Source organism: Caulobacter sp. DWR3-1-2 (assembly GCF_049896225.1).
Lineage (GTDB): Bacteria > Pseudomonadota > Alphaproteobacteria > Caulobacterales > Caulobacteraceae > Caulobacter.
The window spans coordinates 54,010-110,023 of record NZ_JAFCTW010000012.1 but is presented as its reverse complement, the minus strand read 5'-3'; the positions used below and the strand labels follow the sequence as shown (position 1 = coordinate 110,023).

The 56,014-nt window shown below is 66.9% G+C and carries 52 protein-coding genes and 5 pseudogenes (2 of these 57 running past the window's edge); 33 read left to right on the top strand and 24 right to left on the bottom strand.

The annotated features are described in order from the left end of the window. Nucleotides 1-587: the 3' portion of a tyrosine-type recombinase/integrase gene (locus ACP696_RS16290; protein WP_426012459.1), read on the top strand. Its footprint begins 664 nt before the window's first position; 587 of the gene's 1,251 nt are visible here — the last part of the coding sequence; the start codon falls outside the window, past its left edge; it ends in the stop codon at nt 585-587. Here ACP696_RS16290 and ACP696_RS16285 read toward each other — a convergent pair. From ACP696_RS16285 to ACP696_RS16270, 4 genes are all read right to left on the bottom strand, one after another. Further along, entirely contained in the window at nt 574-837 is a 264-nt protein-coding gene (locus ACP696_RS16285; protein WP_426012457.1) for a helix-turn-helix domain-containing protein, read from the bottom strand. The genes ACP696_RS16290 and ACP696_RS16285 overlap by 14 nt on opposite strands. Nucleotides 838-1,012: 175 nt before the next feature. Further along, entirely contained in the window at nt 1,013-1,297 is a 285-nt protein-coding gene (locus ACP696_RS16280) for a hypothetical protein (RefSeq protein ID WP_426012455.1), read from the bottom strand. Then, entirely contained in the window at nt 1,294-1,764 is a 471-nt protein-coding gene (locus tag ACP696_RS16275) for a hypothetical protein (protein WP_426012453.1), read from the bottom strand. The genes ACP696_RS16280 and ACP696_RS16275 overlap by 4 nt, the downstream gene beginning before the upstream one ends. Nucleotides 1,765-2,004: 240 nt before the next feature. Next, a complete protein-coding gene (locus ACP696_RS16270; RefSeq protein ID WP_426044038.1) occupies nt 2,005-2,328 on the bottom strand; it encodes a helix-turn-helix transcriptional regulator in 324 nt (107 codons plus the stop codon). Nucleotides 2,329-3,138: 810 nt separating this feature from the next. Between ACP696_RS16270 and ACP696_RS16265 the strand changes: the two are divergent. The 3 genes and pseudogenes from ACP696_RS16265 to ACP696_RS16255 all read left to right on the top strand — a co-directional run. Then, nucleotides 3,139-3,462 (top strand): annotated as a pseudogene (locus tag ACP696_RS16265) (ParB N-terminal domain-containing protein); the annotation flags it as partial. A gap of 78 nt (nt 3,463-3,540) precedes the next feature. Further along, nucleotides 3,541-3,681: pseudogene (locus ACP696_RS16260) on the top strand (IS630 family transposase); the annotation flags it as partial. 435 nt (nt 3,682-4,116) lie between these two features. Continuing rightward, nucleotides 4,117-5,661, top strand: a complete 1,545-nt coding sequence (locus ACP696_RS16255) for a Fic family protein (protein WP_426044037.1) — start codon at nt 4,117-4,119, stop codon at nt 5,659-5,661. A 159-nt stretch (nt 5,662-5,820) separates the two neighbouring features. On the opposite strand, the pseudogene ACP696_RS16250 reads toward ACP696_RS16255, so the two are convergent. Both ACP696_RS16250 and ACP696_RS16245 read right to left on the bottom strand, forming a co-directional pair. Next, a pseudogene (locus tag ACP696_RS16250) lies at nt 5,821-5,946 on the bottom strand (thermonuclease family protein); the annotation flags it as partial. Beyond that, nucleotides 5,922-6,221 carry a thermonuclease family protein gene (locus tag ACP696_RS16245; protein ID WP_426044036.1) on the bottom strand — a complete coding sequence of 100 codons (300 nt, stop codon included), beginning with the start codon at nt 6,219-6,221 and terminating at the stop codon, nt 5,922-5,924. The gene ACP696_RS16245 and the pseudogene ACP696_RS16250, both read right to left, overlap by 25 nt. A 645-nt stretch (nt 6,222-6,866) precedes the next feature. On the opposite strand from ACP696_RS16245, the gene ACP696_RS16240 reads away from it, so the two are divergent. The 4 genes and pseudogenes from ACP696_RS16240 (at nt 6,867) to ACP696_RS16225 (ending at nt 11,893) form a co-directional block, all read left to right on the top strand. Beyond that, a complete protein-coding gene (locus ACP696_RS16240; RefSeq protein ID WP_426044035.1) occupies nt 6,867-7,397 on the top strand; it encodes an IS630 family transposase in 531 nt (176 codons plus the stop codon). A gap of 38 nt (nt 7,398-7,435) precedes the next feature. Beyond that, nucleotides 7,436-7,931 (top strand): annotated as a pseudogene (locus ACP696_RS16235) (IS630 family transposase). Nucleotides 7,932-8,169: 238 nt separating this feature from the next. After that, nucleotides 8,170-10,605, top strand: coding sequence for a response regulator (locus ACP696_RS16230; protein ID WP_426032589.1), 2,436 nt, complete (start codon nt 8,170-8,172; stop codon nt 10,603-10,605). A 757-nt stretch (nt 10,606-11,362) separates the two neighbouring features. After that, nucleotides 11,363-11,893, top strand: a complete 531-nt coding sequence (locus ACP696_RS16225; protein WP_426044034.1) for an antirestriction protein ArdA — start codon at nt 11,363-11,365, stop codon at nt 11,891-11,893. Here the strand turns inward: ACP696_RS16225 and ACP696_RS16220 are convergent. Continuing rightward, nucleotides 11,890-12,015 (bottom strand): hypothetical protein, encoded by a 126-nt coding sequence (locus ACP696_RS16220; RefSeq protein ID WP_426044033.1) that lies wholly within the window; start codon nt 12,013-12,015, stop codon nt 11,890-11,892. The two genes, ACP696_RS16225 and ACP696_RS16220, sit on opposite strands and share 4 nt — an antisense overlap. A 32-nt stretch (nt 12,016-12,047) precedes the next feature. Continuing rightward, nucleotides 12,048-13,124: a DNA polymerase IV gene (dinB, locus tag ACP696_RS16215; RefSeq protein WP_426044032.1), complete on the bottom strand. Its 1,077-nt coding sequence runs from the start codon at nt 13,122-13,124 to the stop codon at nt 12,048-12,050. Between the two features lie 197 nt (nt 13,125-13,321). On the opposite strand from dinB, the gene ACP696_RS16210 reads away from it, so the two are divergent. Then, on the top strand, nt 13,322-14,155 hold the full coding sequence (locus tag ACP696_RS16210) for a glycosyl hydrolase (RefSeq protein WP_426044039.1): 834 nt from the start codon (nt 13,322-13,324) through the stop codon (nt 14,153-14,155). Nucleotides 14,156-14,534: 379 nt separating this feature from the next. Here ACP696_RS16210 and ACP696_RS16205 read toward each other — a convergent pair whose 3' ends face one another. From ACP696_RS16205 to ACP696_RS16195, 3 genes are read right to left on the bottom strand one after another with little or no spacing between them, the layout of a single operon-like run. Further along, nucleotides 14,535-15,134: a transglutaminase-like domain-containing protein gene (locus ACP696_RS16205; RefSeq protein ID WP_426044031.1), complete on the bottom strand. Its 600-nt coding sequence runs from the start codon at nt 15,132-15,134 to the stop codon at nt 14,535-14,537. After that, complete coding sequence (locus ACP696_RS16200; protein WP_426044030.1) at nt 15,131-15,337, bottom strand: hypothetical protein; 207 nt, start codon at nt 15,335-15,337, stop codon at nt 15,131-15,133. The genes ACP696_RS16205 and ACP696_RS16200 overlap by 4 nt, the downstream gene beginning before the upstream one ends. A 17-nt stretch (nt 15,338-15,354) precedes the next feature. Next, nucleotides 15,355-16,317: a transglutaminase family protein gene (locus ACP696_RS16195; RefSeq protein ID WP_426044029.1), complete on the bottom strand. Its 963-nt coding sequence runs from the start codon at nt 16,315-16,317 to the stop codon at nt 15,355-15,357. A gap of 35 nt (nt 16,318-16,352) precedes the next feature. Here ACP696_RS16195 and ACP696_RS16190 point away from each other — a divergent pair, with 35 nt between their 5' ends. Then, entirely contained in the window at nt 16,353-17,111 is a 759-nt protein-coding gene (locus ACP696_RS16190; protein WP_426044028.1) for an N-formylglutamate amidohydrolase, read from the top strand. Between the two features lie 47 nt (nt 17,112-17,158). On the opposite strand, the gene ACP696_RS16185 is transcribed toward ACP696_RS16190, so the two are convergent. Both ACP696_RS16185 and ACP696_RS16180 read right to left on the bottom strand, forming a co-directional pair. After that, nucleotides 17,159-17,794: a type II toxin-antitoxin system HicB family antitoxin gene (locus tag ACP696_RS16185; protein ID WP_426012433.1), complete on the bottom strand. Its 636-nt coding sequence runs from the start codon at nt 17,792-17,794 to the stop codon at nt 17,159-17,161. 196 nt (nt 17,795-17,990) lie between these two features. Then, nucleotides 17,991-18,635: a Crp/Fnr family transcriptional regulator gene (locus ACP696_RS16180; protein WP_426012432.1), complete on the bottom strand. Its 645-nt coding sequence runs from the start codon at nt 18,633-18,635 to the stop codon at nt 17,991-17,993. 328 nt (nt 18,636-18,963) lie between these two features. On the opposite strand from ACP696_RS16180, the gene ACP696_RS16175 reads away from it, so the two are divergent. The 13 genes and pseudogenes from ACP696_RS16175 (at nt 18,964) to egtB (ending at nt 33,658) form a co-directional block, all read left to right on the top strand. Further along, on the top strand, nt 18,964-20,034 hold the full coding sequence (locus ACP696_RS16175) for a sensor histidine kinase (protein ID WP_426012430.1): 1,071 nt from the start codon (nt 18,964-18,966) through the stop codon (nt 20,032-20,034). Further along, nucleotides 20,031-20,420 carry a response regulator gene (locus ACP696_RS16170; protein WP_426012428.1) on the top strand — a complete coding sequence of 130 codons (390 nt, stop codon included), beginning with the start codon at nt 20,031-20,033 and terminating at the stop codon, nt 20,418-20,420. Before ACP696_RS16175 ends, ACP696_RS16170 begins: the two co-directional genes overlap by 4 nt. A 299-nt stretch (nt 20,421-20,719) precedes the next feature. After that, nucleotides 20,720-21,127 (top strand): hypothetical protein, encoded by a 408-nt coding sequence (locus tag ACP696_RS16165; protein ID WP_426012426.1) that lies wholly within the window; start codon nt 20,720-20,722, stop codon nt 21,125-21,127. A gap of 255 nt (nt 21,128-21,382) precedes the next feature. Continuing rightward, entirely contained in the window at nt 21,383-22,138 is a 756-nt protein-coding gene (locus tag ACP696_RS16160; RefSeq protein WP_426012424.1) for an MlaA family lipoprotein, read from the top strand. Continuing rightward, nucleotides 22,135-22,797, top strand: a complete 663-nt coding sequence (locus ACP696_RS16155; protein WP_426012422.1) for an MlaC/ttg2D family ABC transporter substrate-binding protein — start codon at nt 22,135-22,137, stop codon at nt 22,795-22,797. Before ACP696_RS16160 ends, ACP696_RS16155 begins: the two co-directional genes overlap by 4 nt. A gap of 53 nt (nt 22,798-22,850) precedes the next feature. Further along, nucleotides 22,851-23,372, top strand: a complete 522-nt coding sequence (gene mlaD, locus ACP696_RS16150; protein WP_426012420.1) for an outer membrane lipid asymmetry maintenance protein MlaD — start codon at nt 22,851-22,853, stop codon at nt 23,370-23,372. A gap of 1 nt (nt 23,373) precedes the next feature. Beyond that, entirely contained in the window at nt 23,374-24,180 is an 807-nt protein-coding gene (locus ACP696_RS16145; protein ID WP_426012418.1) for an MlaE family ABC transporter permease, read from the top strand. Further along, entirely contained in the window at nt 24,177-24,947 is a 771-nt protein-coding gene (locus ACP696_RS16140) for an ABC transporter ATP-binding protein (protein ID WP_426012417.1), read from the top strand. The genes ACP696_RS16145 and ACP696_RS16140 overlap by 4 nt, the downstream gene beginning before the upstream one ends. Before the next feature lie 79 nt (nt 24,948-25,026). Continuing rightward, entirely contained in the window at nt 25,027-25,413 is a 387-nt protein-coding gene (locus ACP696_RS16135; protein WP_426012415.1) for a hypothetical protein, read from the top strand. A gap of 102 nt (nt 25,414-25,515) precedes the next feature. After that, nucleotides 25,516-25,926 (top strand): annotated as a pseudogene (locus ACP696_RS16130) (glutathione binding-like protein); the annotation flags it as partial. Between the two features lie 143 nt (nt 25,927-26,069). Next, nucleotides 26,070-30,422 (top strand): PAS domain S-box protein, encoded by a 4,353-nt coding sequence (locus ACP696_RS16125; protein WP_426012413.1) that lies wholly within the window; start codon nt 26,070-26,072, stop codon nt 30,420-30,422. A 2-nt stretch (nt 30,423-30,424) separates the two neighbouring features. Beyond that, entirely contained in the window at nt 30,425-30,862 is a 438-nt protein-coding gene (locus ACP696_RS16120; RefSeq protein WP_426044027.1) for a response regulator, read from the top strand. A 624-nt stretch (nt 30,863-31,486) separates the two neighbouring features. Next, nucleotides 31,487-33,658, top strand: a complete 2,172-nt coding sequence (gene egtB / locus ACP696_RS16115; protein WP_426044026.1) for an ergothioneine biosynthesis protein EgtB — start codon at nt 31,487-31,489, stop codon at nt 33,656-33,658. A gap of 64 nt (nt 33,659-33,722) precedes the next feature. Here the strand turns inward: egtB and ACP696_RS16110 are convergent, their stop codons facing one another. Next, nucleotides 33,723-33,932: a KGG domain-containing protein gene (locus ACP696_RS16110; protein ID WP_007675496.1), complete on the bottom strand. Its 210-nt coding sequence runs from the start codon at nt 33,930-33,932 to the stop codon at nt 33,723-33,725. A 293-nt stretch (nt 33,933-34,225) separates the two neighbouring features. Between ACP696_RS16110 and ACP696_RS16105 the strand changes: the two genes are divergently transcribed. After that, nucleotides 34,226-34,900 (top strand): DUF1345 domain-containing protein, encoded by a 675-nt coding sequence (locus ACP696_RS16105; protein ID WP_426012408.1) that lies wholly within the window; start codon nt 34,226-34,228, stop codon nt 34,898-34,900. Here ACP696_RS16105 and ACP696_RS16100 read toward each other — a convergent pair. From ACP696_RS16100 to ACP696_RS16080, 5 genes are all read right to left on the bottom strand, one after another. Continuing rightward, complete coding sequence (locus tag ACP696_RS16100) at nt 34,875-35,636, bottom strand: hypothetical protein (RefSeq protein ID WP_426012406.1); 762 nt, start codon at nt 35,634-35,636, stop codon at nt 34,875-34,877. The two genes, ACP696_RS16105 and ACP696_RS16100, sit on opposite strands and share 26 nt — an antisense overlap. Before the next feature lie 79 nt (nt 35,637-35,715). Then, nucleotides 35,716-37,239, bottom strand: coding sequence for an ATP-binding protein (locus ACP696_RS16095; protein WP_426012404.1), 1,524 nt, complete (start codon nt 37,237-37,239; stop codon nt 35,716-35,718). Then, a complete protein-coding gene (locus ACP696_RS16090; protein WP_426012402.1) occupies nt 37,236-38,030 on the bottom strand; it encodes a response regulator in 795 nt (264 codons plus the stop codon). The genes ACP696_RS16095 and ACP696_RS16090 overlap by 4 nt, the downstream gene beginning before the upstream one ends. Nucleotides 38,031-38,134: 104 nt before the next feature. Further along, the gene (locus tag ACP696_RS16085; protein ID WP_426012400.1) at nt 38,135-38,848 is read right to left on the bottom strand and encodes an MBL fold metallo-hydrolase; all 714 of its coding nucleotides are present in this window, start codon (nt 38,846-38,848) and stop codon (nt 38,135-38,137) included. A gap of 74 nt (nt 38,849-38,922) precedes the next feature. Further along, nucleotides 38,923-40,542 carry an amino acid permease gene (locus ACP696_RS16080; protein WP_426012398.1) on the bottom strand — a complete coding sequence of 540 codons (1,620 nt, stop codon included), beginning with the start codon at nt 40,540-40,542 and terminating at the stop codon, nt 38,923-38,925. A 248-nt stretch (nt 40,543-40,790) separates the two neighbouring features. On the opposite strand from ACP696_RS16080, the gene hrpB reads away from it, so the two are divergent. After that, nucleotides 40,791-43,247: an ATP-dependent helicase HrpB gene (hrpB, locus tag ACP696_RS16075; RefSeq protein ID WP_426012396.1), complete on the top strand. Its 2,457-nt coding sequence runs from the start codon at nt 40,791-40,793 to the stop codon at nt 43,245-43,247. A 592-nt stretch (nt 43,248-43,839) separates the two neighbouring features. Here the strand turns inward: hrpB and ACP696_RS16070 are convergent. From ACP696_RS16070 to ACP696_RS16055, 4 genes are all read right to left on the bottom strand, one after another. Beyond that, complete coding sequence (locus ACP696_RS16070; RefSeq protein ID WP_426012395.1) at nt 43,840-44,166, bottom strand: DUF3892 domain-containing protein; 327 nt, start codon at nt 44,164-44,166, stop codon at nt 43,840-43,842. A gap of 190 nt (nt 44,167-44,356) precedes the next feature. Beyond that, nucleotides 44,357-45,148 carry a TrmH family RNA methyltransferase gene (locus tag ACP696_RS16065; RefSeq protein WP_426012581.1) on the bottom strand — a complete coding sequence of 264 codons (792 nt, stop codon included), beginning with the start codon at nt 45,146-45,148 and terminating at the stop codon, nt 44,357-44,359. Continuing rightward, a complete protein-coding gene (locus ACP696_RS16060) occupies nt 45,142-46,062 on the bottom strand; it encodes a class I SAM-dependent methyltransferase (RefSeq protein WP_426012393.1) in 921 nt (306 codons plus the stop codon). The genes ACP696_RS16065 and ACP696_RS16060 overlap by 7 nt, the downstream gene beginning before the upstream one ends. Nucleotides 46,063-46,079: 17 nt before the next feature. Then, the gene (locus ACP696_RS16055; RefSeq protein WP_426012391.1) at nt 46,080-47,489 is read right to left on the bottom strand and encodes a glycosyltransferase family 2 protein; all 1,410 of its coding nucleotides are present in this window, start codon (nt 47,487-47,489) and stop codon (nt 46,080-46,082) included. A gap of 170 nt (nt 47,490-47,659) precedes the next feature. Between ACP696_RS16055 and ACP696_RS16050 the strand changes: the two genes are divergently transcribed. The 4 genes from ACP696_RS16050 to ACP696_RS16035 are packed head-to-tail and all read left to right on the top strand — an operon-like array spanning nt 47,660 to nt 50,919. Then, nucleotides 47,660-48,295, top strand: coding sequence for a TetR/AcrR family transcriptional regulator (locus ACP696_RS16050; protein WP_426012389.1), 636 nt, complete (start codon nt 47,660-47,662; stop codon nt 48,293-48,295). 4 nt (nt 48,296-48,299) lie between these two features. Continuing rightward, the gene (locus tag ACP696_RS16045; protein ID WP_426012387.1) at nt 48,300-49,103 is read left to right on the top strand and encodes an ABC transporter substrate-binding protein; all 804 of its coding nucleotides are present in this window, start codon (nt 48,300-48,302) and stop codon (nt 49,101-49,103) included. Then, nucleotides 49,100-50,086, top strand: coding sequence for a FecCD family ABC transporter permease (locus tag ACP696_RS16040; protein ID WP_426012385.1), 987 nt, complete (start codon nt 49,100-49,102; stop codon nt 50,084-50,086). The genes ACP696_RS16045 and ACP696_RS16040 overlap by 4 nt, the downstream gene beginning before the upstream one ends. Next, entirely contained in the window at nt 50,083-50,919 is an 837-nt protein-coding gene (locus ACP696_RS16035; protein ID WP_426044025.1) for an ABC transporter ATP-binding protein, read from the top strand. Before ACP696_RS16040 ends, ACP696_RS16035 begins: the two co-directional genes overlap by 4 nt. Here the strand turns inward: ACP696_RS16035 and ACP696_RS16030 are convergent. Further along, nucleotides 50,898-53,051 (bottom strand): transglycosylase SLT domain-containing protein, encoded by a 2,154-nt coding sequence (locus ACP696_RS16030; protein ID WP_426012381.1) that lies wholly within the window; start codon nt 53,049-53,051, stop codon nt 50,898-50,900. The two genes, ACP696_RS16035 and ACP696_RS16030, sit on opposite strands and share 22 nt — an antisense overlap. Before the next feature lie 242 nt (nt 53,052-53,293). Between ACP696_RS16030 and dapA the strand changes: the two genes are divergently transcribed. The 4 genes from dapA to ACP696_RS16010 all read left to right on the top strand — a co-directional run. Continuing rightward, nucleotides 53,294-54,178 carry a 4-hydroxy-tetrahydrodipicolinate synthase gene (gene dapA, locus ACP696_RS16025; RefSeq protein WP_426012379.1) on the top strand — a complete coding sequence of 295 codons (885 nt, stop codon included), beginning with the start codon at nt 53,294-53,296 and terminating at the stop codon, nt 54,176-54,178. Further along, the gene (gene smpB, locus ACP696_RS16020; RefSeq protein WP_426012377.1) at nt 54,178-54,636 is read left to right on the top strand and encodes an SsrA-binding protein SmpB; all 459 of its coding nucleotides are present in this window, start codon (nt 54,178-54,180) and stop codon (nt 54,634-54,636) included. Before dapA ends, smpB begins: the two co-directional genes overlap by 1 nt. Nucleotides 54,637-54,874: 238 nt before the next feature. Continuing rightward, complete coding sequence (locus ACP696_RS16015) at nt 54,875-55,237, top strand: hypothetical protein (protein WP_426012376.1); 363 nt, start codon at nt 54,875-54,877, stop codon at nt 55,235-55,237. 9 nt (nt 55,238-55,246) lie between these two features. Beyond that, nucleotides 55,247-56,014, top strand: partial view of a DUF2145 domain-containing protein gene (locus ACP696_RS16010; protein ID WP_426012374.1) — the 5' portion only. Its footprint extends 66 nt past the window's final position; only the first 768 of its 834 coding nucleotides appear in the window; the start codon lies at nt 55,247-55,249; the stop codon falls past the right edge of the window.

Genomic DNA, 56,014 nt, shown 5'->3' with positions numbered 1-56,014 from the left:
GATTGGTCAAGCACCACGCGGCGCTGCCGTTTTCCGAGATCGTGGCGTTCATGACGAACCTGGCGGCCGTGCGCGGCGTGGCGGCGCGGGCGCTGGAGTTTACGATCCTCACGATCGGACGCACCAACGAGATCCTCGGCGGTGTCTGGGAAGAGATCGATCTTGCCAAGGCCCTCTGGACTATTCCCGGCGAGCGGATGAAGGGAGGCAAGGAGCACCGAGTGCATCTGTCAGCACCGACGATCGCCATTCTCGAAGGGCAATTGGTCCGCCGGCGGCGCGCTCAGACGTATCTGACGGGAGAGCAGGCGGCGTTGGCCTCGCCCATAGGTCCCATCTTCCCAGGTCTTCGACCGGGCAGGGGTCTATCCAACATGAGCCTGCTCAAGGTGCTCAAAGATCTTGGCCGAGGCGATCTTACAACCCATGGCTTTGGGAGCACCTTCCGCGACTGGGCGGCGGAAACCAGGGATTATCCTGGCGAACTCGTCGAGATGGCCTTAGCGCACACCATCGGAAACAAGGTCGAGGCCGCCTATCGTCGTGGCGATCTGTTCGAAAAGCGTCGGACGCTTATGGACGATTAGGCGGCGACCTGCTTCGCAAGGGCGGCCTAGACAATCGGGCAGTGTCTTCGAGGCGATCGAGATAGGCCACCAGCTCTGTATGTCGAACCAAGGTTCGCGCGCCGTCTTTCAGAACGCGGATGTCGCCAGCGGCGACGAGCTCATAAAATCGACTTCGGCTTATCGCCAGCGCATCAGCGGCTTCCTTTACCCGGTACGCCAAGCGCCCAAGGCTGCCCAATTGGGGGGAGGAGGTGGGATCCGCTTGCATGTCTGGCCCTTGTCGGTCGCAGCCATGATTTCGTCCCGCAAGAATGTTAGCGCAATGCGCTCCGAGCCGCGATCGTACTGTGGCGTGCAGTGACAGGCGTTCGGCGGTTGCGGACCCTGGCGGTGATCGACAACTGCACCCGCGAGTACCTGGCTCTGGTGCTGACACTTCGCTGTCAAGGCTCAGCCAGCCCATCCCAGCCCAACGCCGCCACGACCTTTTCGACGGCCTCCCGGAAGGGTTCGGCGTCGACAGTCTCCCGAACGGCCCCGGCCCCGGCCTTGCGGGGAAAGGTGGTCAGATTGCGATAGGCCATCATCGCCGCCAGCCTGCCCTTGTCGGCCAGCGCGGCGACGCAGAAATCCTCGCCCGGAACCAGGCTTTGGAGCAGGAGGGTAGGGGTAAAGCCCAGCGCCTCGACCTGCTCGATCGCCTCGTCAGTCGACCCCGCGATGCTCACCCCCGGCCACCGGCTCCGTCGCTGGGCTTGACGATGAGCGGGTATTCCAGCGTCGGCGCCAACCGCGTCAACGCCGCGCGGTCCGGCACGATCCGGGTCCTCGGGGCCGGAAGATCATCGCTTTCGACTAGCTTGGCCAAATGGTCCTTTGGATGGACAACACTGATGCTCTTCCACAACGGCGCGGCGAGCTTGACCGCGGGCTCGAAGCGCGCGCGGTGGCGTGCGATCAACTCGCCCTCTGTGAACACGGGCATCAGGACGTAGGGGCGTTCATCGCGCAGCGCATATTCGCGCACGGCGGCTTCCAGTTCGTCGAGGAAATCGTCGGGCCGAAGCTTCCAGGGCGCGACGGTGAAGGTCTCCTTCACATGCTTTGAGAACGACATCACCGCCAGGTCGACATCGTCGCACCCTATGACCTCGACACCGCGCTGGGCCAGCGAGCGAGCAATGACCAAGGCCATCAGGCTTCGGCCGTAGGTGAGGATGACCCGACCGTTCGAGGCCAGGGGAAGTGTTCGGACAAAAGTGTGCTCCGGCTAAGGCAGAGCTTTAGCGATCCGGTGGGGCGGTTGGTTCCCATGTGTATTGCGAGCAGCCGTTACGATGAATGGCAACGCGAAAACGCCAGGTGTCGACGCCATGGCGCGCACGGTCGGCGCCGCGGCCGCGCAGGAACCGGCCCGTCCGCAGACAGCGATGACTTATCGCGTCCGCTGCACCGGGCGCGTCCGCCGGGTCTGGACATCGGGACCCTCGGCGGGGGCGGCCGACGGGTCTAGAGCGGCGTGGTTGCGGTGCGCCAGCCAGGTTTCGATCTCGCCCAGATCCCAGATCCCAGATCCCAGATCCCAGACCACGCAGCAGCGGGTCAGCGAAAACCGGCGGGGAAATTCTCCGCGACGCTCCATCTCATAGATGGTCGTGTCGGTGAGCGGCTCGATCTTGCGCAATTCTGGCCGGCGGATGGCGCCGGTGGCGGGCAGGGCGCCCACGGGACGGGGCGGCGGCGCGAGGTCTTGCGGCATGGCAGGCTCGCTTTTGGCCCATAGTTCAAGGCCTTGCCCACGCAGCAAGCGACCATAAGGTCAAGGTGGGCTCTGGCGTGGAAAGACAGGCGTTCGGCGGTTTTGGAACGCGCCTCCTCGTGGTCTTGACATCGGCTCCGCAGGCGGCGCGGGTGCTTGGTTTGGGGATGCCAGGGCGACCGGCCGGCAAAGGGGTGTCTCCTGGAGACCCTGAGACCGCGGTGCAAACGCCCCAGCGCCTTTGGGGCGATCTCAGGCCCGTTGGGCCTGCGGACCGTGAGCCCGTCGATCTCGTCGAGCCCGGCGTCCTCACCGGGATGCAGACACTGCGGCGCTAGTCGGGGCGGCAGGGTCCACCTTTTGCAAACGCTTCGCCAGAGGTTCGCGCCGAGCGCTTTCGCGCCCGGCTTCACCCAATATCGAGAACGGCCGGCGGTCACGCTCGGTCCCGCGGCTTTCGCCGCTCCCACGGGCGCGACGCCTGGCGGGCGCCCTTAAGACAAGGAATGGGGGTCGCCGCCGGCCGCTCGACGCCGCCTCCCGACACGCGCATGCGCGGGCTCCTGTGCAGGCTTCATTTTTCGAAGAGCGATCACGAGGTGATCGCGTGGCTTGGGGCTCCGCCCCTGGCGCACTTCGGATCGGCTTCCGCCCAGCTTCGGTCGCTACGGGAGCGGTCGACAGGCTGGGCAGCAACGCCCTGCAGCCGGATCCCCGCGAAGCCGCCCCTCCGTTTGCACCCCCGGTCTCGCCGACGGGCAGGGGTTCAGGCGCGCCTTGCGCCTGCACCCCTGCCCAAGGAAAAAGACCATGACCCAAGTTCAAGACACCGCCCGCGCCCCAGCCGTGAAGGCCGGGCGCGTTCCGGTCCAGCCCGGTGAGGTGCGTGACATCGCCCTCAACAAGTTGAAGGCCTCGCCGCGCAACGCGCGGCGTGTCGGCCATTCGGCCGAGGATATCGAGGCCCGCGCCGCCAGCATCCGCTTCAAGGGCCTGCTCCAGCCCCTGGTGGTCGAGCCGGAGGTGAGGGAAGGCGGCCAGGAAAGCGGCTACTACCTCGTCACCATCGGCGAAGGTCGCCGTCAGGCCCTCAAGCTCCTGGCCAAGCGCAAGCTGCTGAGCAAAACTGAGCCTGTGCGCTGCGTGGTCGATACGACCAACGATCCCGCCGAGATTTCCTTGGATGAAAACATTTCGCGTCGGGACAAGGGCGTCGTTGACCTCCAGGCCGCCATCAACCGCTTCGTCGCCGATCACAACCAGCAGCCCAAGCCCTTCGTCTGGACCGCCGACCCCGACAAGATCATCGCCGCCGCCGCCCGTGGGCACCAAACGTTGGAATCAATCCACTAGCGGCCGAGGTGGACCAAGCCGAAGTCGTCGCGGAGCTTGACGCCGAAGTCGTCGAGACTGTCGCGGCCCAGGCGGTCGCGGTCGCGGCCGAATAGGCGAGGACGGGGCGGTCCAAGACCGCCCCGCCTTTTCCACGATGTTGAAAGCTGGGGTGGCCGATCCTTGGGATCGACCACTTTCTGTGCGTGGATGGACGCGCGCAGGCGCGCCGGCGCGCCGGGCGAGCAAGGCCCGTGCGCCACCCGACCACGCTCAAACCGGTTTGGCGTGTGCCGGTCTTCGCGTGAGGGCGATGGGTTCATCGCCACCAGGCCGCGATCGAATGCGGCGTGATCAAGATTCTCAAATATTCGGAGATGTGATAGATTTTCGCGAACGGTGACGGATTCCCGCAAGCGGGCCGCAGCCCGGTGATCGAATTTCGCGGGGTTTGAAATGGGTGAATGGCCTACGCGCGCGGTGACCGAGTTTCGCGGTCGCGCCCTTCCCGAGCCCGGGGAGCTCGCCGGCTACGCCGCGCTGATCGCCCGCTATGACCTCGTCCTGCCGCTTCCGGTCCAAACGGCCGCCATCGCCGCCCGCCACCATCCCGTCTCGACCCCCGACTGGCTGATGCTGACACCCCGGCACCGGCCGGAGGCGACGCTCGCCGCTCAGCTGACCCTGGCCTTGCGCTATGAAGGCGTCGACCTGCAGGTGCTGTCCAAGCTGTTCGACCAGGTCGCGTCTTCCGACATCGAGGCGATCGTCAGGGCCACGCCGACCGGCGCCTTCGCCCGCCGCCTCTGGTTCCTCTACGAATGGCTGACGGGCGGCCAGCTCGATCTGCTTGATCCCGGCAAGGTCCGGCTGGTTCCGGTGCTGGATCCCGACCAGCAATACGCTCTGGCCGTCGCCGAGCCTTCGCCCCGCCACAAGGTCCTCAACAACCTGCCGGGCACGGCGGCCTTTTGCCCGCTGGTCCGCAAGACCGCCGAACTCATCGCCTATGGCGATAAGGCCTTGGGCGAGCAGGCGCGCGAGGCGATGGGCCGGGTGCGGCCCGACCTGATGGCGCGGGCGGCGGCCTTCATTCTGCTGAGCGACTCCAAGTCCTCTTTCGCCATCGAGGGCGAGCGGCCGACCGGGCAGCGCGCCGCCCGTTGGGGCCAGGCCATCGCCCAAGCCGGGGCGCGGCCGCTGGATCTGGCGGAGCTTGATCGCCTCCAGAAGGTGGTCATTGGCGACGCCCGGTTCGTTCGCCTGGGTCTTCGGGACGAGGGCGGCTTTGTCGGCGTCCACGACCGCGACAGTAACATCCCGCTTCCCGACCATGTCAGCGCCCGCCCTGATGATCTCCGGAGCCTGATCGACGGCGTGGCGGCCTTCGCCGAGCGCGCGGCGCGCGGCGGCATGGATCCGGTGGTGGCGGCGGCCAGCCTGGCCTTCGGTTTCGTCTATATCCACCCCTATGTGGACGGGAACGGCCGGCTGCACCGCTGGCTGATCCATCATGCCTTGGCCCGCGCCGCCTATAGCCCGCCAGGCCTGGTCTTTCCGGTCAGCGCCGCGATCTTGCGTCAGATCGACCGCTACAAGGCAGTCTTGGAGTCCTACTCGGCGCAGCTCCTGCCATTCATCGATTGGCGCGCCACCGACACCGGCAACGTCGAGGTGTTGAACGACACCGCCGCCTTCTATCGCTATTTCGACGCCACCGCCCACGCGGCCTTCCTCTATGCCTGCGTCGAGCAGACCATCGAGCAGGACCTGCCCCAGGAGGTCTGGTTCCTTCAGGCCTTCGACCGGTTCAGCCAAGACGTTCAGCAGATCGTCGATATGCCGACGGGCGAGGTCGAACTGCTGCGCAAGTTCCTGGACCAGGCCGGCGGCCAGCTCTCCGAACGCGCTCGCGGGAGGGAGTTCGAGGCCCTGACGGAGGGCGAGGTCGAACGGATCGAAGCGCTCTACGCCCGAGCCTTCGACAAGGGGCCAGGCTAGGCCGGCGACCGGCGACTGCGGCCAGGGGGCGAACTTTCTCAACGGGGGTCACCGGCGGCGACCCATTCGGCGGCCTCCCGCGAGCGGAACGAGCTCCAAATCCTGGAAGCCTCACCTGCGGGCGGCGATCCCTTGGGATCGATCGCTCGCTTCGTCTGTCTATTTCAAGGCCCCGCGCCGGGCTTGCCTGGCTTCGGCCTCGGCGGCGGCATAGGCGCCCTTGCTGTAGCGCCGGTATTCCGTGGCCAGGCCCGAGTGGATCAGGGCGGCGTTGATGTCGGGCGTGGCGTCCGACCAGCAGTGGGCGACGCTGCGGCCGTAGCGGTCATGGTCGAGAACGCGGCAGCCGACGCGGCCCCGCGGCCCCGTGTCAGCGTGATCAGCAAGTCCCGCGCCTCATAGGCCAGCGGCTCGGCCGTTGTCGTGCTGCGCTTCACCTCGGGCGCATCGACCCCGAACAGCCGGATGCGATCGGATCCGCAGCGCAAGGTGTCGCCGTCATGCACGGTGGGCGCGGTGCATGCGATCAGTCCGGCGGCGAGGGCGGCGAGGGCAGTCATGTCGCCGCTATACCCTGTGTCGCTTCCGTCGCCAGCCCTCGCGCGCCGCGCCCGCCCCGCCGGATCGGCGGAGAGGCTGGCCGCTTAGTCCGCCTTGGGCGCGTTGCTGCGCGACCAGGCCAGGCTGTGGACGCCGTCGATGACGACCAGGCCGTCCTTGATCGCGGTGGGGACGACGGCCGTCCAGCTTGACCGGCAGATAGTCGTTCTTGGACCAGCCGGCCATCTTCCAGGCCGCGCCCAGCTCGGCCCTCCCGGCGAACACCCGACATGGGGTCATGTTCTTACCGGCCAGGTCGGCGACTGGGCGTCACTGGACTGCCCTGAACTCGATGGGAAAGGGGCGGATGTCGCCCAAGACGCGCTGTCAGATTGGACGGTGAAAGCGCCGACGGCCGCCATCCTGGCCTCTCCAGGAGACCTTTGCCGGGCTCGCCGACCGCCGTCCTCTTCTGGCCTGATCTGACCGGGGACCGGTCCGCTCCCACAACCTCACAGCCTGCCTTTCTTCCCCTGGGGCGCACGGCGCGCCTTGGCCCCATTCCTCGCGAGACAAGAAACTTATACCAAAAGCCCCTGACTCCGACAGGATTCCCTGACTGGCCGGACAGTGATTCACGCTCCTGGTTGCAAGGGAGGTCGTGGATGTCCGCCATCAAGCTTCGAGTCGATTATGACGCGGCGCGGACCCGTCGGCTGGCGGCGCGGGCCAAGGATCCAGATCAGGTGCGGCGCCTGCTGGCGCTGGCGGCGGTTTATGAAGGCCGCAGTCGAGCCGAAGCGGCTGAGTTGGCCGGCATGGACCGGCAGACGCTGCGGGACTGGGCGCTGCGGTTCAACGCCCTGGGTCCGGAGGGCCTGATCAACCGTCCGCCGCCGGGCGCCCGGCGATGTCTGTCGCCGCAACAGGAGCAGGCCCTGGGCGCGCTGGTGGAGGCCGGGCCCGAGGCAGATGGGCGCAAGGGCGTGGCGGGCTGGCGGTGTTGCGATCTGCAGACGGCCATCGCCGAACGCTTCGGGGTGAGGGTGCACGAGCGCACGGTTGGCAAGCTGCTCAAGCGGCTGGGCTTTTCGCACATCACCGCCCGGCCCCAGCACTATCGCCAGGACGTCCAGGCCCAGGTGGATTTTAAAAAAGCTTCGCAGGGGCGCTGGCGGGCATTCAGTCTGGCCTGACGCCCGGCACGCCTGTCGAGGTCTGGTTCCAAGACGAGATGCGGGTCGGTCAAAAGACCCACCGCACGCGGGTCTGGGGCAAGGCCGGGACGCGGCCCCGCCAGATCGCCGACCTGCGGACCGGTTGCGCCTATCTGTTCGGGGCCATCTGTCCCGCGCGTGGGGTGGGCGCGGCCTGGGCCTGCGAGAAGGCCAACACCGCCGCCATGCAACTCCAGCTCGACGAGATCGCCCTGCAGGCCGCCCCGGGAGCCCATGGCGTGGTCGTCCTCGACCAGGCCGGATGGGCACACCACCCAAAAACTCAGACCGCCCGACAACCTCACCCTGCTGCCCCTGCCGCCACGCTCGCCCGAGCTCAATCCCGCCGAGAACGTCTGGCAGCACCTGCGACAGCGCTTCCTCTCCAACCGGGTGTTCGACGACCACGACGCCATCGTCCAAGCCATCTGCGAAGCCAGCAACAGCCTCATCGACGAGCCAGACCGCATCAAATCCACCGGTCATCGCCAATGGGCCACAGGTTCACGCTAGGGGCGATTGGTATTAGCACCTGCGACATCCAGTCTCACCGACCACAACGCTGCATTGCATCCGCCGCTCATCCCGTGGGTGGTCTCGACAAGAGTCTACTACAGATTGCGTCCTGCACGATGGCGGGGCGAAATCCGTTGTGAAGGCTGGGCCTCAACAGGGTGTTGGGGACGCGAGAGCGCAATTTGTTCACCGCTAATCGATACGCAGGCACAGCAAAGCTACAGGGGGTGACGAGATGAAAGCCAGGAAGGCTCCGAAGCAACCCGGGCGCGATCTCAGCGGGAGCATTGCCCGTCACGGGGCCGAAATCACCCTGCTGGCGCTGCTGTTGCTTACGGTAGCCGTGATTGGCTTCCAGCGGCAGATTTTCGGCCGCGACATCCTGATCTCCCAAGCGACGGCTGGAGAGTTCCTTTACAGCGGCTATGCGGATCAGGCGAGCGGCGGCGCCTCAACACTAGAAGATGCAGATAAACCTCTGCGCTTTACGTGCGCTTTGAGACCTGGCGCGCCTAGCATGTATTGTGGTTACGAGGTGGCGTTCGACGGATATGGGACACGCCCCGGGCTAGACCTCCGTAACCTAGACAGCATCGAGCTTGAATTTGCCTATAGCGGACCCCCGTCGACGGCCCGCCTGGGCCTGAAGAACCGCGACGACCGGTACTCCAAACCGGGGGACCGCTCGACAAATAAAGTCAACAAAGTAGATTTCAGTCTAAAGCCAGGGGGGCAGAGGCTAGTCTTTCACGCAGAGGACTTCAGCGTCGCTGAATGGTGGCTACAGGGCAAAAATCTTCAGCCCGAGTTGGCGAGACGTCAGCTGGACAACATCGTTGGAATCGAGATCTCGACCGGGGCCTCAGCTGCGCCTGGGCGGTACGCGTTTCGTCTCAATTCCATCAAGCTCCGGCGTTCGGCCGCGACGCCTGCGCAACTCTATCTGGGCATCCTCGTCGTGTGGGGCGTAGCGCTGCTGCTTTACATGCTCGTTCGTTTCCGAAAGGCCAGGCAGGACACAGCCGTGCTGAAGCAAGCCAAGGCTGCGGCCGAACGAGCCAGCCGGGCCAAGTCAGACTTCCTGGCTAGTATGAGCCACGAGCTGAGGACGCCCCTGAATGCAATATTGGGCTATGCCCAGTTGCTCCTGCGCGCTGACCTGTCGGCCGGCCATGTGGAGCCGGTTCGAACGATCCACCGCAGCGGAAAGCATCTACTCTCCCTAATCACTGACCTGCTCGACCTCTCAAAAATCGAAGCGGGCAAGATGCAATTGCATCCCGCGCCGACCGACTTGCAGGCGATGGCTGCTGGCGTTTGCGAGATGATAGGCGTGCGGGCCGAAGAGAAGGGACTTAAATTCAACTGTCTGATCGACGACGACGTGGTCAGCGCCGTTCAGGCCGACGAAAAGCGCCTGCGTCAGATCCTTCTGAACCTGCTGTCTAATGCGGTCAAATTCACCGAGGAGGGGAGGGTGTCGCTGGTGGTGAGCCACTTGCGGCGCACTGAACAGAGCGCGACCATCCGATTTGAAGTCCAGGACAGCGGCCCCGGGATTGCAGAGCACGAGCTGGAGCTAATCTTCCGCCCCTTCGAGCAGGTGGGCGCCGTGGGCACTCAGGAGGGCGGTACGGGGCTTGGGCTGACGATAAGCCGGCAGTTCGCTGATTTGATGGGTTCCAGCATCGAAGTGCGCAGCCGCGTCGGGCAGGGCACAAGTTTCTGGTTCGACGTGACATTCCCTCTGGCAGAACGACCCGCAGCGGCTGGCAGGTTGGCGATCGAGCAGGTCCGGGGATATTCCGGCCCCCGCCGCCACGTACTTGTGGTGGATGACAACAACGACAGCCGTAACGTTGTCCGGGATCTACTGATCCAGCTCGGGTTTGAAGTTTCCATCGCAGCCAATGGCGTCGAGGCGCTGCAGCGGGCGCAAGCCGTATCGCCTGACTTGATCTTGATGGACCTGAGGATGCCCGTCCTGGACGGGCTTCAGACAACGGCCATGCTGCGCATGATGGATTCTTTGAAGGGCATCGCTGTCTTGGCGAACTCAGCCGACAGCCCCGAACATGCCGAGAGCATTGCGCTCGCCGGCGGAGCTAACGCCTTCATAAGCAAGCCCATCGACAACTCAGAGCTGCTGGACGCTCTGGGACGGCTGCTTAAGCTTGAATGGACGTTGGAGGACGGACAGTTGCAAAGCCAGTTGTCGCCTACGTGCGGCGGCGAGCCCATGGTTCGGTTGACCCACCTCAAAACGGTTGAAAACGTGGCGGTAGACGAGCCTCTGCGGATTCTTCTCGCCGAGGACAACGCCGCCAACCAGCAACTCATCACCGCCATGCTGGAAGGTACCAGGTTTGACTTGAAAATAGCGGCCAACGGGGCCGCAGCCCTAGGCGCCTTTCAGGACGGCAAGTTCGATCTCGTGCTGATGGATGTTCGGATGCCTGAGATGAACGGCATCGAAGCGACCCGGGCGATGCGTCTCTGGGAAGAGGCCCACGGCCGATCGCGAACTCCGATCATAGCTCTGTCGGCCGACGCGGCGAGCGAGTTTTTGGTCGAGTACCGCAAAGCCGGCATGGATGGGCACCTCGATAAGCCCATACGGCTTGATGAGCTATTTGGGTTGCTCCAACGGGTTGCAGATCGAGACCTCTAGGACCTTGTAGTCGCGGTCTAACGACAAACCGCGGAGCCCGGCGCATGTTGTTTTCGGGCCGGAGCTCGCGATTGCGGCTTTCGGCTCAACGTCCGGAATCTGGAGCCGACTGAGTTTCCGCATCTGTTTAGGTTTCTTGGACGCCCGCCAGGCGCGGCGACGGGGCTGACCCCGAGGGCGGGTGTCTGAGAAAGCTCGAAGTCTGACCCGCGGGATGGCGGTAGCAGCCTATGGGGATTTGAGCGGCGCGCTGGTCCCGTGGGGTCGCGGGCGATGCGCTGTTGGCCGTTGTCGCTGCTGCAGGCGGCCGGTTTGGTCCGTTACGATGCCGCTGATGATGCTCTAGAGGCAGTTCACCACCCTTCTCAGGGATCTGCATGTGCTTTTGCTCCGGCGGCCAGCATTGCCAGCACCGGGTGCAACCCCATCATTTCAGGGCGTGAATCGAGGATCCGAGTAGACCGAAATCCATGTCGGCCGAGGAAAGCGCACGATCCATCACCCGGTTCCAACGTCCGACGTGTCGCCTGACGAGGACCAACAACATAAGCCATAAGGGTGACGAGCAGCCGCCGTCAGGGGCGACGAAGGGCTTGGGGCTCCGCCCCCGGCGCGCTTTGGATCGTCTTCCGCCCAGCTTCGGCCGGCTTTGCCGGCCTGCCAGCCGGGTCCCCGCGAAGCCGCCCCTCCGCTTGCACCCCCGGTCTCGCCGACGGGCAAGGGTTCATGTTGAACCCCTGCTTTAAGGATGAAGATCATGGGACAAGCCACTGAAAAGCTGAAACCCCGCATCCATGTCGCCTGTCTGGCGGCCTATAACAACGGCTGGCTGCACGGCGTCTGGATCGATGTCGAGGATGACGCCGACGCCGTGCGAGACGCCACCAACGCGATGCTGAAGGCCTCGCCCGTGGCGGGCGCCGAGGAGTACGCCATTCACGATCATGAGGGCTTTGGCGGGGTTGAGATCGCCGAATATGCCGGGGTCGACAAGGTGGTGGCGATCGCCAGTTTCCTGCGCGAGCGTGGGACCCTGGGGGCCTTGGTGCTGGAGCACTTCTGTGGGGACGTGGATGCTGCGGCGAGCGCACTGGACGAGGACTATCGTGGCGTCTTCGAAAGCCTGGCCGACTGCTATCAGGAAATGACCGAGGAAACCCTGACCATCCCGGAGGCCTTGCGCCTCTATATCGATTGGGAGGCCATGGGGCGGGACGCGCGGCTGAACGGGGAGGTCTTCACCGTGGAGACCGCCCACGACGAAGTTCACGTGTTCTGGTCGCGCTAGGCGCCGGGCAGGACGACCACCAGCGCCCAGGCGGCCGCGCCGACGATCAGCGCCACGGCGAGCAGGCTGGCCCAACCGGCGGGGGTCAGCAGGCGGGCGGTGGGGCGAAGGCGAGGGGTCATGGAGAGAACCTAGAGCAGGGCGGAACGGCGCGCTAGCCGATCAGCGCCGGTTGGGGCAGGCGCTCGGCCGGCGCGGCTTGGAAATTGGACACCGTCACCCCGACCAGGCGGACGCCCTTGGGCGAGGGCAGGACCGAGCCGATCAGGTCGCGGCCCAGGCGGCGCAGGTGCTCGCGGTGCGACACCGGGCCGGGCGCCGAGCGGCTGCGGGTCGCCTGCTGGAAATCGGCGAACTTGATCTTCACCGTCACCGTGCGGCCAAACGCCTGGGCGGTCTTGCACCAGCCCCAGACCTTGTCGGCCAAGGCCAGGACCTCCGCCTCGATGGCGGCCGGGTCGGTCAGGTCGGTCTCGAAGGTGGTCTCCGAGCCCGATGACTTGCGCACTCGCTCGCCATTGACCGGGCGATGGTCCTCGCCGCGCGCTATGGCGTGGTACCAAGGCCCCGACTTGCCGAAATGCTGCTGCAGGAAGGTCAGCGACTGGCGGTGCAGGTCCTCGCCGGTGTGGATACCCAGGCGCTTGATCTTGGCCTCGGTCACCGCGCCGACGCCGTAAAAGCGGCCGATCGGCAGGGTCTGGACAAAGGCTTCGCCCTTGCCCGGCGCGACCACGAACTGGCCGTTGGATTTTCGCTGGTCGGAGGCCAGCTTGGCCAGGAATTTGTTGTAAGAAATCCCCACCGAGGCCGTCAGGCCCGTGGCCTCCAGGATGCGAGCGCGGATTTCCTTGGCCGTGTCGGTGGCGGCGGCCAGGCCCGCGCGATTGGCGGTGACGTCCAGATAGACCTCGCCCAGCGACAGCGGCTCGATCAGGTCGGCATGGTCGGCGAAGATCTCGTGGATCTGGCGCGACACGGCCTTGTAGACCTCGAACCTGGGCGGCACGAACACCAGCTGCGGACATTGGCGCAGCGCCGTGGTCGAGGGCATGGCCGAACGCACCCCAAATTGGCGCGCCTCGTAGCTAGCGGCTGCCACCACCCCGCGCCGCGCGCCGTGGCAGACGGCTAGGGGCTTGCCATTCAGGCTGGGATCATCGCGCTGTTCCACCGACGCATAGCAGGCGTCCATGTCGATATGGATGATCTTGCGCGGGGGCGCGGTCATGGCGACTCCAGTCTAGCAAGAGGAGAACGAAACGGGAACTAATCGTCGCTTGAGCCTAGCCTCACCCCCGGCCAGCGGCCGTCGGATTGACCGGGAGGGATGGGCGAGCTCTGCTCCGCTCGGTGAGGTAGGCATAGATAGGGCAGGTCGGTTGATGGAGGTTCCGCTTCGGACGACGCTGACCTCGGGCCCTCGCACTGGCCGCCGGGCGTACGACATCTTGGGCCGATCCGCCGCCGCGCCGTCTGAGCAATCCCCAGGCCTCGAACGAGGCTCGCGCCCTCTACAGCTCTCTCTGGAGCCTCTACGGCCGCAAGACCCTGACCGGCCAGCAGGAAGGCGTGGGCCACGCCACCCCGCTCGAGCTCGACGACATCGCCAAGGTGACCGGTCGCCAGCCCGCGATCCTCGGTCTGGACTACATCGATCCCCGCGACAACACGGCGGTCAATGACCGCGTCACGGCCTGGCGTGGCTCGGGCGGCATCGTCACCCTGTGCTGGCACTGGGACGCTCCCGATATCGGCGCGGGCTACGAGAATTCCAAGAAGGACTTCGACCTCGTCGCGGCGCTCAAGCCCGGCACGCCGCAGAACATCGCCTTGCATCGTGATCTGAAGCAGATCGGCTACCTGCTGGCCGTCCTACGCGATCGGCGCGTGCCGGTGCTCTGGCGACCGCTCCACGAATTTTCGGGCGACTGGTTCTGGTGGGGCAAGCACGGCCCCGACGCGTTCAAGGCGCTCTGGGCGCTGATGTACGACGAGTTCACCTATCGTCGTGGGCTGGGCAACCTGATCGGGGTGTTGGGTTGGTCGGGCCAGAATGTCGATCCGGCCTGGTATCCGGGGCGTGAACGCGTCGATGTCGCCGGAGCCGACATCTATGCCGAGGATCACGGCAACCTCGCCCCGATGTTCGGCAAGGTCAAAGACATCGTCGACGGCAGCGTGCCGATCTGCTTGCACGAGAACGGCCATATTCCGGATCCAGCCCTGATTGGCCCGAAGCCGATTGGTTTTGGTTCATGACCTGGCATACGCGATGGCTGACGGATCCAACCCAGAATGACGCTGCACGCCTGAAGGCTACTACGGCTCGCGGTGATATCTGACCAAGGACGAGTTGCCCAAGCCGTTCGGGGGGCCGGGGGTGAGCTTTTGAAGAATTCCCGCCGCCGCCGCAGAATCCCGCGTAGAAAAAGCGACCGCACATCCCGGAACGCATTCACGCCCCAACAAGCTGGCGACAAAACCGTATATAGAACCGTGTATAGCGAAAACTGCGTCTTTATAACACATTGAAATAGCGTAAGAAAAAATTGGATAGGGCGGACTCCGTCTCCGCCAACCCCCCAGTGACGATCGCGTTTGCTGACGGACCGAGCCTGTTCACGTCTTGGCTACGTCCTCAAAGCTCGTCGGTCTCGACCACGAAGCCTTGGAGCAGCGCCGGCCCAAATGCGGTCGTGATCGCCGCGTCGGTTGCGTCGCGGCCGCGGGCCATCAGGATGCGGCCGATGCGAGGGGTGTTGTGGCGCGCATCAAAGGTGCGCCAGCCGCCATCGAGATAGGCCTCGAACCAGGCGCTGAAATCCATGGGCGCATCGACGGGCGCAATTCCGATGTCGCCAAGGTAGCCGGTGCAGTAGCGGGCGGGAATGTTCATGCAGCGACAGAGCGTGATGGCGAGGTGGGCATAGTCGCGACAGACACCGCGCTGCTCCTCATTGGCCTGCCAGGCGGATTTCGTCGCCCTGGCATGGGCATAGCCAAACGCGATGCGGTCATGGGTGTAATCGACGATCGCCTGGACCAGCGCCCAGCCGGGGGGAATGTTTCCAAACAACGACCAAGCCAGGTCGCTGAGGGTGTCGGTCTCACAATATCGACTGCCCAGCAGGAACACGATCACGTCGTCGGGCAGGTCCTCGATTCGGGAGGCCGGGGCGTTGAGCAGGACCGGGTCGGGCGCCCCGCTGTCGCGGGCGATGAAATCAGCGGCGATCACCGAACGGCCTTGCGGCAGCACGACCCGGCTGCAGAGATTTCCAAATGCGTCGACATAGCTGGAGAGTCGGACGTCCCGGTCGATACGGATGGTGTCGGGCGCTTCCAGTGGCCTTGACGGTCGGGATGGACGTTGAGCATCAACAACATCGGCGTGGGCGCCGGGCAGTCATAGGTGATCTGAAAGCCCGCCTTGATGCGCATCGCGTTGTCCTGAGGGTCTAGCTGGCCAGGGCAACGTCCGTGCTTGACTGGGGTTGCTGAGCGAATGGTGAAGTCGAGGCCATGGCGCAATCATGCTCGCTCAGCACCTCGACCTCGACTTCCATGCCCAGGCAATCACCAGCTTCACCAGACCATCCCCCAGAGAGGGGCAGGGCTTGGCGGGGATCGCGAGCGATCGCCACGCGGATCAGATCGGCGTTGCCGACGATGCCGTTGGTCGGGTCGAACTCCACCCAGCCACAGGCCGGCAGGTAGACCCGCACCCAGGCGTGGGTGTGCCCGCCGCCCAGCTTGGCGGGCAGGCCGGCCGGTCGCGGTGGGCAGTAGAGGTAGCCGCTGACGAACTGGGCGGCCAGGCCGAGGGAACGGACCGCTTCCATCATCAGCACCGCGAAATCGCGGCAGGTTCCAGTGCGCAGCGCCAAGGTCTCGGCGGGGCATTGCGCGTGGCCCTGGAGCCGCGGGGCATAGCGAAACTCGCTGTAGATCGCCTGGGTCATATCGGCCAGAAGGGTCTGCAGAGCGGTGCGGCCGTCGTGGCGCAGGAAACTGCGCGCCCAACGCTCCAATGCGCCTTCGGAATCGGGGTGCTGGCGCTCCATCGATCGCAGCAGGTCGGGCATGTCTTCGGGGCTATAGGCGAAGGGCATCGTGCCGCCATAGGCCTCGATCTCGCCGTCGACCCCGGCGAAGGCGGGCAGGGGTCGGTGATCGAGAGTCACGCGGCTTTCGAACGACAGTTCGCTGGCCCGCTCGGCGAAGCGGGCGATGGTGACGCAGTTGCCGAACACGTCATGGACGTAGCGGACTTGGCTGGGCTCGGGACCGATCACCAGCTCCGTGCTGATCACGCGCTGGTCATAGCTCTCCAGCGGTCGAAACATCATGCGGTGTTCGCCAAACGCCACCGGCTTGCGATAGCGATAACGAGTCAGGTGACGGATCGAGAGGATCGACATTGCAGCAAGGTGAGGGAGACTCGGGCGATGCGTCGATGAGGCTGCTGGTCGCGGGCGACATTGATCCGGTCGCTGTCGATAATCCGGGCGGTTCTTCGGATATTTTGCTGCTGGGCGATCATGCCGGGCGACTCATTCCAGGCCGGCTAGGCGATCTGGGTCTGGACCCCGCCGAACTGGAGCGCCACATCGCCTGGGACATCGGCGTCGCGGGCCTCGGCGCGCGCCTGGCTGGCCGACTAGACGCCGTGTTCCTTCGCCAGACCTATTCCCGGCTGGTGATCGACTGCAACCGCTGGCGCGGCGCGGCGGGGTCGATCCCGGCGGTCAGCGACGGCGCGGCGGTGATGGGCAATTTCGCGCTTGACGCCGCGGCGCGCCGTGCGCGCGAGGCCGAGATCTTCGCGCCCTATCATGCGGCGATCGCCGCCGAGCTTGATCGCCGGGCGGAGCGGCCGACCCTCATCGTCTCCCTCCACAGTTTCACCCCCACCCTCGATGGCAGTGCGCGGCCCTGGCGCTTTGGTGTCCTGCACCAACGTGACTCCGCGTTTTCGGCCGCAGTGCTACAGGCCCTTACCGCCGCATCCGGAGACGATGTGGGTGACAATCAGCCCTACGCCATGGACGACACGGATTTCACGATCCCCCACCACGCCGACGCGCGCGGACTGGACTATCTCGAGCTGGAGGTTCGGCAAGATCTGATCGCGGACGCCGAAGGGCAGGCGCGCGTCGCCGATCTCCTCGCGCCCGTCCTTGCGGCCGGCCAACATGAGGGGCGAGCGCGCTAACCTCGCGCCTTCCTTTCAGCGCCGCCCCGTGGCCTGTGACGCCGAATTCAGCTGGCTGCCGGCGCGGGAGTTTCTCCGCCGCCAGCGGCCTTGGCGTCATCGAGCTTGCGGGCCATGGCCGCCGAGACGTTATCGGCCGCCTTGCGAACGCCCTCATAGAGCCGCTCGTCGAGCTCGTTCATGCGACGGGTAAACGCCGAATCCGGACCGATGCTGTCATTGATCCGGCGGCCCAGGACGCTCAGCTCGTCTTGCAGACGCCGACTAACCGCGTCGAAGTCGCCCTGCGCCTGCGACCCCTCGCCGAGGCTGACGCGCACGGCCTTGGCGATATAGCCCGAACGCGTCATGCCGCCGGCCGAAGCCGCCGCGTCCAGGCGCTGCACCAGCCGTTCACCCAGCGAGATGTTCACGCGGATAGGGGGATCATCGACCGTGACATCGACAGGGATGGGCATCGCGCCGACCTGAGGCGTGATCTGTTCGATCGGCGTCGCGGACGGCCAGGCGTCGCCGTCCGTCTCGAACGCTTCGAGGCGTTCGATGAGCGCCTGCCGGGCGTTGATCAGCAGTTCGGCCAAGCCGCCACCGCTGACGGCGCAGTCGGGAAGGTCGTGGAAGTGCGCCTTGTAGCCGTCCGCCTGACCGCCGGAAACGAGCGCGACATAGATAACCGTGGACATGACCCAATCCCTTCACGAAAGCCTGATTGAGCAAATTGTGTAGTTTTGCGCAATTTCAAGGGGAGGGAGGGAACATTGAGGCGCGCTAGTCTTGCGTCGCCGCCAAAGTGATGGCCTGCGAGCCTCGTCCCCAACTTTGGCGGAGCACGGCCCCCGCGTTCCTTCGCCGGGGCCACCCGTTGCGACGCCGCGCAGGCTAGAGCGCGCGGAACTCACTGATCTCCGCAAGGGCCGCGCGGTCTTGCAGGATCGCCAAGCCACCGTGCACCTCCACCAGGCCGTCGCGCCGCAATTGTTGAAGGGTCCGATTGACGTGAACGAGGCTGAGGCCCAGAGCGTCCGCCAGAATTTCCTGCTTCACGGGCAGGCGAAAGCTGTCGCCATAGGTCTCGCCAACCTCCGCCAGGCGCGCATGAAGCTCCAGAAGGAGGTGCGCGCAGCGCTCGTAGGCGGTTTGCCTGCCCAGGCGCACTACCTGATTGATCAGCCGTGTCTGCTGCTGATCCGACGCGATGGCCAGAGCGCGGCTCAGACCGGGTGATCCCGTGATCTGGCCGATCAATGATGGCCGGACCCGCTGAACGCTCACGGCCGTCACGGCGGTGATTTTCGTGCTTTCGCGGGATTGGGTCAGCAAATCAAACCCCACGGCATCACCAGGAAGCAGGAACGCCACCACCTGACGGCGCCCGTCGTGGAGTTCCCGCGACAGGCACGCCCATCCAGACAGCAAGAAAAATGGCGGGGCGCCCGGCCGTGATGGATGCAAGACCTCGCCCGTCTGATAGCCGACGGGCGCATGCAGCAGCGTGTCCAGAAGCGCGATTTCGCTGTCCTGCACGCCGAACGCCTGTAGTCGGCGCGTGAAGCTGCGCTCGGTTGACGTCAACGTGGAATGAGAGTTAGCGCTCACCACGGTTCAGTCCTCTAGCGAGCTTCACAGCAACGCCGGATGCAGTATTTTTCCGAACCCTGCTTTGCGCATACTCGCTCCAACACTTGGCGAGCCCCGTCCCGAACATACCCTGTGCCGATGCGAGAGCTAGGTCGAGTCGGAATGGGCGGTGGCGTTGCTTTTTTCCTTGGACCGGAATGCTATGATGTTCTGAACACAGCGAGGGACGATGGCGACGCTTGCGGGAGCGATGAACGGCCCAGGCGCGGATCGCTTGTCAGCGTTGCCCTGGGAGCAGACGCCGCTGGGCCCGCGCGCGGACTGGCCGGGTAGCCTCTGCGCGGCCATCGACCTCATGTTGGGCGCCGGCGCGCCGGGCGCCCTGTTCATCGGTCCACAGCTGGTGCAGATGCACAACCTCGCTTTCGACGCCCTCTATCGCGATGGTTCGGCGGCCACCCGCGCCTTGGGCCGATCCCTCAAGCGGGATGATCCGGACAGCAGCCTGGCCAAGGCGGCGGGCGAGGTGTTCGCCGGGCGCAGCATCCTGCTGGCCAGCCAAGGCTGGACGATCGGCGCATCGCCGGGGACGCCAGCGTTCAATCTGTCCTGCGCCCCGATCCGCGACGAGAGCGGGCAGGTGGGCGCGATGCTGGTGCTGGCCTTTCCAGTGACCAGTCCAGCCAGGCTCGACGCGGGCGCGTCCATCAGCGAACTGCAGCATCGCGTGCGCAATCTCTTGGCCGTGGTCAGGTCGCTGGTCGCGCGAAGCGCGGAGAGCAGCGACACGGTGGAGGATCTGGCCGCCCACCTGGACGGCCGCATCGCCGCCGTGGCGCGCGTCCATGGCGTGCTGTTGCGCAATCCCCATGCGGGTGTCGATCTCGAAGGCATGATCCGCGACGAGCTGTTGACCCAGAGCGCCGATCAGGACCGGCTGAACCTTGGCGGACCCGAGATCGTCTTGCCGCCCAAGGCGGCTGACCTGATGACGCTGGCGATCCACGAGCTGGCGACCAACGCCACGAAATTCGGCGCCCTGTCCCAAGCCTCGGGAAAACTCGACATCACCTGGAAGCTGGATCAGGCTGGAGCGCGAGGGCAACAACTCGAACTGGTGTGGATGGAGTCGGGCGTCGCGATCGCCAGCCAGGCTCCGCGTCGGCAGGGTTTCGGAACTAATCTGCTGAAACGTCGACTACCCTACGAACTCGCGGGCGAAGCCGACATAGAGTTTCGCCCTGGCGGCGTGGTTTGTCGGATCGCCTTCCCGCTCGCGCCCGTCGCCGCGATGGGGTCCTCAAGTGTGGGGGGCGTGACGACGACGGCGGGGGACGACGCATGACGACTTCAAAGAGCCTTGCTGGCATGGACGTGCTGCTGGTCGAGGACGACTACTATCTCGCCGATGACACCCGCCGGGTCTTGGCGGCGGCGGGCGCCAATGTCGCCGGCCCCTATGCGCGCGTGGCCGAAAGTCTCTCACGCGTGGCGCAAGGCCGGGTTGATTGCGGCGTCCTGGACATCAATCTGGGTGAGGGGCCTTCGTTTATCATGGCCCGCGCGCTGAAGCAGCGCGACGTGCCCTTCGTGTTCGCCACCGGCTATGGGCGAGAGGTCCTGCCCGACGATTTCAACGAGGTGGAGCTGCTTGAAAAGCCGGTGGATCCCCGGCTGCTGATCGACGCTGTCGCCAGAGCCTGCCGCAAGCATGAGACCTCGGAAGTCTGAGCCTCGGAAGTCTGAGCCTCGGCGCGGCGAGCCTCAGCGGCCAAGGGGCGGGCGTCAGGATCATCCGCGCTCCGCCAAGAGCAGCGACTTCAACTGTCAAACATCCACGGGCTTGATCAAGATCGTGACGTCCTCGTACCTCGTCGGAATGGAATCCTGCTCGTATCCGGTGGCGAAAACATACGGAGCGCCGAAGTTTGTGAGCATGCCAGTGGATAGACCATCTCCCCGCGCAGGTTGATATCCAGCACCGCGCCATCCACCGGCGTGGTCTCGATCAACGCGATGGCCTGCGCCGGTTGACCGATGGGGCCGACCACCTCGGCGCCGAGGTCGGTCAGCGCGTCGGCCAGGATGTCGGCCAGCAGATACTCGTCCTCGACTACGCGCTGGGCTCGCACGTCGCGGCGCTGGGGCTAAGCTTCGCGCGGGACGGCGGCTTTGGCGGGGCCTTCGCCCACGGCGCGTTCGTGGGTGAGCATGGCAGTTGGAACCGGCAGGACCTCTCTGGCTACAAGGTCGTCTGGGTCCCGTTCTCGGGTGGCAAGCCGGCGGGCAAGCCGGTCGACTTCGTCACGGGCTTTCTCGATCAGAACGGCCATGCGCGCGGCCGCCCTGTGGGTGTCGCCTTCGATCCGAAGAAGCGGATCCTGCTGATCGCCGACGATCTCTCCAACACGGTCTGGCGAGTCGCTCCGGGGCAGTGAAGGATGGCAAGCGGCGGAGATGCATCCAGACGGGGGCGGGCGCGTATTCCAGTGAGCGGAATGACGTGAAGGAGGCCGCGCCGCACTTGCTTAGCTTGTCGCGGCGCCTACATGCCCCGTGCCGGTCTCCGGCAGGAGACTGGAATGATCGGCGCTTTGGCGAGAAACTCGAACCTGTTTTCGCTCTCGCGGGTCGCGGGCTTGCTCGTGGCGAGCGGCTTGGCGTTTTCAGCGTCCCCGGTTGGAGCGCAAGCCTTGCCCGAAGGCGCCGCCTCGACGGTCGTCGAAAGCGTGGCGCAAGTCCCCGCCAACGAGCAGCTTGGTTATGATCCGCTCGAGCGCGTCAACCGCGCCAGCTATGGCTTCAGCATGGGGGTGGACCGAGCCTTGATCGGCCCGATCGCCCACGGGTACATGAAGGTGACGCCGACCCCGGTGCAACATCGCGTCAGCGCGGTGGTCTATAATCTGGGCGAGCCCAGCACCGCCTTGAACGACATCCTGCAAGGTCACCCCAAGCGCATGGGCGTCACCAGCTCGCGTTTCCTGATCAATTCGACGATCGGCCTGCTGGGCCTGTTCGATGTGGCCGCCAAGCTGGGCCTGCCGCCGCACGACGCTGATTTTGGCCAGACCTTCGGCCGCTATGGGGTCAAGGCCGGCCCCTATCTCTATGTGCCGATCATGGGGCCGCTGCATTTCCGCGAGGGCGTGGGCCGGGTATTCGACTTCGCGACCGATCCGGTGGCCATGGTCGGCGGCGGCTGGAAGACCACTTTCGGCGCGACCCGCCTGGTCGCCCAAACCGTCGATACGCGCAGCAGCGCCGACAACGCCTTCCGGGCGCTGGACGACTCGCTCGACCCCTACGTAGCCGCGCGATCCGCCTATGGACAGCATCGCGAGGCCCTGGTGCGCGAGGCCACGGGCGAGGTTCAGGTTTTGCCGGACTTCGATGACGCGCCGCCCGCCAATGCGCCCGCCACGCTGAGCCCGACAGGAAAACCATGACCGATCTGGAAGCGACCTCCATGAAATCCCACCCCACGCGCCGCATGGCCGTTGCCGCCCTCGCCGGCCTCGGCGTGCTGTGGCAGGCCACGCCCGGCCTGGCGCAAGCGAGCCGCAGCCCGCAAGCTGAGCAGTTTGTGCAGGTCAAGGCCCAGCGCGTCATTGGCGTGCTAGCCGACAAGGGCCAGAACGTCGCGCAGAAGAAGGCGACCTTCCACGCGGCGATCGACGATCTGGCCGACGTGCCGAAGATCACCAATTTCGTGTTGGGCAAGTATGCCCGGACGATCACGCCGGACCAGCGCCAGCGCTTCTCCGCCGCGTTCCGCGTCTATGCCGAGGGCGTCTATCAGAACCGGATCGACGACTATCACGGCGAGACACTGAAAGTGACGGGCTCGACCGTTCGCAAGCCGGGCGACGTGATCGTCAACACCGTGATTTCCGGCGGCCAGGTGGGTCAGCCCGTGCCGGTGGCCTGGCGGGTGATGGGCGGCGGAGCGTCGTGGAAAGTGGTCGATGTGCAGTTCAAGGGGGTGTGGCTGGCCATCACCCAGCAGCAGGACTTCGTTTCGACGATCGATAACGCCGGCGGCAATGTCGACGTGCTGATTTCACAGCTGCAGCGCGACGCCCGGCGTCCCGCCGCGCGCAAATAGACCAAGACCGGGGCGGGCCGTTCGGGCGGCCGCCCCGCTGGCTTCGAAAGGATATGGGCTTGCGCGAACAATGGGCCGAGACCCTGATGGGTCTCCTCGTCCTCGTCCTCGCGGCGGGGTTTCTGGTCTACTCGCTGAGCGTGGGCGACGTGGGAACCAAGCCGGGCGGCTATGAGGTGACGGCCAGGTTTGGCCAGGTCGGTTCGTTGGCGCCGGGCTCCGCCGTCAGCGTGGCGGGGGTCAAGGTCGGCACTGTTTCGGAAATCAGACTGGATCCGAAGAGTTTCCTGGCCGTCGCCAAGCTGAGCCTGGACAACGACGTCAAGCTGCCGGCCGATTCCACCGCCAAGGTGACCAGCGACAGCCTGCTGGGCGGCGTTCACGTATCGATCGCGCCAGGCGGAGCGATGGGGAACATCAAGCCGGGCGGCGAGATTGAGAACACCCAAGGCGCCGTGGATCTGTTCGGGCTGATCGGCTCGGTGATGCGACCGCAGGGCGCCGCTACCGAGGCTGCGCCGACCGCGACGCCCGCCGTTCCAGCCGCCGCGACCGTGCCGGCGGAAAGCTACTGAGATGACCGCCGGTGTCGCGGCGCTCCCCGCCGTCTTCAAACCCTTCCGCGTCATCGGACACTCGACACTGGCCGCTCTGCGCATGGTGGGCTCGGTCGGGGTGTTCGCGCTGCGCGGCCTGATCTCGGTATTCACCCTGCCGTGGTTTCCCCAGCAGTTCTTGCGCCAGTTGGTCGCCATCGGCTTCTTCTCGCTGCCGGTGGTGGGACTGACGGCGATCTTCACCGGGGCCGCCCTGGGCCTGAACATCTATACCGGCGGCGGGCGGTTCAACGCCGAGCAGGTGATGCCGCAGATCGTCGCCTTGGGGATCACGCGCGAGCTCGGACCCGTGCTGGCGGCCCTGATGCTGGCCGGCCGGGTCTCGGCGGCCATCGCGGCCGAGATCGGGGCCATGCGGGCCACCGAGCAGATTGACGCCATGCGCACGCTCTCGACCGATCCGTTTCGTTACCTGGTCGCGCCGCGCCTGCTGGCCGCGACCCTGGTGCTGCCGCTGCTGACCCTCGTCGCCGACATCATCGGCGTGGCCGGCGGCTGGCTGGTGGCGGTGCGGATACTGGACTTCAACTCGACGGTCTACATCCGCAACACCGCCAATTTCCTGCAGCTGTGGGACGTCGGGTCGGGCCTGATCAAGGCGGCCGTGTTTGGCTTCATCGTGGCGCTGATGGGCTGCTATCACGGCTATAGCGCCAAGGGCGGGGCGCGCGGGGTCGGCCGGGCGACCACCCATGCGGTGGTGTCGTCAGCCATCCTGATCTTCGCCTCCGACTATTTCCTCACAACCCTGTTCACCCGCGCATGACTGATATCGCCAAACTTGAGTGGCGGAGTGTCCGCAAACGGTTCGACGGCGGCGCGCCGGTGCTGGACGGACTGGATCTCAGTGTCGCCGCCGGCCGTTCGCTGGTGATCATCGGCGGCTCGGGCCAGGGCAAGTCCGTGACCATCAAGGTGGCCATGGGCCTGATGCAGGCCGACGCCGGCCAGGTGCTCGTCGATGGCCAGAACATCAACGCCCTGGGTGGCAAGGCGCGGCGCGAATTGTTCTCGCGCATCGGCGTGCTGTTCCAGGGCGCGGCCCTGTTCGACAGCCTCAGCGTCTGGGAGAACGTCGCCTTTCGCCTGATCAACGCCGACGGCGTGTCCCGCAAGGACGCCAAGGAACGGGCCATCGAGGCGCTGGGCCGTGTTCGGCTGGGCGCCGGCGTCGCCGACTCCTATCCCTCGTCGCTGTCTGGCGGCATGCAGAAGCGGGTCGGCCTGGCGCGGGCCGTGGTGACCAATCCCGAGATCCTCTTTTTCGACGAGCCGACGACAGGCTTGGACCCCATCACCTCGGCGGCGATCAACGAGCTCATCGTCGATCAGGTTCGGGGCCTGGGCTGCACGGCGGTGTCGATCACCCACGACCTGGCTTCGGCCCGGACGATCGGCGACCAGATCGCCATGCTGCACGACGGCAAGATTGTCTGGACCGGCTCGCCCGCAGAGCTGGACCTTACCGACAATCCCTATGTGCGCCAGTTCGTGGACGGGCGCTCCCTCGGCCCCATGACGAGCGCGGTCTAGGCGACAGCGCGCCTTTCGTTGGCGGTCGCGCTCGTGGCGGTCGTCGTCGGCTGACACGGTCACGCTGGATATCGGCGAGATGTCGTTCGCCAGCCTCCGCGACCAGACCGACCGCACCTTCGCCCGGTTGGCCCAGGACAAGAGGCTGGACCTCTTCGTCAGTATCGCCCCGGCCCTGCCGCGCTCAATGTACACCGACGACAAGCGCCTGCAGCAGGTGAAGAACCTGCTGTCCAACGCCCCCAAATTCACCCAGGAAGGTTCGGTGCGCCTCCCCATCGCCCGCGCCGCCGACGGCTGGGCGCTGGGCAATGACCACCTGAACAAGGGGGGCCAGGTGCTCGCCTTCTCGGTCGAGGACACCGGCATCTGGCCAGCACGGCGGGGTCGTCCTCGACTACCAGCACCCGCTTGCTGCCGCGAGTCAGCTCGTCCGAGCACTGCTTGTCTTCCGGGATACCTCTAGAGCATTTCCCGACCTGACTGCGTCAGGCCGCGAGCTCTAATCTTCTGTTTTGACGCATTTTTCTTCACGCGAACCGGAACCACTTCGCTCGAAAAATGCTCTAGCCGAAAAACCGGCAAGTTCCTGCCGGCGGATTCGGCCGCGCGCTACGAGACCCTGGGATGGGTATTCTTCCAGACGGCGGCGATCGGTTCGATGTTTGGCCAGCTGGGTTTTTTCCACCGCTTTGCCGGTCGCGAATACGAAGACAAGCGCCCTCGCGATCGCTACGCCGCCGAGCCCAGGCGCTTGCTGGGCGTGTTGGAAACCCGGCCGGCGGGCCGCGACTGGATCATGGGCGACGACTACACCATCGCCGACATCGCCACTTTGGGCTGGGTGCGTAACCTGATCGGCTTCTATGACGCGGGCGACCTGGTCGACTAGGCCATCCTTGAGAACGTACCGGCCTGGCTGGCGCGAAGCCTGGCTCGCCCGGCCGTGCAACGCGGCCTGGAGCTGCCGAAACGCCCCCAGGGTCGCGTCCCATGCGTCCACTACCCTCGGGGGTGGCCCCGCCCCGCCGACGCGCACGAACGTGACAGGTAATCTTAACGCGTTTCGTTGACCATGCGGCGCGAGGTCGGGCGAGCGGGCCGGCGCTGTCGGAGGGGCAGATGGATCACCACGAAGCGCGACGCCTGCGGGACCTCCAGGACTATGGCGTTCTGGACACATCGCCAGACATCGCCTTCGACCGTCTGACCCGCCTGGCGGCCGACCTGTTCGACGTCCCCATCGCCCTGGTTTCCCTGACCGATGCGGATCGGCAGTGGTACAAATCCCGCGTGGGCTTGGATATCTGCTCCTCGCCGCGCGAAGAGGCGTTCTGCGCCCACGCCATCACCTTGGAGCCGAACGCGGTGATGGTGGTCGAGGACGCGAGCCTTGATCCCCGTTTCGCGAGCTACCCTTCGGTCGTGGGCGACATGGGTGTGCGCTTCTATATCGGCGCCGTCCTGACCTCGCCGCAGGGCTTTAATCTCGGCACCCTCTGCATCGTCGACATGAAGCCTCGGCCGCGCCCCACCGAGCGGGAACTTGACCGGCTGCGCGCCTTGGCCGGCATCGCGGTCGACGAGCTGGAACGGGTTCGTGTCACGCGCCTGAGCTGGGAGCAATCCCGCCTGCTGCGCCTGGCCGAGACCATGTCCGCCGTCGCTCACTGGCGTTATGACGTGGTGTCCGGCGACCTGTTCTGGTCTCCGTTGGTCTATGAGACCCTCGGGTTCGATCCGGCGACCCATGCGCCGCCCTTCGCCTCCGGCTTGCAGGCCTTCCATCCCGATGACCGGCCCCTGGTCGAGGGTCAACTGGCCGCCGCAATCGCGTCGAAGGGGCAGGGCAGCTTCCAGGCGCGCGTCATCCGTCCGGACGGCGAGACACGGATCGTGCAGTCCAGGGCCGGCTGCGAATTCGACGAATGGGGCGAAGTGGTCGCACTGATCGGCCTGCTCCAGGACGTTACCGAGCAGGTCATGAGCCTCGATAGCCTGACCGCCAGCGAGGCCCGCTACCGGTTGCTGGCCGAGAACACTTCCGACATCATCGTGCGCACCGACCTCGACGGGGTGCTGCTCTACGTGTCGCCCGCCGTTAGGGCCATGGGCCGCGATCCCGAGGAGATGATCGGCACGACCGGCGACACCCTCGTCCACCCCGATGACTTGCAGCGCTTTCGGGCCAATGCGGCGGTCCTGGGGGCCGGCGTGGTCGACACGGCCGGCAATCGCCAGCACCGCTTCCTGACCGGAGATGGCCGCTGGATCTGGCTGGAAGGCAACCCCCAGGTCATCCGCGACGCCGCGGGGCGGCCCTTGGAGATCGTCAACGTCTTCCGAGACGTGACGGAACGCCGCACGCTGCAGGAGCAGGCCGACCGGATGGCGCGCCTCACGGCCCTGGCCGAGGAGGTTGGCGGCATCGGTCATTGGCGCATCGAGGTCGGCTCGGGCGAGGTGACCGGGTCGCCGCATGTCGCCACCCTCTATGGGCTCGACCCTGACGCCGTGCCCCGCGTCGAGCACTTCGTCGAAGCCGTTCATCCCGACGACCGGGCGGCGCAACGAACCCGAGCCCGGCTGGCGTTCGAGCAGGGCGTCGACTGGAAGTCGGCCGTGACGCGTGTTCTCCTGCCGGATGGCGGCACGCGCTATCTGGAAGGCCATGGCTATTGCGAGCGTGACGCGGCCGGGGCCGTGGTCGCGGTGTTCGGCACGATGATGGACATCACCGATCGCGTCATGGCCGACGCGGTCCGCGCCGAGGGCGAGGCCCGTTATCGCGCGATGTCGGAACGCGTGCTCCTGGCCACCCAGGCGGGGCAGATAGGCATCTGGGAACGGAACCTCCAGACCGACGCCCTGGTCTGGGACGACAAGATGCACGCGCTCTATGGTGTGGAGCCGGGCGAGGATCTGACGTTCGAACGGTTCGCCGCCGCCCTGCATCCTGAGGATCGCCAGGATCAGCTGATCGCCGCCCAGGCGGCCGTCGACAACGACGCGCCCTTCAACACCGAGTTCCGGGTTGTTCGGCCAGACGGCGAGGTGCGGTCGATCCGCGCTCTCGCCACGGTGGTCCGCGACGCCGCGGGCTCGGCGCTACGGATGGTCGGCACCAATTGGGACGTCACCGCGGTGCGCAACCTGGAACTGTCGTTGCGGGCGAGCGAGGACCGGGCGCGCAACATCATCGCCAATGCGCACCAAGCCATCGTCACCGCCGATGAAACCGGTGTGATCACCGGTTGGAACCGGCACGCTGAGTTGACCTTCGGCTGGAGCGGCGACGAGGCGATCGGGGCTGAAATCGCGATGCTGCTGCCAGGCGGTGATGCCGATCTGGACGCTTTCCTTGGGGCGCGGCTGGGCGAGAACATCGACCAGCGCGTCGAGCTGATGGCCCGGCGCAAGGACGGCGCGGACTTCCCTATCGAGCTTGCCGTCAGCGCGGTGCGCGACGCGGCGGGCTGGGAAATGACCGCCCTGATGCACGATATCAGCGAGCGCCGGGCTCAACTGGAGCTGTTCGAGAACGCCTTTGAACACGCGGCGATCGGCAAGGCCTTGGTGGGTCTGGATGGCGGATTCCTCAAGGTCAATCCGACCCTTTGCGCCATGATCGGCTATTCCAAGGAGGAACTGCTGGCTCTGGACTTCCAGGCCATCACCTATCCCGACGACCTGGACGCCGACCTCGACCTCTTTGCGAACCTGCGCGACGGCCTGATCTCCACCTACCGGATGGACAAGCGCTATTTCCGCAAGGACGGATCGATCATCTGGGTGCAGCTGGTCGTCTCGCGCGTCGACAATCCCGACGGCTCGCCCCGCCACTACATCTCGCAGATCGAGGACTTCACGGCCCGGCGTCAGGCCGAGGCGGCCCTGAAGGACAGTGAGGCGCGCTACCGGCTGATGGCCGAGAACACCACGGACATGATCCTGACCGCCGACCTGACCGGCGCGATCACGTTCGTGGCCGCCTCGTGCGAGGTCCTGACCGGCTATGCGCCCCCCGAGTTGATGGGCCGCAGCGCCGCCGACCTGGCCCATGCGGACGAACGGCAGCGGGTTCGGCGGGTCTATCGCAACCTGATTACGGGGGGCCCCACCGAACGGGTGCGCTGGCGCGTGCTGCACAAGGCTACTGGCCAATTCGTGTGGCTGGAGTCCAATCCGTCCGTTCTGCGACACCCGGTCACCGAGGCGCCGACCGGCTTCCTCGACGTGATCCGCGACGTGACACAGCAGGTGGTGCAAGAGGAGGCCCTGGCCGCCGCGCGCGCCGAGGCCGAGGTCGCCGCCGCAGTGAAGGGCGAGTTCCTGGCCAATATGAGCCACGAGATCCGTACGCCGCTAACCGCGGTGATCGGCTTCTCGGGCCTGCTGACCCAGCGCCCCGAACTGGACGCGCTGTCTCGCCGTTTCGTCCAGCGGGTCTCAAGCGCCGGCCAGGCCCTGCTGGCGATCGTCAATGACATCCTCGATTTTTCCAAGCTGGAGGCGGGCCAGGTCGATATATCACCGCAGCCGGTCTCGCCTCTGTCGGTGGCCTGTGACGCCCTGGCCCTGTTCACGCCCCAAGCCGACGAGAAGGGGTTGTGGTTGGAGTGCGAGGCCGAGGGCGAGTTGCCTGACCTTGTGATGATCGACCCCGATCGCGTGCGGCAGGTGCTGCTGAACCTGATCGGCAATGCGGTGAAGTTCACCGAGCGCGGCTCGGTTCGCCTAGTCGTCGCCTACGAGGCGGCAGCCGAGCGCTTGTGCGTGCGGGTCGAGGATACCGGAGCGGGGATGAGCGTCGACCAATTGGAGAAGCTCTTTCAGCGCTTCTCGCAGGTGGACGCCTCATCGACTCGCAAACACGGCGGAACGGGTCTTGGCCTGGCGATCTCCAAGGGCCTGACCGAGGCCATGGGCGGCGGTATCGCCGCCATCAGCGTCCCGGGCGCGGGCTCGGTGTTCTCGTTCCACGTCGCCGCGCCGATCGGTGCGGCCCAGGCCGAGGCGACGCAGGACGACGTCCAGTTCAGAAGCCTGGACGGGGTCCGGGTGCTGGTGGTCGATGACAATCTGGTCAACCGGGAGCTGGCCCGCACCGTGCTGGAGAGCGTGGGCGCCGAGGTTGGTGAAGCGGCAAGCGGCCAGGCGGCGGTCGAGGCTGCGGAGTTGCAGCCGTTCGATTGCATCCTGATGGATCTGCGCATGCCGGGTCTGTCGGGCCCCGACGCCCTGCGGAAAATTCGCGCGGGGCTCGGACCGAACCAAAACGTGCCCATCCTGGCCTTTACGGCCGACGCTGATCGACAAGGCCAGGACTACCCCGATTTCGACGGATTGGTTTCCAAGCCCATCCTGGCGCTGGAACTCATCCGCGCGGTGAGCGCCTGCACGGACTGGAACGACACGCCTTTTGAAGCCGGCGACCACGGTGCGGACGGGACCCACGGCAAGGCGGGCGTCTGATCTTGCGCCGCACACGGATTCTGGTGGTCGAGGACGATCCGATCATCCTTGACCTGATCACCACCCGGCTCGACCTGGCTGGCTATGACACCTATTTTGCCCGCGACGGCATGGAAGGTTTCAGTCGGCTTCGGGAACTACGCCCGGCGGCCATGGTGCTGGACATCAACATGCCCAGGCTGGACGGGTTCGGCCTCTTGAAGAAGATGCGCCAAGAAGAGATGCTCGATCACACCCCGACCATGGTGTTGACCGCCCGCAACCAACCCGACGACGTCAAGCAGGCGATCGCCCTGGGCGCGCGGGACTTCTTGGCCAAGCCGTTTCGCGACGATCAATTGCTCTCCCGGATCGGTCGCCTGCTGCGCAGGGCGCCGACCCGGCCACCCAAGCCACCGGAACCGGCGCTTGAGGACGATCCCGACACGATCCTGCTGTAGCGCTGTCGATCGGTTCGGGACACACAGCGTCCCACGCCATTTCCAGCTAGAGCATTTTTCGAGCGAAGTGGTTGCGGTTCGCGTGAAGAAAAATGCGTCAAAACAAAAGATTAGAGCTCACGGCTTGACGCAGTCAGGTCGGGAAATGCTCTAGGCCCGCGCCCCCGTCGTCAGGGACGGGTGGGAAACGACGGGATTCGGATCCGGCTAAAGCCTCAACAGGGCTGCCCACCGGACGCGGACGGATAGCGATGGCGCGGAGCGATCGGCTTCGTCGAAACGGTACTAAACTCACAAACTCCGGACGATGTCCGGCGCTCCGCGACCCTTTCCATCTCTTCAGCGGCAGCCCGGGTGAAGTCCTCCCCCCGTGGGGGAGGCGTCGGCGAAGCCGACGGAGGGGGGAGTGATCGGATGACGACCCGACTTGCGATCGACCATCCGAAACTCCCCCACCGGTCGCTGCGGGACCACCTCTCCCAAAGGGGGGAGGACTATTCGGCAACCCCCGTTCACTTTTTATTCTGCTCCGCCTTGAACCAGAGTGGGGGAACACTCAAGTTGCTTATTCGTTGAGCTCATCGGGTGGTCGCGGCCCCTGACCAAGGGCCGCCAGGAGAGCGCATGAGTCCCGACGACACATCTGGCAGGGAGGCCTCCCAGGCCCCCTCCATCGCCCTGGTCGATCGCTACCTAGCCGTGCGACGACGCACCGAGGCCCTGGCTCAGCCCTTGTCGCCCGAGGACCAGGGCGCTCAGTCGATGCCGGACGCCAGCCCAGTCAAATGGCACCGCGCCCACACAGGCTGGTTCTTCGAGACCTTCCTGCTGACGCCGTCTTTGCCTGGCTATCAGGTCTTCGATCCGGCTTTCGGCTACCTGTTCAATTCCTACTACGAAGCCGTAGGGCCCCGTCAGCCGCGCCCTCTCCGCGGCCTGATCACCCGGCCATCGGCGGGCGAGGTTGGCGCCTATCGAGCCCATGTCGACGCGGCCATGGTCCGCCTGCTGGCCACTTCACCCACGGCGGAGGTGATGAGCCGACTGGATCTGGGCCTGGCCCACGAGGAGCAGCATCAGGAGCTGATCCTGATGGACCTGCTGCATCTTTTCGCTCAGTCGCCGCTGCAGCCTGCCTATCGCCCTCAACCCCTTCCGCAACGCCCAGCCGCCGGCGAGGCGCGCTACGTCGCCTTCGACGGAGGATTGGTCGAGATCGGCGACGCCGGCCCGGGTTTTGCCTTCGACAACGAGCGGCCCCGCCACCGGGTCTTTCTTGAATCCTACCGCCTGGCCGACCGCCTGGTGACCAATGGCGAATGGCTGGCCTTCATGGCCGATGGCGGCTATCGCCGGGCCGAGTTGTGGCTCTCGGACGGCTGGGCGGCGGTGGCCGACGAGGGCTGGGACGCGCCGCTCTATTGGCGACGGGAGGAGGGCGCGACCTGGTCGGTCATGACCCTGGCCGGTCGCCAGCCCGTCGACCTGGAGGCGCCGGTCGGCCATGTCAGCTACTACGAGGCCGCCGCCTTTGCCCTCTGGACGGGACGCCGCCTGCCAACCGAAGCCGAGTGGGAGGCCGCCGTTGGCTCGAACAAGGGGCAGGCGCTGCGCCAGACCTTCGGCGAGGCTTGGCAATGGACCGCCAGCCCCTATGTCGCCTACCCCGGGTTCAAGCCGGGCGGCGGCGCGCTGGGCGAATACAACGGCAAGTTCATGATCAATCAGATGGCCCTGCGAGGCGGCGGCGCCGGAACCGCGCCTGGCCACACCCGGCTATCGTATCGCAACTTTTTCCACCCAGCCAAGCGCTGGGCGTTCACGGGGGTCCGCTTGGCCGACGACATGAGCCCGCTGGATCGCGAGACCGCGACGCCGGCCTCGACCTTCCTGGAAGACGCCGTGACGGGGCTGACCGACCATCCCAAGACCCTGCCGGCCAAATATTTCTACGACGCCGAAGGCTCGCGCCTGTTCGAGGCGATCTGCGACCTGCCGGAATATTACCCGACCCGCACAGAGACGGCGCTGCTGCGCAGGATCGCGCCGGAGATCGCCGCCCGGGTCATGGAAGGCGCGGTCCTGGTCGAATTTGGCAGCGGGGCCAGCACCAAGACCCGGATTCTACTCGACGCCATGCCGCAAGTGGCTGTCTACGCGCCGATCGACATCAGCGAGACGGCGGTTGAGGAGGCCAGCAAGGCGATCCGACGTGACTATCCCGGCCTGATCGTTGCGCCACTGGTCGATGACTTCACCCGCGCCTTCCGCCTTCCCGCTGCCGCGCGCGGACGGCCGGTGACGGGGTTTTTCCCGGGATCTACGATCGGCAATTTCGCGCCGGCCGACGCCGAGATTTTTCTGCGTGGGGCGCACACTCTACTGGGCGAAGGCGCGATGTTCGTTGTCGGGGTCGATATCGCCAAGAGCGCGGACGTCCTGGTGCCGGCCTACGACGACGCTCAGGGAGTCACCGCGGCGTTCAACAAGAACGTCCTGGCTCGGATCAACAGCGAACTAGGCGGTGATTTCGACCTAACCGCCTTCGATCACCGCGCGGTCTGGAACCCCGACGAAAGCCGTATGGAGATGCATCTGGTCAGCCAAGTAGACCAGGTCGCTCATTTGGCTGGACGGGAGATCGCTTTCACGCCCGGGGAGACGATCCACACCGAGAACTCTTACAAATATACGGCCAATGCCTTCATGGAATTGGCCCACCGCGCGGGCTGGAAGGTCGCGGCGCGCTGGATCAGCGATAGCCCGAGTTTCGGGGTCTTCGCTCTAGTTGGCTAAGGCGAGCGGTATGCGAGGCGGAGGCGGGGGCGGCCGCGACCCGGAGGCCGCGGCGCGCTTGGTCTCAGGCGTCGCGGCCGGAAAGACGCCCGCCGCCGCGCGACGAGGAGCCGCCCTTGCGGCCGGCATTGGCCGCCAGGTCGCGATCCTTCGCGAAGCTCCGCTTTTCGCTGGGAACACTGGCCCCGCCTTTGCGCGCGATCTCGCGTCGACGCTCGGGGTCCATGGCGGCGAAGCCTCTACGGCCGCGTGGCCGTTCGCTGTCGAGGTCCATAGGTTGCTCCTAATCGGGACTGGTCACGGGGGGAAACGGGGCAGGTTGGGCGTCATAGGGCCGGTCGTCGCCCGGCTGAACGGGGGGATCGCTCATCGGCACTTCGTCGGGCATTGAGCCCGGGTCGTACTCGGGTTGCGACGGCTCGAGCGGCGGTGGTGCGTCGGGGTCGGTCACTGGCGTCCTTCCACATGTTCCAGTGAAGTAACCGGTGAAGTCGCGATCGGTTCACCCGACGGGTGACACAAAATTGCAGAGTTTCGCGTTAACTATTGGACGGGCAAAGTGAACCCATGACGAAGTCACGGAAGACCACGCCGGAAAGCGCAGCAATATCGCGCCATTGGCGACTGATGGCGGCCTTCGGGGCCGGCGTTTTGGGCTGGCTCGCGGCCCGTCATCTGAACGCACCCGTCAGCAGCCACATGCTGATCGGGTGGGATGTCTGCGCACTGACTTTTGTCGTGACGACGTGGCATCTGTTTCTGACCGCCGACGAAGCCGAGGTCCGCCGCCGCGCCGCCGTCGAGGACGAGAAGCCGACGCTGATCCTGTTGATCGTACTGGCCGCCATCCTGTCCAGCTTGGTGGCGGTGGTGGCCGCGATGCTGAACGCCCGCACGGCCAGCGCGAGCACCCAAGGCGTCACCGCGGCCTGCGCCGGAATCACCCTGGTGCTGTCATGGGTGATCCTGCACTCGGTGTTCACGCTGCACTACGCCCATCGCCATTTCGGCGACGGGACGGACAAGCCGGGGTTCCTGTTTCCAGGCGAGCCGGCCAGCACCTATCTCGACTTCGTCTATCTAGCCTTCAGCATCGGCGCGACCTTCCAGGTCTCGGACAACAACGTCCTGACCCGGAAACTGCGAAACCTCGTCACCGCCCAGGCGGTCTGCGCCTATTTCTACAACACCGCTGTCCTGACCCTGGGGATCAACATCATCGCCGGGTTGGTGGCGTCCTAGGCGGGTCCTCGCCGCGACCCTGAGCCGGAGTGCGGGGCAGTCCAGCCAGTCGCAGCCGGCCATCACCGTCGCTGTCGAGCAGGATAAAGCGAGACCGGGCGGCGCGGATCGCCTCGTCGCGGCTGATACGGCGATCGAAGTCGCTATCGGCGCCCATCACCGGCTGCGGCTCGTTGAGCAGACCGTATGGCGCTGCGCCCTGCAGCATCCCGCCGATGGGGCCTCCGCGACGGCCGCCGAGACCACCGCCGCCGGGCCCCTCCTGCCCGCCACCTCGGCCACCGCGAGGCGGTCCGTCGGCGTCTTGCCGGCCAGGACCTCGAAGGCCGGCCCCCTGGAACGCCCTGACGATCTCGGGCGCGATCTCGGCTTCGTAGTGAGAGACCTCGAACCCGTCGATGACGCCGCTGTGGTCAGTGTCGACCAGACCGAAGAAGCGCGCGGCGTCAGCCACGAACTCGGCGCGGGTCACCATGCCGTCATGATCGGTGTCCGCGCCGGCGAACCAGGCCGCCACGGGGTAGGGCGCGCCGGCCTCGGCCCGGAAGGGCTCGCCGGCCGGGCTGACGAACACCTGCCGACGCGCGAGCCGGGGGCCGTCATTGTCGTCCGACGGTCGAGCGCGCGGCGCCTTTCCCCAGTCACCGCGCGGGCCGTCCTGCGGCGGGCCCGAAGCGCAGGCCGCCAGGCATAGGGCGGCGAACATCAGAATGCAGGTAGCGCGAAGGCGGGTCATGGTTTCCATTCTTCCGATGAACCGCGCCCGCATGTCTGGCGTATGGCGCAGCTTTTGCGTCACCGTAACAAAACTGACTTTAGAACGGTAGTTCGACCCGGGCGCGCAAACCGCCGGTGGGGCGGTTATGCAAGGTGACGTCGCCGCCATGGGCTCGGGCCACCGAACGAACGACGGCTAAACCCAGCCCGATGCCGCCGGTTTCGCGGTTGCGTGAAGGCTCGCTGCGGAAGAACGGCTCGAACACCCTATCCAGCTCCGTCGGCGCGATGCCGGGACCGTCGTCGTCGATCTCGATCACCGCCAGAAGATCCTTGACGTGCACACGGCCTTGCACCGAGCCTCCGTACTTGAGGCCATTGTCGACAAGGTTGGTCAGCAGCCGACGCAGGGCCACGGGGTCGCCGTCGATGATGATCTTCTCGCCACGCTCGACCACCGCCTGGCCGCCGGTCTCGGCGGCCTCGTCTATGACGCTCTCGAGCAGCGAGGCCAGTTCCAGCTTGGTGCGCTCGGCCGGGCGGGTCGTGTCGCGGACGAAGGCCATGGTGGCGGCGATCATCGCCTCCATCTGGTCGATGTCCGAGGCGAGCTTTGCGCGGATGTCGTCGGGCGTCGCCTCGATCCGAAACCGAAGGCGGGTCAGCGGCGTCCGCAGGTCATGGGCCACCGCGCCGATCATCGCCGTGCGATCCTCGACATAGCGGCGCAAACGCTCCTGCATCATGTTGAAGGCGTTGGAAGCGGCGATCACCTCGGCCGAACCCGACAGCGTCAGCGGCGCGGCGCGGGGATCCCGCCCCAGGCGCTCGGCGGCTCCGGCGAAGGCGCTGATCGGACCCGACAGGCGCCGGGCGAACAGCCAGGCCAACGGCGATACGCAAAGCACCGAAAGGGCCAGGATCAGCAGGATTCGCTGCTGCCAGCTGTCGAAGCGGAACGCCGGCTTGGGCTCGACGATCGTCCATCGGCCGTCGTCCTGCTGAATGGCCAGCTTGAAGTCGCCGAAGATGAAAGGCTCTTCGCGGGCCAAGTCCAGGCGCGGCGGCCGGTGCGCGGGACCGTCTGGGCCATCTCCCGAACGGCCGCCTGGACCGCCGAAATTGCCAGCCGGGCCACCCGGGCCACCCGGGCCACCGGGCCCACCCGGTCCCCTTGGGCCCTCCCGACCGCGAGCCTCGCCGTCTTGTGGCGGCAGGCGTTGGAGCTGGTTGCGTTTCTGATTGCGGACGAAGAACCGAGGTCCGGTGTCGACGTCAATCTCGATCCTCGCCGGATCGGTCCCGATCTCGCGGGCGAGCGCGGTCTTGAATTCGGAGCGGCGACGGTTATCGACCAAGCCACGGATGGGCTTGGAGCGCGGGCGAACGACCAGGGCGCGGCCGTCCCGCGACTGCACGGTCTGGCCGGTCTTCAAGGCCCGAGTGATCTCGCTCAGCCGATAGAATTCGGGCGGCGGCGGTGGCAGGGTGAAGACCACCGCGATGGCGATCAATTGCGCCGCGACCAGGGTGACAATCACCAGACCCAAGGCCTGGACGAACAGCGGCGCGCTGCTGGGTCCCCTTGGCCTAGGCCCCGGAGCCCGGACGCTCTCGATCATGGCGTGCGGGTGACCTTGGACGTGAACATGTAGCCTTCGCTACGGATGGTGCGGATCAGCTCGCCGCCGCCGCCATCGTCCAGCTTGCGGCGCAGGCGGCTGATCTGGACGTCGATGGCCCGGTCATAGGCGTCGCTTTCGCGGCCACGGGCCAGGTCAAGCAGCTGATCGCGGGTCAGCACCCGTTGCGGACGTTCGACGAAGGCGCGCAGCAGCGAGAACTCGCCGCTCGACAGATTGACGACCACCGATTGGGGCGAACGCAGCTCGCGGCGCACCAGGTCCAGCCGCCAGCCGGCGAACTCGCAGGCCGCGCCCATGCCGTCGTCGACGGCGCGCGGCTCCTGGCGTCGGCGCAGCACAGCGCGGACCCGGGCCAGCAGCTCGCGAGGATTGCAGGGCTTGGGCAGATAATCGTCGGCGCCGAGCTCCAGGCCGACGATGCGGTCAGTCTCCTCGCCCATGGCCGAGAGCATGATGATGGCCGGCCCGTCGGCGGCCGACAGTCGGCGGCAGATGGCCAGGCCGTCCTCGCCAGGCAGCATGATGTCGAGCACGATCAGATCGACGGGACCGCGGGCCAGGGCCTGCTCCATCGTTCGGGAGTCCGAGGCGGTGTCGATGGCGTAGCCGTGGCGACCCAGGAACTCGGCCACGACGTCGCGGATGCCGGGATCGTCATCGACGATGAGGATGCGGGCGCCTCGAGCCGCGTCGGGCCCGGTCTGGGACACGACGTGGGCGGAGGTTGGCGGGGCCGACGACGTCGCGGGATCTTGCGAACTTTCCATGACTTGCTTTTTCCACGCCCCCGTCTCCAGCAGATTTCACGGCTGAAACAGGGGCGCAACCCGTCCGTGCGAGCGGGGTCGCAATGTTGCCCGCGAACCAGTTGCTAACCCGGCGAGTTGTTGACCGGGGCGGCGTAGTCCCGGCCCTCGATATTCATCGACTCGATCGCCAAGTCGCTGACGAAGGGGTTGCTGCGCTGCTCGGCCCCGAAGGTCGACATCGGGCCGTGGCCCGGCACGAACTGCACGTCGGCGCCCAGCGGCCACAGCTTGCCAGTGATGGCGTCCAGCAGGTCTTGGTGGTTGCCGCGCGGGAAGTCGGTGCGGCCGATCGAGCCCTTGAACAGCACGTCCCCCACCTGGGCGAAGCGCGCCTCGCGATGGAAGAAGATCACGTGGCCCGGCGTGTGACCGGGGCAGTGCAAGACCTCGAACTCGGTCTCGCCCAGGGTGACCACGTCACCGTCATCCAGCCAGCGGTCGGTGACGAAATTGCGGGCTTCCGGCACGCCGTAGCGCTCGCCGGTCTCCTGGATCTGGTCGATCCAGAATTGATCGTCCCTGTGCGGCCCCTCGATCGGAACGCCGGTCAGACGCTTGAGCTCGGCCGCGCCGCCGGCATGGTCCATGTGGCCGTGGGTGATCCAGATCTTTTCCAGGGTCAGGCCGTTGTCGGCCAGGGCCTTCATCAGGCGCGGCACCTCGCCGCCCGGATCGATCACCGCCGCCTTCATCGTCTTGGCGCACCAGACGATCGTGCAGTTCTGCTGCAGCGGCGTGACCGGCGCGATAACGGCGCGGATCGGCATTTCGGCCATGGGGCGACTCCAAACGAAACGGGCGGAGATCCGAGGATCTCCGCCCGTCCGAATTAAGGCTTGTCAGCCCAAGATCAAGACCGTTCCTCGGGCGAGCCGGGGGCCGGCGCACCTGGCATCGGAGCCACGCCCGTGGCCGGCGCATCCTCGTCCAGTTCATGGACCTCGCCGCGCAGGCCGCGACCGACATGGCTCTTGCGATAGCCGTAGGCAAAATAGAACAGCAGGCCCACGCCGCCCCAGATCGGCAGCACGAGGATCGATTCCAGCGGTAGGTTGAAATAAAGGAAGGTGCAGCCGGCCAAGGCGATCGGGGCCACGAGCCAGATCGCCGGCGTCTTGAACGGACGCGGACGGTTGGGGTCCTTCACTCGCAGCACCATCACCGCGACCGCCACCATGAAGAAGGCGAACAGCGTGCCGGAGTTGGAGATATCGGCCAACCGGCCGACCGGCAAGAACGCCGCGAGGACCGCCACGAAGATGCCAGTGGCAATCGTGACGATGTGCGGCGTCTTCCACTTGGGGTGGATCGCGGCCAGCTTCTCGGGCAGCAGGCCGTCGCGGGCCATGACGAAGAAGATCCGGGTCTGGCCATAGATCATCATCAGGATGACCGAGGGCAGGGCCAGGTTGGCGGCCAGGCCCAGCAGGTAGCCGGCGAGCGGGAAGTTGACCTGACGCAGGACGTGGGCGAGGGCCTCGTTCGAGCAGACCAGGCGATCGGCGTTCGACGCCAGGTTACAGGCCGTCTGGAAGGCGGCCGAACCGGGCTGGACGGCTTCGCCGGCCGCGCCGATGACCGGTTGGGCGCCGATGGCGCCGACCGCGCCGGCGGCGACCAGCAGGTAGAAGATGGTGCAGATGCCCAGGCTGCCGATCAGGCCGATCGGCACGTTGCGCTGCGGGTTCTTGGTCTCTTCGGCGGCCGTGGAGACCGCGTCGAAGCCGACATAGGCGAAGAAGATCGAGGCGGCGGCGCCGAACACGCCCATGCCCGACGTCCCATGCGGGCCGAACCAGCCATTGGGCGCGAAGGGCTGGAAGTTGCCGTTCTTGATCAGGGGGAGGGTCAAGACGACGAAGACGGTGAGCGCCGCGACCTTGATCGCGACCAGGACGGCGTTGACGGTGGCGCTTTCCGTGGTGCCGCGCACCAGCAGGGCCGTCACGGCCAGGGCCACGACGATCGCGGGCATGTTGACGATCCCGTGGCTGAAGTCGGCCACCGGCATGAAGCCGTTGAGCGACCAGGCGGGACCGGCTCGCAAGGCGTCGGGCCAGTGGAAGTGCAGGGCGTGCTCGATCATGCCGAGGAAGTAGCCTGACCAGCCCACCGACACGGCGCTGGCCGCCACGGCATATTCGAGGATCAGGGCCCAGCCGACCATCCAGGCCAGCAGTTCGCCCATGACGGCGTAGGTATAGGTGTAGGCCGAGCCCGAAACCGGCAGCATCGAGGCCAGTTCCGAGTAGCAGAGGGCTGCGAAGGCGCAGACCGCCCCGGCGATCACGAAGCTCAGCATCATGCCCGGGCCGGCCTTCTGCGAGGCGGCGGCGGTCAGGACGAAGATACCCGTGCCGATGATGGCGCCGACCCCCAGCAGGGTGAGCTGTATGGGGCCGAGTGAGCGATGCAGCGACTTCTTCTGAGCCGTGGCCAAAATCGCATCCAGTGACTTAACGCGCCACATATTCCCTCCAGAGACCCGCGGCTCCCCCAGGGGCCGCGTAGACAAATTTTGCGGACCGTGGCCCGGTTAACAGGACGCGGTCAAGGCAAAGCGGAGGGGGTGCGTAATTGTTCGCCCCTCTGTGCGCAATATGAGCCAGGACCTGCCGGGCGGATGTTGCGCCGCAGCACGCTCGTGAACCGTTGCTGCTTCTGGCTTGTGCAGGCGACCGGCTTGGTGATTTTCGCGCTCGCGGCTAAACCGCCTCCGTGACCCTTCCGATCCACGAGGCCTTGCCGGCCCTGAAGTCCGCCTTGGCGAGACGCGAGGCCGCCGTACTGGTCGCGCCGCCGGGCGCCGGCAAGACCACGGTCGTGCCCCTGGCCTTGGCGGACGAGCCCTGGGTGGCGGGCCGCAAGATCGTCATGCTCGAACCCCGGCGCCTGGCGGCCCGAGCGGCGGCGGCGCGGATGGCCCAGAGCCTGGGCGAGGCCGTGGGCGAAACCGTCGGCTTCCGGGTGAGGTTGCAGTCCAAGGTCTCCGCAAGGACCCGCATCGAGGTGGTGACCGAAGGGGTGTTCACCCGGATGATTCTTGATGATCCGGGCCTGGACGGCGTGGCGGCGGTGATTTTCGACGAGTTTCATGAGCGCAGCCTCGACGCCGACCTGGGCCTGGCCCTGGCCCGCGACGCCCAAGGCCTGGTGCGCGAGGACCTGAAGATCCTGGTGATGTCGGCCACGCTGGATGGGGCGCGGATCTCGGCCCTGCTCGGCGAGGCGCCGGTCGTCGAGAGCCAGGGGCGGATGTTCCCGGTCGAGACGCGGTATCTGGGCCGGGACGAACGCCCCCAAGCCTCAGGCATGCGATTTGAGGAACGGGTCACCCGCGCCGTGGAGCGGGCCTTGGCCGAGGAGGCGGGCAGCGTGTTGGTCTTCCTGCCGGGTCAGGGCGAAATCCGCCGCGTCGAGACCTTGCTCCGCGAGCGGCTGCGGCGGCCTGAGGTCGATATCGCGCCGCTTTATGGGGCGCTGGACCCCGCCGAACAGGATCGCGCCGTGTCGCCCGCAGCGCCGGGCCGTCGCAAGGTGGTGCTGGCGACCTCGATCGCCGAGACCAGCCTGACCATTGAGGGCGTCCGGGTGGTGATCGACAGCGGCCTTTCACGCGTGCCGCGCTTTGATCCCTCCAGCGGCCTGACGCGGCTGGAGACCGTGCGGGTCAGCCGCGCCGCCGCCGACCAGCGCCGGGGCCGGGCGGGTCGCACCGAGCCAGGCGTCTGTTATCGCCTGTGGGACGAGCCGGAGACCCGCGCCCTGCCGGCCTTCGCGCGGCCCGAGATCCTGGAGGCCGACCTGTCGAGCCTGGCCTTGAACCTGGCCCGGTGGGGAGCCCGCGATGCCTCGGCCCTGGCCTTTCTTGACGCCCCGCCGGCCGCCGCCTTCAATGAGGCCCGGATCCTGCTGGGTCGGCTGCAGGCCCTGGACGGGCAGGGCGGCCTGACCGCCCACGGCAGGGCCCTGGCCGACATGCCGCTGGCGCCGCGCCTGGCCCACATGGTGGTGCGGGCCGCCGCCTCGGGCCAGGCCCAGCGGGGCGCGGAGATTGCCGCCGTGCTCAGCGAGCACGGGCTGGGCGGCCGCGATGTCGATCTGCGCCATCGGCTGGAAAACTTTGGCCGCGACCGCTCGCCTCGGGCGAAGGACGCCCGAACCCTGTCCGAACGCTGGGCGCGCTCGGCGGGCCGGCCTTCGGGCGCCGTCAAGCTGGATGACGCCCTGCTGCTGGCCGAGGCGTATCCGGAAAGGGTGGCGAGGGCCCGGGGCAAGATCGGGGAGTTTCAACTGGCCGGCGGGCGAGGGGTCTATCTGGAGCCGACCGACGCCCTGGCCCGCGAGACCTGGCTGGCGGTGGGCGAGCTCGGCGGCGGCGAGGCCCGCGACCGCATCCTGCTGGCAGCCCCTCTGGAGGAGGCCGCTCTGCGCGAGGCCTTCGCCGACCGGCTGACCGCTGAGGATCGGTTGGAGAGCAGCCTTGGCGGCAAGCTGCGCGCCAAGCGCCTGTTGCGCCTCGGCAAGCTGGTGGTCGAGGAGCGCTGGCTCGACAAGGTGAATCCAGCCTTGGTGGCCAAGGCCTTGCTGGACCGAGTGGGGCGCGAGGGTCTGGCCGCAGTGCCGCTTGGAGAGGCGGCAGAGGGTTTGCGTCGTCGGACGGCCTTCCTGCGCGCCTTCGATCCCGAGACCTGGCCCGACCTTTCGGACGCCGCCTTGCTGGCCCGCCTGGCCGAGTGGCTTGAGCCTCTGCTGGCGGGTCGCTCGTCGCTGGCCGCGTTGAGCGACGGGATACTGGCGGACGCCTTGCGAGGCCTGATCCCCTGGGAAGCCCAGCGAAAGCTCGACGTCTTGGCGCCAACCCGGTTCACGGCGCCGACCGGCTCCAGCTTCGCCATCGACTATGGCGCCGACGGCGGGCCGCGTGTCGATGTGCGGGTGCAGGAACTGTTCGGCCTGACCGCTCATCCCACCGTGGCCGGCGTGCCGCTGGTGCTGGCCCTGCTGTCGCCGGGGCACAAGCCGATCCAGATCACGCGAGACCTGCCGGGGTTCTGGAAGGGGTCCTGGCGCGAGGTGCGCAGCGAGATGAGAGGGCGGTATCCGAGGCACGTCTGGCCGGAGGACCCGGCCGCCGCCGCGCCGACGACCCGGGCCAAGCCTCGGGGGACTTGAATGTCCTCCCCCACGGGAGGAGGACTTCACGCGGATCGCCGCTGAAGAGCTTGGGGAGGGTGCGAAGCGCCCGGGCTCCGCCCGGAGGTTTTGCGGTAGATGTACCGTTTCGACGAAGACGAGCGCTTCGCGCGGCCTTCAGACGGGAGCCATCAGAGCGCGGGGTCTTAACCCGCTTCCGAAGTGGGCCCCCGGCGGGCGGAAGGCTTGCGAACCCTCCGGACCGTGCGGGCGATTTCAGCCCGCACCTGTCGGCTTGTCCGCCTGCCCTGAGCGCCGGAGCTTCGTCGCGACCAAGGCGAGCCTGCTCCGAACCGACCTGGGGCGTCTTCCGAAGAAGACACGGCGGCCAAGCCTTCCCGCTCGACCACGCCTCACCGCCCGTCAGGTCGCCGGCCGACGTCCCTCCCCGTGCGATGGGGTGAGATCATTATCGGGGTGGTCAGAGAGGGTGAGGATAAGAAAAATCGAGAAAGTTTAGAGCTCTGATTTTGCTGGACTTTGTTGGGCATCCACTCGCGTCGACCTTCACTGGGCGCCCTGACGCGTTGAAGGGCTCGACCTTGGCTAAGTCGCGCCAAGGCTTAGCAGATCAGGTCGATTCCACGTCGCTCTCGGCTTCTGCGGCGGCTTCGATGGGCGGACAGTCGGGAAGGGCGAGCAGGTCGTGAGGCTCGTTGCGGTCATTGGCGGTCTTCAGATAGCGGCAGCCCGTGCGGCTGTTCAAGGCCTCGACCTTCACGGCCTCGCCGTCGCGCATGACGAAGAACCGCCACTTGCCGCTGTCGACGAGCTTGATCGCCTCCTTGATCGTCAGCGTCCAGGGCTTGGCCATGCCGCCGCCGATATGGGTGATCCGTTCATAGGTGCTGTGGCGCCCGTTTGTGGCGACGCAGGTGATTTCGGCGCGTTTGATCATGGTCTTTTCTGTAGAGAGGCAGCTGACGCAGCAGCACCGACAGGCTTGGCGACGACGCGCGAAGCGGGTGGCGCAGACGAGAGCGGTCTGCCGATGGGACGGCGCTGAAATTTAACGCGCCCACACCTATAGCACGCTTCTAGCTCGGCTGCTTGGATCTCTGACAAAACGGCGCTCGCGAACCGTCCGACTACCCCGTGACCGTGTAGATCATGATCCCCGTGGCCACCGAGAGGTTCAGACTGTCGGCCCGGCCCCGCATGGGGATTTTGACATTGACGTCGCAGGCGGCGGCCAGTTCGGGCGGCAGGCCCTGTTGTTCGTTGCCCATCAGGATCAGCGACGGCTTTACGTAGTCGGCGCTCTTGTGCTCAACGGTGGCGCTCAGCAAGGTGCCGATCACCGACCCCGGCCAGTCTTCGCGCCAGGCCAGGAACTCCTGGATCGAGGCCTTGGCGATCTTGACCGCGAAGATCGAGCCCATGGTCGCGCGCACGCCCTCGACAGAATAGGGATCGACGCAGTCGCCGACCAGGATCACCCCGCCGCAGCCGGCCGCGTCAGCGGTGCGGATGACGGTGCCCAGATTGCCGGGATCACGCACGGCCTGCATGGCCACCCAGCACGGCGCGCTTTGGGGAACGATGGCGCTGAGCGGGGTGTAGACCTGCTGGAACACCCCGGCGACGGCCTGGGGGTTGTCGCGGCGTGACACCTTCTCGAGGATCTCGCGATTGACCTCGATGACCTCGCCCCCGGCCTTGAAGCAGGCCTGGGCGGCCTTGCGCAGCATCGGGTGATCGGCCGCGTCGGGCCCGTACATCAGGATCTTGGGCGGGTGGCCGCAGTCGATTGCCTCGATGACGATCTTCAGGCCCTCGGCCAGGAATAGGCCGCTCTCCTCGCGCTCCTTGCGCATGTGCAGGGCGCGGACGGCCTTCACCGTGGCGTTTGAGAGGGAGGTGACGGTCTTGGTCATGATCTGGCTCCCACCGCGCTGTCCGAAGACCAGCGGGCAAAGAACGACAGGCCGATCTGGCGGTCGCCCTTCTCCTCGACCAAGGAGAGCTCGCCCCAATCGATGACCCCGCCGCGACCCTTCAGCTCCTGGGCCAGCAGGCCCGACATCGCCGCGCCCGAGACCCGGGCCGCATAGGCGTTCATCAGCAGGAACGAGGCGTCGGGGGCCAGGAGCCGCGCGCAGTTCGCGGTGAGTTCGGCCAGGTCCTCGAACAGCCGCCAGACCTCGCCGTCGGCCCCGCGGCCAAACTTCGGCGGGTCCAGGATAATGCCGTCATATTGCGAGCCGCGCCGCACCTCGCGGGCCACGAAGCGGCGGGCGTCCTCGACGATCCAGCGGATCGGCTTCTCGGCCAGGCCGGCGAAGGCGGCGTTGTCGCGGGCGAAGCCAACCGACTTCTTCGAGGCGTCCACATGGGTGACGGCCGCGCCTGCCGCCGCGCAGACCAGGCTGGCCACGCCCGTATAGCCAAACAGGTTCAGCACCTTGGGCTGGCGCATCTTGAACGCCCTAACGCGGGCGTCCTGCCAGGCCCAGTTGGCAGCTTGCTCTGGGAAGAAGGCCAGGTGGCGGAACGGTGTGAACTGTCCGTGGAACTTCGCCTCGCCCCAGGCCAGGTCGAATTTCTCAAGGGCGCGACCCTTGAAGCGCCAGCGGCCGGCCTCATCCTCGTCGGAAGGGTCGAAGATGGCGTCGGCGTCATCCCAGGCCTTGGCGTCGAGCCGGGGCGTCCAGAAACACTGCGGTTCCGGACGCACCACGGTGTAACGGCCATAGCGCTCCAGCTTCCTGCCGTGGCCGCTGTCGAGCAGGGCGTAATCGGCCCAGCCGGTGGTGCGCATGACAACGGGGGAGGCGGCGATCGTCGGGTCCATGGCCCGCCAATACGCGCTCAGGGCAAGGTGCGTCCAGTCTTGGAGGCCGTTCTGGGCGTATGGGGTGTCTTGTCCCAGTGGAACGGCGCGACCACGAACTGCACGGCGGCCCTGGCGGCGGCCACGCTCTGCAGAGGCCAATAACCCACCGCACCGAACAGCGTGAGATAACGAGGCTTGCCGCCGGCTCGCTCCAAGCCGCGCACCCCGGCGATTGAGGCGCAGCACCAGCCGAACACCAGCACCACCACGTCCTCGCCGGCGATCACCTGATGGAAGCCCAGCGACGCGGCGACGATCTTGGCGAGGATCCAGAGCAGCAGCGGACCGTGCAGGTGCGACGACGCCACCGACAGGGCCAGGGTCAGGATCAACGAGGCCAGGCCGCGCGGGGTCCTGGCCGCCGGCCCGCGCAGGTGCACCGCCAGGGTCTGGATGTGGCCCTTCACCCAACGCGCCCGCTGCGGGAACCAAGGCTTCAAGGTGGGCGGGGTCTCATAGGTGGGCGAGGCGATGACGCCCAGCCGGTAACCCTGGGCGGTCAGTCGAAAGCCGATATCGGCGTCCTCGGTGACGTTGTAGGGGTCCCACCCGCCGATGGCGCGCAGAGCGTCGCCGCGAAAGTGGTTGCTGGTGCCGCCGAGCGGGAAGGGCAGGCCCCAGCGGGCCAGGGCCGGCTGCAGCACCTCGAACTGGACGGCGTATTCCAGGGCGAACTGGTCGCCGATGAATCGTCGGTCGGCCTCGATGCGCAGGGGCGCCTGCAGGCACGCCAGGTCCTCACGCTCGGCCGCGAAGCGGGCGGCGGCCTCGCGCAGTTGGCCCGGATGCGGCGCGTCCTCGGCGTCGTAGATCACCACCAGCCCTCCGCGCGCCCACTCAAGGGCGTGGTTGCAGGCCCGCGGCTTGGTCTGGGGTGAACCGGGCGGCACGATCAGTACCTGGATAAAGGTCGGCAGAGGCAGGGCCTGGAACGCGGCCTGGGTCGCATGGTCGCTGGCCTCCAGGGCGATCAGCACCTGCAGCCGGTCGCGGGGATAGTGCAGGCGCGACAGGTTCTCGACCAGCTCGGCGGCGACCGAAGCCTCATGGAACAAGGGACAGATCACGGTGTAGACGGGCAGGGCGTCGTCCTCGGGGTCCGGCGGGGTGACGATGACGCGCGGCGTACAAGCCGCCGCCAGCTTGATTACGGCGCTGAGCAGAAAGCCGACCATAAACGTCCAACGGCACAACTCGGCCAGCAGGGACGGCTGGGTGAGGGCAAGGGTCAGAACCGCAATGGCCAGACCACCAAGCGTGACCATCTGGGCCGTCGAAAGCCGGCGATGCGCGCCGTCCGCCAAGGGCTGGGCCGGGGATCCGGCCTCCGGCGGCGGCGGCGTGCGTCCGACCAGCGTCGGCGGCTGTCGCTCCTCTCGCGCCATCGCTCCCCCGTTGCGCTCGCAGAAATTCCAGCGTGCAGATAGCGAATATTCAACCCTTGGCTGTCAAATGCAAAAACACACGTTTTTCGGAAATCTGTCGGGGAGTTGCGGCGACTGTGTGATTCCCGTTTAGTGTCGGGTTCGGGGATAGCCGAGGGGAACGCTAAATCGTGACGGTCGCGTTGAAGAAGCCGCACAAGTCGGCGCGCAAGCCCAAGGGCGACGGGCACCTGCGTCGCGGTGAGATCTTGGCCGCGGCCGAGAGGATCTTCATCGCCGAGGGCTATGCCGGCGCGACGATCCGCAAGATCGCCGACGCGGTGGGCGTGTCATCAACGGCCCTCTACATGCACTTTCGCGACAAGGACCAGATCCTGCTGGAGATCAGCGACGACGCGATTGGCCAACTGCTGGCCGTCAATGTCGACATCGCCCACCGTCCGATCGACGCGGTGTCGCGGGTCAAGCTGATGCTGAAAGCCTATATGCGCTTCGCGCTCGACAACCCTAACACCTACCAACTGGTGTTCTGTGGGTCGCGCGACGTGATCTCCAAGGAAAAGCAGGCCGCCACCGCCGACCTGGGCGACCGCTGCTTCGAAGAGTTCAGCGGCCCGATCCACGAGATCGCCGCCTCCGGACGCCTGCGCACCGGATCGGGCGAGAGCGCCGCCCAGGTGCTGTGGGCGGCGTGCCACGGCCTCGTGGCCCTGATGATCACCATGCCCGACCGGGACTGGGCGCCGCGCGAGGAACTCATGCAGGTCACGCTCGACGGCCTGCTGCACGGCTTGGTCACGGACTAGGTTGATGCGTGCTGGCCTGGCCGCCCTGTGCGTCGGCGGTCTGTTGGCCATGGCGGGGCCCGCCGCAGCCCAGCGCGTGATGTCGCTGGATTCCTGCGCCGATCAATATGTGCTGGCCCTGGCGCCGCGCGAGACGGTCGTCGGCCTGTCGCCGCGCAGCGATGCGCCCGACTCCTTCCTGCGCGTCCAGGCCAAGGGGCTTCCTCAGCGGCGCACGACGATCGAGTCGGTGCTGGGGGCGCGGCCCGACGTGGTGGTGCGGCAGTGGGGCGGCGACGCGCGGCTGACGGCGGCGCTGGCCCGGCGCGGCATCCGCACCATCAGCCTCGACGACGCCAGCGACTTCGACGGCGTGCGCGCCAATGTCCGCAAGGTGGCCGGGGCGCTAAGCCGCCAGGGGGCGGGGGAGGCTCTTCTGACTCGCATGGATGGCAAGCTGGCGCGGGCGGCCGGGGCGGGGCGGGGACGCAGCGCCTTCTATCTGACGCCCGGTGGCTATACGGCCGGACCGAACACCATGATCGACGCCATGCTGAAGGCGGCCGGTTTCACCAACGCCTCGACCCAGCCCTATTTCTCGCCCGCGCCCTTGGAACGACTGGTGGTGGCGCCGCCCAAGGCGGTGGTCCTGGGCTTCTTCGACCTGACGCGGGCGGGCGCGGACCGCTGGGGTCCCGGGCGTCACGCCGCGCTGCGCAAGGCCACCGGCGGACGGGTGATCGCTTCGCTGCCGGGCGCCCTGCTCGGCTGCTCGGCCTGGTTCGCCGCCGACGGCGCTGAGGCCCTGGCCAAGGCGACGCGGCGATGAGTACCCGCCGTCTTGAACTTCTGCTCCTGCTGATCCTGGTCCTGACAGCCGTGGTGGCGATCTCCCTTGGGGAAAGTCCGCTGTCGGCCGCGCAATACCATCAAGCCCTGACACAGCCGGGCTCTCCGCCCGGCGAGGTGTTGTGGGCCATCCGCTTGCCGCGCGTGGTCATGGCCGCCCTGACCGGAGCCGGCCTGGGGCTGGCGGGAGCGGCGATGCAGGGCCTGCTGCGCAACCCGCTGGCCGAGCCGGGCGTGCTGGGCGTTTCGGCCATGGCGGGGTTGGGCGCGTCTCTGGCCATCGCCGGCGGCCTGGCGGCCTTGCCTGGCGCGGTCGAGCTCAGCGCCCTGGCCGGGGCCCTGCTGGCCGGCGCGGCGGTGGTCGGGCTTGCGGCGCGGTTTCGCGAGCCGGAAGTGCTGATCCTGTTCGGCGTGGCGCTTTCGGCCTTCGCCGGCGCCCTGACCGCCTTGGTCTTCAACCTTTCGCCGTCGCCGGTGGCCATGGCCGAGGTGCTGGCCTGGCTGATGGGATCGGTCGAGAACCGGGACATCACCGACATACTGCGCGCCCTCGCACCGATGGCGGTGGGGGCGGGGCTCTGTTTCTACGCGGCCCAGGGCCTGCGCATGCTGACCTTGGGCGAGGAGGCCGCGCAGATGTCGGGATTGCCAATGGCCCGGCTGCGGATGGCGACGGTTGCCGGCTCGGCTCTGCTGGCCGGGGCGGCGGTGGCCGCGGCGGGCGTCATCGGCTTCGTGGGCCTGGCCGCGCCGCACTTGGTAAGGGCCTCCGTGCGCGATGATCCAGGCAAGATCCTGCGGCCCTCGGCCCTGGCCGGGGCGCTACTGCTGGTCATCGCGGATCTGGCGGCCCGGTTGATCCCGTCCGAGCAGGAGCTGAAGCTGGGCGTGGTCACCGCCCTGTTTGGCGCGCCGGTCTTCGCCTTGCTGGCCTGGCGCGCGGCGCGGAGCTGGCGGTCGTGATGGCGGCCTGGACCATCGAAGGCGCCCAAGCCCGACACAATGGGGCCCGGCGCGGCAAGGCCTTGGTGCTGGACGACGTGTCGCTGAGCGTGGCGCCCGGTGAGGTGCTGGGTGTCGTCGGTCCTAACGGCGCGGGCAAGACCAGCCTGCTGCGTGCGGGTCTGGGCCTGATGCCGCTGGAAGCCGGGCAGGCGCTGCTCGGCGGGCGGCAGGTGGCCGGCCTCAACCCGGTCGAACGCGCCCGCCTGGTCGGCTATTTGCCGCAGGAACGCCGCCTGGCCTGGAACCTGCGGGCCGTGGACGTCGCCGCCCTCGGCGCGCCGGACCTGCCGCCCGGCGAAGCCTTGGCCGTCGCCCGCGAGCGGCTGGCAAGAGTAGGGATCTCTGAGCTGGTCGACCGCGGCGTGCTCGACATGTCCGGCGGCGAGCGGGCGAGGGTGCTGCTGGCGCGGCTATTGGCCACCCGTGCGCCTTTGCTGGTCGCCGACGAGCCGGTGGCGGGCCTGGACCCAGACGCTCAACTGCTAACTCTGGACCTTCTGCGCGCCGAGGCGGCTGGTGGGGCGGCGGTGGTGGTGACGCTGCACGACCTGGGCTTGGCGGCGCGATGCTGCGACCGGGTCGTGGTGCTGAACCACGGGCGCGTCGCGGCCGATGGCGCGCCGATGGAGGCCTTGTCACCGGCGGTGCTCGAAGCGGTGTTCAAGCTGGATGGGGCGCTGATCGACACGCCGGCGGGCGTCGTGGTGGCCGCCAGACGAACCCTCTCCCTCTCTGCTAGCCCTCTGGGAGAGGGTCTCTCACATCCAGCCTATCGCGTGCCCGGCACGTAGCCGCCGATCGGGATCGCCGTCGTCGCGGAAGCCGCCGCCGCGCCGGGGCCCGGCGTCGCATAGCTATACCCACCCCGCTTCAGGTCGGACGACAAGGTCAGCGGCGCGACATTGCCGTTCAGCCGCGCCCGGTAGACCATGGTCGTCTCGAGCGTGCGCATCACATAGTTCCGGGTCTCGGAAAACGGGATGCACTCGATGAAGTCGAGCGGGTCGGTGGCGGCGCCGCGCGGGTCGCCGCACAGGGCGGTCCACTGGGCGGGGCGGCCTGGACCGGCGTTGTAGGCGGCGGCGGCCATGACGTAGGAGCCGCTGAACGTGCTGACCATGCTGCCCAGATAGGTTGAGCCCAGGCGCATGTTGTAAACGGGATCGGACAGGCGATCGACGCTATGGCTCTCGCCGAGTTGACGGGCCACCAAGGCCGCAGTGGCCGGCATCAATTGCATCATGCCGCGCGCCCCGGGCGCGGAGCGGGCGTTGGGGTCGAAATTGCTTTCCTGGCGCGAGATCGAATAGACGAAGGCCGTCTCGGCCGCGCCCGGTCCCGGCGTGAAATGCTGGTTCAGCAGCGGATAGCCGCGCTCGGCCAGGATGAAGCCGCGTTGGGCGGCGGTGCGCACGGCGCGCATGGCCACATCCTGGTCGCCATAGCCCCGCGCCAGGTCCACCAGCAAAGCCTCCTCCTCGGCCGAGGGCAGTTGATCGTCGATATAGAGCACGAACGCCCGGAACTGATCGCGAGCGCCGACGGCCATCAGGGCGCGGGCGGCGCGCACCAGCTCGCGGCCCTCGAAGCGGGCGCGGTCGGCTTGGGTGATGGTCGGGTCGCGTTCGAGCCGAATCTCCTTCAGTCCCGCCTTTTCGGCGGCCAATTGGCCGTAGAAGGTGGTGATGTAGCGCGAGCCTTCCGAATAGAAGCCCTTGGCGGCGATCTGGTCGCCCTGCGCCTCGGCCGCGCGGCCTTGCCAGTAGAGGGCCCGGCCGCGGGTGATCGGCGAAGCGCCGATCGCGGCGATTCGGGCGAAGTGGTCTGCCGCGTCGTCGGGGCGCCTCAGGCGGGTCAGGGCGATCCAGCCGGCGTAGAACTCGCTCTCGGCCGCGTCCGACCCGCTTTTCAGGTGAGCGTCGGCGGCAGCGTAGGCCCCGGCGCTGTCGCCCGCCTTCAGCGCGCCGACCACCAGTTGCTTACGCTCGCGCCAGATGGCCGAGGCCGCCTCGTCGGTCGGCGGCGGATTGGCGAACTGGCGCACCAGTGGCAGGGCCAGGGTGTCCATCCCCGCGCGGCGCAGATAGGCGGCGCGCTCGAAGGCCACGCCCGGCGACGCCTGTTGGCCAGGCGTGAGGGCGGCGTAGAGGGCGTTTGCGTTGCCGACGTTGGACCGCAGGGCGATCCGCGCCTGGGCGACGGCTTGTTGGTCATAGGGCAGCAGGGCAACCATGTCGCGCGCCGCCGGTCCTTGCGCGCCGTATAACAGGATGTCGGCCCGCCGCACGTGATCGTCGGGGGTCAGCACTGAGCCGAACCGAGCCAACATCCCGCGCTGGGCGTCCAGTTCGAACACCTCGTCGCGCCAGAAACGGCGAATCACCCGTGCGGCGTCAGAACCGCGTGCAGCCGCCTGGTAGGCGGCGGCCATCGCCATGGCGCCCTCGGCGGTCTTCGGATCGCTGCCGCCGAACCAGGCGATCACCCGCTCGGCGTCGAGGCCCGAGGTGGCCAGGGCCTTCTCCGTCGCGTTCTCGCGGCGAATGGCTTTCGGCCAGCCGGACAGGTCGCGGCGGGCCTGGTCCAGTTCGAAGAAGCTCATGCTCTCGGCGCCGGCGTCGACCAGAGCCCACAGGGCGATCTTGCGCGACAACGGGTCCTGGATGCCGCTCATCGCCATGCGGATGGTCGACGGGTCGCGGCTGGTCACCGCCGTGCGCAGATTGGCTGCGTCCGCCTCGGCGGGGGTGGCGTAGCTGGCGGTTGGCGGGGTGGTGATCAGGCCGCGCGGCATGGCCGAGCCGGTATAGGGCTGGGGCGCGCCCGGCAGATCGGCCGCGTCCTGGTCTTGGGCCAAGGCGACGCCGAAGAGCGCCACGACACCAATCCCGCCCAGCACAACTTTAGCCAACCCTGACGCCAAAACGCGGTCTCCTTCGATTTCCTTGCCCTTTTCAGGGGCATGCGGGGCCGATTTGCGGCGACCTCGCCAGTCTTTCACAGCTATAGACCGCTTCGCCGGGGATTGACCCCCTCGGAAACGAACCCAAATCCCTATACGAGCTTCAAGGACCGGTTGCGGGACCCGGGGGCCCAGACATATTGTCCGCCCCCATCCTCAGGCCGCAACCGTCGCGGCGCGTTTCTCACGGCAAATTGCAACTCATGGCTCATTCTCCGTTCAAGGGCGTCATTCCGGCGCTGGTCACGCCCTTCCGCGACGGCGCGCTGGACGAGACAGCGTTCGTGGCGCTGGTCGAACGCCAGATCGCCGCCGGCGTGCACGGCCTGGTGCCGGTCGGCACCACCGGCGAGACCGCCACCCTCAGCCATCAGGAACACAAGCGCGTCGTCGAACTGTGCGTGCGGACCACGCGAGGCCGCGTGCCGGTGATCGCCGGCGCGGGCTCGAACTCGACCGCCGAGGCGATCGAGCTGGTCGCCCACGCCAAGGCGGTCGGCGCCGACGCGGCCCTGGTGGTCTCGCCCTACTATGTACGGCCAAGCCAGGAGGGTATCTATCTGCACTACAAGGCGATCAATGACGCCGTGCAGCTTCCGGTGCTGGTCTACAACGTGCCGAGTCGTACGGGCTCGGACATCACCAACGAAACCCTGGCCCGGCTGTCCAAGCTGCCCAACATCGTCGGCATCAAGGACGCCACCAGCGACATGACCCGGCCCAGCCTGCAGCGCGTGTTGTGCGGCCCCGACTGGGTAATGCTGTCGGGCGACGATCCGACGGCGCTTGGCTATGTGGCCCATGGCGGCCACGGGGTGATCTCGGTGACCTCCAACGTCGCGCCCGAGGCCTGCGTCACCTTCATCAACGCTGCCTTGGGCGGTGAGTGGGAGACCGCTCTGTATTGGCAGGACCGGCTGGTGCGGCTTCACAAGGCGCTCTTCCTCGACGCCTCGCCGTCGCCGACCAAGTTCGCCATGGCCCACCTCGGCCTGTGCGAGGCGACCGTGCGGCTGCCGATCTCAGCGTGCGATGAGGCGGTGAAGCCGCTGATCCTCGAGGCCATGCGCGAGGCGGGTCTGGTCTGATGACCAAGCCGATCGCCGAGAACCGCCGCGCGCGGTACGACTATTTCATCGAAGAGACGTTCGAGGCCGGCATCATGCTGACCGGCACCGAGGTCAAGTCGCTGCGCGTGGGCCGCGCCAACATCGCCGAGTCCTACGCCTCGGTGGAAGGGCGCGAGATCAAGTTGATCAACGCCGACATCCCGCCCTACGGCCAGGCCAACCGCTTCAATCACGAGCCACGCCGGCACCGGAAACTGCTGCTGCACCGCAAGCAGATCGACAAGCTGATCGGCGCCGTGCAGCGCGACGGGCGGACCCTGATCCCGCTGAAAATCTACTTCAACGACAAGGGTCTGGTGAAGCTCGAGATCGGTCTGGCCAAGGGCAAGAAGAACCATGACAAGCGCGAAACCGAAGCCGCCCGCGACTGGCAGCGCGACAAGGCGCGGCTCATGAAGGGCGATCGGTCGGATTAATCGCCTGCTCATCGCCCAGGCGATCAGCGAGGGCGCCGCTCTTGAATTAACTGCCAAGCCGAGACCAACCCGCTGCGGTCAGCTGTAACGCTGAGCGCTCTCAGCCTCTCTGCGGGTTCGACGCGCCACGCGGGTCTGACAGCCCTGGCAAGCAGCGCTGGACAAGATCGTGTAAGTGTATATTCACTCTTATAAGTGTGTGCTCACTTATCTCAAGGACCTTTGGAAGGAGACGGCCATGCGTTCACTTGTCACTCTCGCTTGCCTCGCGAGTTTCGCCGCGCCCGTGGCGGCCTTCGCACAGGATAGCGTCCAGAACGGCTCCAACGCCGCCAAGGCCTCCACTGAGGTGGTCGCCGGCCTCGGCGCCTCCGGCGTCCAGACCCTCTCGGCCGTGGCCGTGCTGCCTCTGTCGGTTGCCGCAACGGGATCGGTGGTGACGGGGGAAAGCCTGGTCGCATCGGGCGTCGGCGCCGGCCAAATGGCGGGCGGCGCGACCGCCTTCGCCTCGACGCCCTTACCCGTGACTAACAAAGTCATCGTGGCCCAACCCGCGCCACGGCTGCCTCACGACGCCCAGCCACCCGCCGCCAAACCGTAGGAGTCCGCGATGACCCCGCATCGTTTTCACGGAAGGGCGCTCGCCTTGGCCGTGGTCGCCCTGACGTTGATCGTACCGATCCTGCCCGCGCCAGTGCAAGCGCAGGACAGCGTCTCGACCTCGGGCGCCTTGACCCATTTCACCCCCGCCGAGGTCGCCCGCTTCTCCAAGCAGATCGAGGGCGACCTGGCCGGCCGCGGCGCACGAGTGGCGATCGTCTTCCGGGCGGGACGGGCGCGCGAGGCGCTTCCCAAGGGCATCGCCTATTCTCACGGCGCGTTCTGGGTGTATCGCGACGTCAAGACCGCCGAGGGCAAGGTCGAACACGGCTATGCGGTCTATAATCTCTATGCGGGGGACGGAAAGGCGTGGCCCACCACCGTATCGCGGCTGGTCCAGGATTTCCCCTACGACTTCACCAGCGGCTCGACCGTGGACGACGTCGCCGTCATCGTGCCCTCGCCGGAAGTGCAGCGCCGTCTGCTGGCGGTCATCGATTCCCCGACCTACGCGGCCCTGCATAATCCGGCCTATTCGACGATTGCCAATCCGCTGTCGCCGAAATACCAGAACTGCAACGGATTCATGCTCGACGTGATCGCTTCGGCCGTCTGGGACACCACCGACCGTGACCAGATTCGCGCCGACCTGCGGGCTCACTACACGCCCACCAAGATCCAGACCGGTCCGGTCTTGCGATTGCTGGCGCCGCTGGCCGACGCCCGGCTGAGGACCGACGATCATTCGGGGCCGCTGCGCACCGCGACCTATGAAAGC

What these genes read in the sequence shown, in the direction of transcription:
- ACP696_RS16245 (WP_426044036.1), bottom strand. Translation starts at nt 6,221, where the DNA reads ATGACTGCCCTCGCCGCCCTCGCCGCCGGACTGATCGCATGCACCGCG.
- ACP696_RS16105 (WP_426012408.1), top strand. Translation starts at nt 34,226, where the DNA reads ATGACGAAGTCACGGAAGACCACGCCGGAAAGCGCAGCAATATCGCGC.
- ACP696_RS16110 (WP_007675496.1), bottom strand. Translation starts at nt 33,932, where the DNA reads ATGGACCTCGACAGCGAACGGCCACGCGGCCGTAGAGGCTTCGCCGCC.
- ACP696_RS16095 (WP_426012404.1), bottom strand. Translation starts at nt 37,239, where the DNA reads ATGATCGAGAGCGTCCGGGCTCCGGGGCCTAGGCCAAGGGGACCCAGC.
- ACP696_RS16100 (WP_426012406.1), bottom strand. Translation starts at nt 35,636, where the DNA reads ATGACCCGCCTTCGCGCTACCTGCATTCTGATGTTCGCCGCCCTATGC.
- ACP696_RS16070 (WP_426012395.1), bottom strand. Translation starts at nt 44,166, where the DNA reads ATGATCAAACGCGCCGAAATCACCTGCGTCGCCACAAACGGGCGCCAC.
- mlaD (WP_426012420.1), top strand. Translation starts at nt 22,851, where the DNA reads ATGGGCTTGCGCGAACAATGGGCCGAGACCCTGATGGGTCTCCTCGTC.
- ACP696_RS16240 (WP_426044035.1), top strand. Translation starts at nt 6,867, where the DNA reads ATGTCCGCCATCAAGCTTCGAGTCGATTATGACGCGGCGCGGACCCGT.
- dapA (WP_426012379.1), top strand. Translation starts at nt 53,294, where the DNA reads ATGGCTCATTCTCCGTTCAAGGGCGTCATTCCGGCGCTGGTCACGCCC.
- smpB (WP_426012377.1), top strand. Translation starts at nt 54,178, where the DNA reads ATGACCAAGCCGATCGCCGAGAACCGCCGCGCGCGGTACGACTATTTC.
- ACP696_RS16045 (WP_426012387.1), top strand. Translation starts at nt 48,300, where the DNA reads ATGCGTGCTGGCCTGGCCGCCCTGTGCGTCGGCGGTCTGTTGGCCATG.
- ACP696_RS16220 (WP_426044033.1), bottom strand. Translation starts at nt 12,015, where the DNA reads ATGACCCCTCGCCTTCGCCCCACCGCCCGCCTGCTGACCCCCGCCGGT.
- ACP696_RS16090 (WP_426012402.1), bottom strand. Translation starts at nt 38,030, where the DNA reads ATGGAAAGTTCGCAAGATCCCGCGACGTCGTCGGCCCCGCCAACCTCC.
- ACP696_RS16270 (WP_426044038.1), bottom strand. Translation starts at nt 2,328, where the DNA reads ATGCCGCAAGACCTCGCGCCGCCGCCCCGTCCCGTGGGCGCCCTGCCC.
- ACP696_RS16015 (WP_426012376.1), top strand. Translation starts at nt 54,875, where the DNA reads ATGCGTTCACTTGTCACTCTCGCTTGCCTCGCGAGTTTCGCCGCGCCC.
- ACP696_RS16200 (WP_426044030.1), bottom strand. Translation starts at nt 15,337, where the DNA reads ATGCGCATCAAGGCGGGCTTTCAGATCACCTATGACTGCCCGGCGCCC.
- ACP696_RS16055 (WP_426012391.1), bottom strand. Translation starts at nt 47,489, where the DNA reads ATGGCGCGAGAGGAGCGACAGCCGCCGACGCTGGTCGGACGCACGCCG.
- ACP696_RS16060 (WP_426012393.1), bottom strand. Translation starts at nt 46,062, where the DNA reads ATGGACCCGACGATCGCCGCCTCCCCCGTTGTCATGCGCACCACCGGC.
- ACP696_RS16185 (WP_426012433.1), bottom strand. Translation starts at nt 17,794, where the DNA reads ATGTCCACGGTTATCTATGTCGCGCTCGTTTCCGGCGGTCAGGCGGAC.
- ACP696_RS16140 (WP_426012417.1), top strand. Translation starts at nt 24,177, where the DNA reads ATGACTGATATCGCCAAACTTGAGTGGCGGAGTGTCCGCAAACGGTTC.
- ACP696_RS16195 (WP_426044029.1), bottom strand. Translation starts at nt 16,317, where the DNA reads ATGTCGATCCTCTCGATCCGTCACCTGACTCGTTATCGCTATCGCAAG.
- ACP696_RS16255 (WP_426044037.1), top strand. Translation starts at nt 4,117, where the DNA reads ATGGGTGAATGGCCTACGCGCGCGGTGACCGAGTTTCGCGGTCGCGCC.
- ACP696_RS16125 (WP_426012413.1), top strand. Translation starts at nt 26,070, where the DNA reads ATGGATCACCACGAAGCGCGACGCCTGCGGGACCTCCAGGACTATGGC.
- ACP696_RS16275 (WP_426012453.1), bottom strand. Translation starts at nt 1,764, where the DNA reads ATGGCCTTGGTCATTGCTCGCTCGCTGGCCCAGCGCGGTGTCGAGGTC.
- ACP696_RS16230 (WP_426032589.1), top strand. Translation starts at nt 8,170, where the DNA reads ATGAAAGCCAGGAAGGCTCCGAAGCAACCCGGGCGCGATCTCAGCGGG.
- ACP696_RS16135 (WP_426012415.1), top strand. Translation starts at nt 25,027, where the DNA reads ATGTCGTTCGCCAGCCTCCGCGACCAGACCGACCGCACCTTCGCCCGG.
- egtB (WP_426044026.1), top strand. Translation starts at nt 31,487, where the DNA reads ATGAGTCCCGACGACACATCTGGCAGGGAGGCCTCCCAGGCCCCCTCC.
- ACP696_RS16225 (WP_426044034.1), top strand. Translation starts at nt 11,363, where the DNA reads ATGGGACAAGCCACTGAAAAGCTGAAACCCCGCATCCATGTCGCCTGT.
- ACP696_RS16085 (WP_426012400.1), bottom strand. Translation starts at nt 38,848, where the DNA reads ATGGCCGAAATGCCGATCCGCGCCGTTATCGCGCCGGTCACGCCGCTG.
- dinB (WP_426044032.1), bottom strand. Translation starts at nt 13,124, where the DNA reads ATGACCGCGCCCCCGCGCAAGATCATCCATATCGACATGGACGCCTGC.
- ACP696_RS16170 (WP_426012428.1), top strand. Translation starts at nt 20,031, where the DNA reads ATGACGACTTCAAAGAGCCTTGCTGGCATGGACGTGCTGCTGGTCGAG.
- ACP696_RS16145 (WP_426012418.1), top strand. Translation starts at nt 23,374, where the DNA reads ATGACCGCCGGTGTCGCGGCGCTCCCCGCCGTCTTCAAACCCTTCCGC.
- ACP696_RS16190 (WP_426044028.1), top strand. Translation starts at nt 16,353, where the DNA reads ATGAGGCTGCTGGTCGCGGGCGACATTGATCCGGTCGCTGTCGATAAT.
- ACP696_RS16080 (WP_426012398.1), bottom strand. Translation starts at nt 40,542, where the DNA reads ATGTGGCGCGTTAAGTCACTGGATGCGATTTTGGCCACGGCTCAGAAG.
- ACP696_RS16040 (WP_426012385.1), top strand. Translation starts at nt 49,100, where the DNA reads ATGAGTACCCGCCGTCTTGAACTTCTGCTCCTGCTGATCCTGGTCCTG.
- ACP696_RS16155 (WP_426012422.1), top strand. Translation starts at nt 22,135, where the DNA reads ATGACCGATCTGGAAGCGACCTCCATGAAATCCCACCCCACGCGCCGC.
- ACP696_RS16285 (WP_426012457.1), bottom strand. Translation starts at nt 837, where the DNA reads ATGCAAGCGGATCCCACCTCCTCCCCCCAATTGGGCAGCCTTGGGCGC.